Source organism: Bacteroides faecalis, from assembly GCF_003865075.1.
Lineage (GTDB): Bacteria > Bacteroidota > Bacteroidia > Bacteroidales > Bacteroidaceae > Bacteroides > Bacteroides faecalis.
Window position 1 is genome coordinate 1 of the sequence record NZ_BHWB01000010.1, and the last position, 57,671, is coordinate 57,671.

Sequence of the window (57,671 nt, forward strand, 5' to 3'; positions counted from 1 at the left end):
AGATACAAATCTGCATCTCTTATTTTTTATATTAACGGTCATTTTTTATTCTTCAGGCCTTTTGAAACTAAACTTATCAAGTCTATTTTCTGCACCACTATATTCTTAGATTTTCGATATTTTCCAAGAATTTTGCTTGCTTCCTTCTCCAACTTATTTAGATTATCTGAGAAATAGATCATACAAGTACTATTCGGTTGCAATGAATTAAATTCCAGATAATTTTTTAATTGATAACTATATTGGTCACGACGAGGAAGAAAACCATCCTTACCAAGTTTCACACTATCCAATTTTGAATTTCAGTAAAATAAACAATCGTATCTGTAAATGATGCACCCACTCCAAATGCATACACAGATTTTCCATGATCTTTCTTCATTGAAAAGGCAGAACACACAGCAAACACCGCAGTTATCGCAAATAGTATTTTTACAAATCTCATATTCTATAATTTTTATGGTGACAAAGGTAACAAAAAAAGGAATTTTCTCTATTATCTACAAGAAATAGCATTTCTATTCTACTCAATATCCATAACAATAAAGGTTTCTTTGCCACTTTAAGTATCTTATCTGCCTCTTTCATCACACTATCGCAACATCACACGGGACCCTTCACTTATTCCCAAAGCAAGATAGGAAGGATATACTTCTTCAGCTGGTGGTACAGGGGTATATGAATGTAACACGACATAACGTTTAAAGGCGTTGCTATTTGTCTTTTCCAATCCATGCAACTTATAATGTACATTTATACCCCACTTACTATACGACCGTACACCTACTTTATATTTCCCAAAGAAGAACAATGACTTCCCTCCACATTACTATAAACAGGCTTATCCACAGTACTTTTCATACCATATCCATGCGCGCAAAGACTTGCACACTTCGCTGAATCTCCTTTAAAATCCCATATAAAAAACGATACTTACCCGAATGAATACTAAAATCCACCAAGAAACAATAATTGATATCAAAACCCTTTTCCACACAATACACCTTAGCCTCAACCGCCTTTTCTTTCAAGCGTTGTTCTACTCCAGACGATACAGATATAGCTTCCGCACCTTTCCCATAGGCCGCAAAACCAATTTCCAAAATCAAGAAAACAAAAATAAATCTAATTATATTCTTCATAAAATCCATAGCATAAGATAATCATCTTGATAAAGATATAAATAAAAAGCCACATAAGTACTTCTTCAAACGAAGAATGCAACTTATGCAGCTTAAATTCTTTTTTAGAAACTGATATTTCTTACTTATCCCAAGTAAGATTTGAGCAATTTACTACGATTACTTTGTCTTAGTCTTCTAATTGCTTTTTCTTTAATCTGACGAACGCGCTCACGTGTGAGACCAAACTTATCGCCGATTTCTTCTAATGTCATTTCTTGTTGTCCGATACCGAAAAACATCTGAATGATTTCTTTTTCCCTATCGGTTAACGTAGAAAGAGCTCTATCAATTTCCCTCGCAAGAGACTCATTTACCAGAGAGCGGTCCGCCATAGGCGAATCATCGTTTACCAGCACATCCAGCAAGCTGTTATCCTCTCCTTCTACAAAAGGTGCATCCACCGAAATATGACGGCCGGATACCTTCAATGTATCAGAGATTTTATCAACAGGGATTTCCAGTTCGTCTGCCAGCTCCTCAGGAGACGGACGCCGTTCATTTTCTTGTTCGAACTTAGAGAAGGCCTTACTGATCTTATTCAGCGAACCGACTTGATTCAAAGGAAGACGAACGATACGCGACTGCTCTGCCAATGCCTGCAGAATAGACTGACGAATCCACCATACAGCGTAACTGATAAATTTAAATCCACGTGTTTCATCAAACTTTTCGGCAGCTTTAATCAGTCCTAAATTGCCCTCATTAATTAAGTCAGGCAAACTCAAACCTTGGTTCTGGTACTGCTTAGCTACAGATACGACGAAGCGAAGATTGGCACGTGTCAATTTCTCCAACGCCACACGGTCACCTTTACGAATACGCTGAGCGAGCTCCACCTCTTCTTCGACAGTAATAAGGTCTTCACGACCGATTTCCTGCAAATACTTGTCAAGAGAAGCGCTCTCTCTGTTAGTGATACTTTTGGTAATCTTTAGTTGTCTCATTCCTTAAAAACAGATTTGGTGTGCAAAGTTACGACAATTTATTTGTTAACAAGCAAACTTTACGCAACTTTTTCACTATATTTTTCAACTATTGAAACAAAAAGGATGTCAACAAGTTGATTGCCGACATCCTTTTTTCTAATTCATTAGCTTATCTTACAATCTTATGACCTAACTGAAAAACTATTCTTGTGTCAAATCTACTGCAAAATATCCGCGTTTACCTGAAGGGAATACACCAGTCAGGAACAATACCTGGTTTGGAGACTTCACAGCAGCTTTCATAACTTCTTCCAGATCACTGACTTTACGCATTGGTTGATCGTTTGCTTTCAGAATAATGAAACCTTTACGAACTCCGGCATCATCCATCTTACCAGCAGAAACTCCCGTTACTTGTAGACCATAACCCAAGTTCAATTGTTTTTTCAAATCATCCGGTAATTCTTTGAAAGCAGCGCCCAGAATTTCCATGCCAGCTTCTTTCACTATCTTAGTAGTACCTTGTTCATTCTTCAAAGTAACATCAACAGATTTTTCCTTCTTGTCACGAATCAACTTCACACTAACTTTATCACCCGGACGATGTTTAGCAATAGCTTCCTGCAAGTCAGCCATATTCTTCACCTTCTTATTATCCAGACCGATAATTACGTCATCTACTTTTATGTCAGCTCCAGCAGCAGAACCACCATCAACGATCTCTCTAACCCATACACCTTCAACTACACCTAGTTCTTTAGCTTTATCACCCAGTGTCTTACCAGATTTATCGATCGGCTGTTTATCATCCATCAGACTGCTACCAATAGGAGCACCACTAATACCAAGCAATGCACGCTGTACAGTTCCATATTGTTTCAAGTCAGCAATAACTTTAGTCATAATGCTGGTTGGAATAGCAAAACCATATCCGGCATAAGCTCCTGTTGGTGAAGAAAGTACAGAGTTAATACCCACTAATTCACCTTTGGCATTTACCAAAGCACCACCACTATTACCTTGATTGATAGCAGCATCCGTTTGAATAAAAGATTCAATACCCTTATTGTATACTCCTAAAGAACGAGCCTTAGCACTTACGATACCAGCAGTTACAGTAGAGTTAAGATTGAATGGATTACCTACTGCCAATACCCACTCTCCTACTTTCAGTGCCTCAGAGTCACCTACCGGAATAGTAGGCAGATCATCACCTTCCACTTTTACCAATGCAAGGTCAGTACTTGGGTCGGTACCAATGATCCGTCCTTTATACTCACGATTATCATTCAACTTCACGATAATTTCATCAGCCCCTTCAATTACGTGATTATTCGTTACGATATATCCATCTTTTGAAATAATGACTCCGGAACCAAATCCTACACGAGGCTGAGATTGTATCTGACGCTGCTGTCTTCCACCGCCACCAAATATATCTCCAAATATTTCAGCAAAAGGATCACGCACGTCTACTGTTTGAGTTTTAGCTTCTTGAGTAGATCTTATATGTACGACAGCATGAAGTGAATTTTCTGCAGCTTGTGTCAGATCAACTGGCTGAGCATTAATTGCATCAAAAGCAGCCAATTTCACATTAGGATTCTGCTGAAAAATCTCATTAAATGAGGTTTGTTTGGCAGAATCGTTGGATTGCAACAATTTGTAAGTTGTCAATCCTGCAACTCCTGAGCTAAGAAGAACAATTGCTCCTACTCCCAGAATGTTTTTTGTTGTCTGTTTCATGATTTATAAATCTTTAAAATGTTAATATTCGACATAGTTTTAACTTTTACGACGTTAAAATAATAACAAATTCCGTTCACTTATTTCACTTGTCAGTCTTTTTTGTTCTCTTTTAACAGAGAATATTTAGAGCTTAACAGCGCTTAACGACAACACCTGACAAATTTACATTCATTGTATGACAGCCTCCTTTAACACTCTGACATTCATTCCGTAAGACTAGAGTCTGACAACTCCGATTCCCGGCAAATCATTCAATGTAATCTTCCCTTTTATTACTTCAACACCTTTGAAGCGGTCATTAGAGATAAGCAGATTGCCATCCAGATCAGCAAAATCAACCAATGGAGAAAATTGTGCTGCTGCAGATATAGCACATGACGTTTCTGTCATACACCCTACCATCACCCGCATCCCAAGTGCATGTGCCAAAGTTACCATCTTCCAAGCTTCTCGCATTCCCGCACATTTCATCAACTTTATATTAATCCCCGTAAATGCACCTTTCAAAGCTGCGACATCTCCCAATCGTTGCAATGACTCATCAGCAAATACAGGTAGCGGACTATGCTGCGTCACCCAAGCTATATCATCCAATTGCTCCTTCGACATAGGCTGTTCTATCATCACAATTCCTTTCTCTTTCAACCAATGAATCATATCAAGTGCATATTGGCGGTCTTTCCATCCCTGATTTGCATCTATTGCTATCGGAAGATCGGTCACAGAACGAATGGTTTCTATCATTTCCTTGTCATTATCCCGCCCCAGTTTCACCTTTAATATATTAAACTGATTTGCGCACTCTTTTGTTTTCGCACGCACCACATCCGGTGTGTCAATACCGATTGTATAGGTAGTAGAAGGTGCTTTTTCTTTATTCAACCCCCATATTTTATACCAGGGAGCTCCCAGCAGTTTTCCTACCAGATCATGAAGAGCGATATCCACCGCCGCTTTGGCTGCCGTATCACCTGGTGACAAGCTATCGATGTATGACAAAATGTCTTCTAACTGAAACGGATCGTTGAACTGTTCCAGATCCACTTTCTTTAGAAAGTTCATAACCGACTCTACCGTCTGTCCCAGATAAGGAGGCATAGAAGCTTCTCCGTATCCTGTTACCCCTTCATATTCTATTTCGACCTGCACGTCCGGCGTAGTAGTTCGCGAATAAGTAGCTACTGTGAATACATGTCTCAATTTCAACTCATATGGGAAAAAAGTCATTTTCATTTTTCCTCCTATTCCTTTTCTATTAATATTAAAGGTAGAAGGAACTGATTCTCCGGCCAATGCCTGACGCACCAATAGTCCGGAACCAAAAGTAACCAAAGCTGCAGTTTTCAAAAAATCTCTTCTATTTTTCATATCATCAATAGAACATTAAGAACGAACATCAGAAAATGGACTACGAATATGTACTATCACCTCATCGATCCATCATCCAATTTTCTATTATTCAGTTATAATAAGGATTGTGATCTGTCGTATTCATTCCTTTTTCCTTATTTATGTAAGGTAAGAAACGAACAGCAAAAAGCAATCTTCCTGTATTGAACTCATCATAGTCACTATCTTCAGGATTAAAACTATTGATATGCACATCTCCCAAAGCATGAATAAACTTCCTATTTCCAAGATAAATACCCACGTGCGAGATACCTTCCTTATGATCTGCCGCAGCCTTTCGACCAAAAAAGACTAAATCCCCACGCTGCACATTCGTAAAATCAGGATCAATCTCGATGCGTTCCCCCACATACGCTTGCTGCGATGCATCCCGAGGAATAATAATATCATGCATAAAAAGAACAGTACGCACCAATCCACTGCAATCTACTCCTTTTGAAGAAGTTCCTGCCCACAGATACGGAATCCCCATCATAGAATGGGCAGTTTGAATTATACTTTCCACATCCTGTTTTAAAGAAGCTCTCCATTCAGATTCACGTTTTGATATAGATTTAGGCAAATAAGCCTGTCGACCGTCCGGATAAGAAACCTTATAAAAATGTCCTTTGTTTCCCTCCCATTTCAAACGATTACCTGCTACTACATCCGACACAACCTGCGAATGTTCATTCGGTTTCTCATATGCAAAACCATAATGAGAAGTCACCACCACCTTTTCCGCACGATTCCACCTATCATATTTCTCTTTAGACATAAGAGTAATCACCATACGATGCACCCATCCGGTATAATCATCCGGTGTTTGAATCTCATACCATCCCGTATATTTCCATACTTTTACCGGCATTCCCAACAAGGCCTGTGTACTCATTCCCGAAGTAAATTTACCTTCCTCACGCAAATTGCAAACAGAAATATGAACTACTCCATAAGCTGAATCCGCCGATATAGGCCGTATCTCCTGAGCTTCCAAACCCGTTGCCATAAGTACCAGCAAACAACCAAATAAAAATATTATTTTCCTCATTGAATCAATAATTTAATGAAAGCAAAGGTAGAAATTATTTCTATTTATGTCACATTCTTTGGCTAAAACAAAATAAATGACGTATTTTTGCAGCCTAAAGCAGTTAGCCGGTTTGTCGCGTGTACGTTTCGTACAGGAGGAAAGTCCGGGCAACATAGAGCATCCTACTTCCTAACAGAAAGCTGTCCGTGAGGGTAGAGTAACGTAGAAGAAAATAACCGCCACTCCCTTCGAGGAGAGGTAAGGGTGAGAAGGTGGAGTAAGAGCCCACCAGCCACATGGCAACATGTCGGGCTGTACGTCTTAGGAGTTGTAAGGTCATGTAAACCGGCGTTATGAGAGTTGCTCGCTCCATGTCGGAGGGTAGACCGCTAAAGTGGCGTGGTGACACGTCACTCAGATAAATGACAGACACCTTAATTTATTTAAGGTACAGAACTCGGCTTATAGGCTGACTGCTTTTTCTTTAAATTATAAGTATTCTTTCCGGGAATAACTTCCTACTACTTATTATACGGAACATACGCTCTATTCATCACATTTAAAGTTTCCGGTATCCACACCCGATAGCGAATATCCCCTGACCAAGTATTTCCAGCTGAAGCAAAATCACAAAAATGCACCTGCTTAGGTTGTTTATCTTCTCCCTCAAGATCTGTTCCTAAAACAAGCGGTACTGTATATGACATCCAGTTCCAGTCCTTCTTTTCCGCCACAGGAATTAAGTCTACATAATTTCCCTCATGAACTACGACTTGTGCCGTTTGATCTACAAAACCATCATCGAAGCGACTGTCACGTGCCAAGACAACAGGCCCTTTAACAACAGCAACATGATTATCCTGACGAATCAGTCTTCCTCTCACATCGAGGTTTAGAGTTATCACATCTCCTTTTTTCCACCTGCGGGTAATCTTATAGTAAGTTCCCGGAACTATATCACTCATTTCTTGCTCGTTTACTTTTATAGTATTCTTCTTGCTCCAAGAAGGTATACGTAAAGCCACAGAAAATGTTTCGGGTTTATCTGAATCGATTTTTATGCAAGTTTCTCCCTCCTGAGGATAATTCGTTTCCTGAACGACCCTTACTTTTTTATTGGAAGCCAAAAGAATTTCCACATTTGAATCTGTGTATAGATTTACAAAAATCGCTTTTCTATCAGAAGATTGCATGAAAGCAAATTGTGGCAAAAGCGCAAAAGCCCTTGGACCATTCGCATTACAACAGTTTATATGCATTCCACATTGTTCTTCTCCGGGGTGTCGTTGACCTTCAAGAGGGCTATACTTTGCAATTTGCGAAGCATCACTTTTCATCGAAGCAAGCATCGAATTATAAGCCGTAATTTCCATTTGATCAGCATAATACGAATTTCCGGTCAATCTCAACAACGTCTGGCATAGTTTCATCCACGTCATAGTTACACATGTTTCCATGGTATGATAGGTTGGAACAGTTTGAAGATTTTTCCCATGATACCAACACTCAAATGCACTTCCCGATCCTGCTATATTTATCTCTGTATCAGCAATACTTCTGACTGTTTTCTCTACTGCATTCAAATACAAAGAATCATTTGTCAATTTATAGATTTCGAGTAATCCCTCATAGCAAGACATCATCTCATAAGCTTTCTGACCATTTTTTGTGCCGAACCAAGTCTCATTCATAGAAGAAGGGTGCGGAAATCTGTCGCCAACCGGAATCTCTTCCATAGCTTTACTTATTAATTTAGGACCAGCAGCAGTCTCCCACTGGTCTACAATATACTTCGCAAATTCAAGATACCGTATATCCCCCGTTCTGCGATACAAGAAAACAATAGGTTCCAATACACTACTGCTAGCCATTCCATAATAATTACCAGTAGATACAATATCAACTTTACCCGGTCCAATTTGTGTCATCAAATGATCCGCAGCTTTCTTACATGCAGAAAGTACTTTTTTATCTCCGGTTAAATCATAATAAGCCAAAAGTCCCAGCATGGAGTATTTTCGTCCCCAAACATCCCATTGTTGGAGTTGTGCATCTGGAGAATAGTTACCAATATAACCATCAGGAGATTGTGATTCAATTAAACCTGTCACACCTTTCTGAATAGAATCTAATAATGCCGGATTTTGAGTATATCTATATGACAGGACAGCTCCCAACAGCCATTTACCTAAAAATTCACTTTGCCAACGATAAGTTTCTGTCTTATGATAAAAAGGAGTAATCAGATGATTTACATCCTGCCCCATTACCCGCTTATCAATACAAGCATCAATTTTCTCTCCCATATAGTCCCCTATCTTGACCGAAGAAGGATTTCCATCAATCAGCAAATCGGCAACAACAGCCTTAACCAAGTTCGACTGCGCCAACAATTCCGATGAAAATAAATATGGAACAGGATTTATTCCTAATAAAACAATCAAAATAAGGATGTGTGCCTTCATAATATTCAATGATATTTAAAATGATTCTACTAAATTTTTCCTACCTTATAAGAATGTTTGAAAACAATCAATTCACAGAAACTGTTTATTATTCAACAATCCCTAAAAATCTGATTTACAATCATATTAAAAAAGCTATCATGGGAACAAAATTAATAAACTTATATGAAAAGTCCAAACTATCAAGTAGGAATTTTCTGATGTGCAACATTAATATTCACATTTAATTACTATCTTTGTCCGTATTTCATTTATAAAAACATCTCACCAGAAAGAATGAAAAAGAGAATCACTGATATATGGAAATTCCTTACGTATGACATTTGGCGCATTACGGAAGATGAAGTGACCAGAACTAAATTTTCGCTCTATAACATTATTAAAACCATCTATCTTTGCATCAACCGTTTCACCAAAGACCGATTGGTAAATAAAGCGTCAGCACTGACATATAGCACTCTTTTAGCAATTGTCCCTATCTTGGCGATCCTGTTTGCTGTAGCACGCGGTTTCGGTTTCGATAACTTAATGGAACATCAATTCCGCAGTGGATTCGGTGGTAATATAGAAACAACAGAAGCCATTCTTTCATTCGTAAATTCCTATTTATCACAAACCAAAGGAGGTATTTTCATTGGAGTAGGTTTAGTTATGTTGTTATGGACCGTTATCAATCTGGTTAGTAATATAGAAATCACCTTCAACCGGATTTGGGAAATAAAGAAAACCCGTTCCATGTATCGTAAGATTACAGACTATTTCTCCATGTTCTTACTCATGCCTATTTTGATCGTCGTATCCGGAGGTCTTTCCATATTCATGAGTACCATACTGAAGCAGATGGCAGACTTCGTACTCCTCGCTCCTGTCTTAAAATTTTTGATTCGTCTTATTCCTTTTGTCTTAACCTGGCTTATGTTTACCGGGCTATATATCTTTATGCCTAACACAAAAGTAAAGTTTAAGCATGCACTTATCTCCGGTATTTTAGCAGGTACAGCCTATCAAGCATTCCAGTTCCTTTATATCAACAGCCAGTTATGGGTTTCGAAATACAATGCTATTTATGGTAGCTTTGCCGCCTTGCCGATGTTCTTATTATGGTTGCAAATTTCCTGGACCATCTGTTTATTTGGTGCGGAACTCACATATGCCGGTCAGAATATCCGGAATTTCAGTTTCGACCAAGACACCCGTAATATCAGCCGGCGTTATCGTGATTTCATTTCCATTCTCATCATGTCTCTTATTGCTAAGCGTTTTGAGTACAACGAACCGCCATATACAGCCGCTGAGATTTCGGAAGAACACCAAATTCCAATCCGGCTGACGAATCAGGTGCTCTATCAGTTGCAAGAGATTGAACTGATCCATGAAGTGGTATCTGACGAAAAAAGTCAAGATATTGCTTACCAACCATCCATGGATATTAACCAACTGAACGTAGCGATACTGCTTGATCGTCTCGACACGTATGGCTCCGAAAACTTCAAAATCGATAAAGATGAAGAATTTAGCGACGAATGGAAGGTATTGACCGAATCCAGAGAAGAATATTATAAAAAAGCCAGCAAAGTACTATTGAAAGATTTGTAGCATTCAACAGGTATAGGATGAGAACAAAAATTATGAAAACACAATTATAACAATCGAAGAAATGAAAAAATTACTACTAAGCGCACTTGCTCTGTGCATTGCAGGCACAATTGCCGCACAAGAATCCCCTTTGTGGATGCGTTATTGTACAATCTCTCCGGATGGAACTACCATTGCGTTCACATATAAAGGAGATATCTATACAGTACCATCAAGCGGAGGACAAGCTACACAAATCACAACAAATCCGGCCTATGACACTACCCCTATATGGAGTCCTGACGGAAAACAAATTGCTTTTGCTTCCGACCGTATGGGAAGTATGGATGTGTTCATCGTATCAAGTGAAGGAGGAACTCCCCAACGACTGACAACGTATTCAGGTAGTGAAAAGCCTGTCGCATTTAAAGACGCTACACACCTTTTATTCACTACATACCTCATGCCTGCTGCCGAAGATGCCGGATTTCCCTCGGGACAGTTTCAACAGATCTATGAAGTTGCCACGACAGGAGGACGTCCCGTAATGTTTTCTTCTATGCCTATGGAAAACATTTCCATCAACAAAGACGGAGTTATGCTTTATCATGATAAAAAAGGATACGAAGACTACTGGCGTAAACATCATGTATCTCCTATTGCCCGGGATGTTTGGATGTATACCCCTAATACAACTCCCGCCTATCAAAAACAAACCACTTTCGGCGGAGAAGATCGTGAACCGGTTTGGGCTCCCGACGGAAAATCTTTTTATTATTTAAGTGAAGAAAAAGGTTCTTTCAACGTTTTCCAACGTACGCCTGGAGCTACGACTTCCAAGCAGATCACCTCTCATAGCAAACATCCTGTACGCTTTCTTAGTGTAGCCGATAACAACAAATTATGTTATGGTTACGATGGTGAGATTTACACACTTCTCCCCGGTAAACAACCACAGAAAGTCAAAGTTTCCATTCTGGCAGATAAGAATGACAAAGACATTATCCGCCAAATCAGTTCATACGGTGCTACGGATATTGCTGTCTCTCCCCAAGGAAAGGAAGTTGCATTTATTCTGCGAGGCGATGTATATGTTACCTCCATTGAATATAGAACTACGAAACAAATTACCAATACTCCGGAACAAGAACGTAACATAGACTTTGCTCCTGACGGACGTACCCTCGTTTATTCTTCAGAGCGCAACGGCCTCTGGCAACTATACACTTCAACTATCGTACGTGAAGATGAAAAACAATTCACTTATGCTACTGAATTAAAGGAAGAACGACTGACTAATTCCGATGTTGCCTCTTTCCAACCTAAATATAGTCCTGACGGCAAAGAAATCGCCTTCCTTGAAAATCGTACCGCTATCCGCATTATCAACCTGAAAAGCAAAGCAGTACGTACTGTAATGGATGCCAAATACCAATATTCTTATGCAGATGGCGACCAATGGTTTCAATGGAGCCCCGATAGCAAATGGCTTCTTTCCGGCTTTATCGGTACAGGCGGTTGGAATAATAAGGACGTTGTCTTACTAAACGCGGACGGAAAAAGTGAAATGGTCAATCTAACCGAAAGCGGTTATAGCGACGGGAATGCCAAATGGGTATTAGGCGGCAAAGCAATGATATGGAACAGCGATCGTTCCGGCTATCGTAGCCATGGCAGTTGGGGAAGTGAAAATGATACTTACATCATGTTCTTTGACGCAGATACCTATAACCGTTTCACACTAAACAAAGAAGATTTGGCACTACTTGAAGAAGCGGATAAGATTGAAAAACAAAAACAAGAAAAAGAGAAGGCTGAGAAAGAGAAAGCCGAGAAAGAAAAAGCGGAAAAAGAGAAAAAGAAAGACGCTAAGAATAAAAAAGAAGATAAGAAAGAGAGCAATAAAAAAGGAAGTGACAAAAAGGAAGACTCAGACAAGAAAGAGGAAGAAAAATCATTGACTTTTGATCTGGACAATCGTTTCGACCGTATTGTTCGTTTAACAGTCAATTCCTCACGCCTTGGCGATGCTGTTCTGTCCCCAAAAGGCGATAAGCTTTACTATCTGGCAGCTTTCGAAAGTGGCTATGACCTTTGGGAACATAACTTAAAAGAAAACTCTACCAGAATTCTCATCAAAGGTGTTGGCGGTGGCAGACTAATACCTGACAAAGAAGGTAACAATCTTTTCATGTGCAGCAATGGAGGACTTAAAAAAATAGAACTTGGCGGAAACAGAGTTACTTCAATCAATTTCGAAGCTTTCTTCAATTATCGCCCATACGAAGAACGCTCCTATATTTTCGACCACGTTTATCAGCAAATGAATGATAAACTCTATGTAGCAGACCTTCAAGGAGTAGACTGGAAAGGATATAAAAAAGCATACCAACGCTTCCTGCCTCATATCAACAACAATTATGACTTTACAGAGATGCTAAGTGAACTACTCGGTGAAATGAACGCCTCTCATACCGGAGCACGTTATGGAGCTTCGAACTACGCACTCCCTACAGCTGCTTTAGGATTATTCTATGATGAATCATATGATGGTGTGGGACTAAAAATCAAGGAAATAATAGCACAAAGTCCTTTCACTAAGAAAAAGACAAATGTAAAAGAAGGCTGTATCATCGAAAAAATAGACGGAGTGACCATTGAAGCCAATAAGGATTACTTCCCACTATTCGAAGGCAAAGTTGGTCGTAAAGTAATACTTACTGTATATGACCCTATTACCAAAAAACGTTTTGAAGAAACCATTAAAGCGATCAGCTACAATGAACAAAATGAATTGCTTTATAAACGTTGGGTAAAACGTTGTGCACAGAAGGTTGAAGAACTTTCCGGTGGCCGCATTGCATACGTACATTTAAAAGGAATGGATAGCCAAAGCTTCCGTAATATGTACTCCGAGTTATTGGGACGTTACCGTAATAAGGAAGCAGTCATAGTAGATACCCGTCACAATGGTGGAGGATGGCTTCATGATGATGTTGTCACCTTGCTTAGTGGCAAAGAGTACCAACGCTTCGTTCCACGAGGCCAATACATAGGCAGTGATCCTTTTAACAAATGGACGAAAATTTCGTGTATGCTGACTTGTGAGGACAACTATAGTAATGCCCATGGCACTCCATACGTATATAAGACACTGGGAATCGGCAAATTGATCGGTGCTCCAATAGCAGGAACGATGACTGCCGTATGGTGGGAACAGCAAATAGATCCATCTATTGTGTTCGGCATTCCTCAAGTAGGATGTATGGATATGCAAGGCAAATACCTCGAGAATCAGACTCTTCAACCCGATATCCTTGTCTACAATGAACCGGAAGCCAGTTTGAAAGGTGAAGATGCCCAACTTAAGGTAGCCGTAGAGCATCTTTTAAAAGAATTGCCCAAGAAGAAATAAACCGGAAAATTAGAAAAATAGTTCAATTATCAACATTAAAGAGTCAAGCTTTTCGATTGGGAAACTTGGCTCTTTATTTTATTTAATAACCAGAATCATACGTATAGAAAAGTATAACTCAATCCAGATAAACGATACATTCCCCTCTTTAATGCTCACTCATAAATGTATCAGAATTTACCGATGCAACATATTGGGCCAATCTTTCTGTACGGAGTGTAGAAGTTACTGTGTTCACGCACCCGCTTTCACAATGCGAACATTACTGAAAAAATAAAGAATGATATAATAGATAAGTTATTATCCATTCATATAAAACTTCTTTTCCTTTAATAGAAAAGTTATTCTCTATTTGAAACAATCTATAAACGCAAGTTGCGTTTATATAATCAGAAGTTGCGTTTATATAACCAGAAGTTCCATTTATATAAACCAAACTTGCATTTATAGATTCTTCTCTAATTTAAAGAAGTTTGTTATTAGAGGAAAACAAGTTTAGTATTAATACATAGGAACTTATCTATTGATACTTTGGAAGCAAAGTAATATAGACTCATACAACATGAAGTGGAGCAAATTAAACGGTGATAGGTGATAGATATGGTGATAGGTTAAAAGAACAACCTATCACCCATCAAACAGCGATGGATAAAGCGATACAGAAGATCGGTGATAGGTTGATAGAGAAATTGATGTTTTTTGTTAGGAGGGGCTGAATAGAGAATACAAATTCACAGATAGGTTTAATATCGATTATATGAAATCACCTTCTCTTTAGTTTTCCTCATTTTCTTACGCTTCTCCTTCACCGGATAACCAATCGTTATATCCAGCAATAGCCGTTTAGACTCCGGAATACCAGTCAGTTGCTTAATTTCCTTTTCATCAAACCACCCAAGGATACAAGAACCTAACCCTTCACTTTCGGCAGCCAAAGATATATGAGCAGCAGCAATCCCAATATCAATTAATGGGAAATGCTTTCCTTTTACCTTTCCACCAAGCAAAGAAGTAATATTGGCAGATTCTTCCACAACCAGAATATGTACAGGAGCATCCTTGGCAAACTTATTCATCCCAAGTCCGGCTGCCGCCTTGCCAACCTTTTGCGCCAACTCATGATCTGTCACTACAACAAATTTCCATGGCTGGGCATTACAAGCAGAAGGAGCCATACGGGCGGCTTCCAATATCCGTTCCAACTTCTCCCGCTCTACCGGACGCTCTTTATCATAGGCCCGGTCGCTTTGGCGGGAAAGTACTAATTGTAGAAAATCTTTCGACTCCATCATTTATATTGAATCAACTATTTATATTGTATCATCCGGCTAATATATTTACCGATAATATCAAACTCAATATTTACTACACTGCCTACGGTAAATGTATGGAAGTTGGTATGCTCATAAGTATAAGGAATGATAGCTACTTGGAAAGTATCATCCGTAGGGTTACAAACAGTCAGGCTGACGCCATTCACTGTCACCGAACCTTTATCCACAGTAATATAACCACGTTTCGCCATATCTTTATCGAAAGCATACTTAAAAGTGAAATACCAACTACCTTCCGCATCTTTAATATCAATGCAAGTAGCGGTCTGATCTACATGTCCCTGAACAATGTGTCCATCTAACCGGCCGTTCATCATCATGCTACGTTCCACATTCACCTTATCCCCCACTTTCAGCAAACCAAGATTCGAGCGCTCCAAAGTTTCCTTCATAGCAGTTACCGTATAGGTATCTTCTGTCATACTTACCACTGTCAGACATACTCCGTTATGAGAAATACTCTGATCTATCTTTAACTCATTTACAAACGAACACTTAAAGGTAAAGTGTATATTCTCCTGGTCTTTCACCAGCGCTACCAAAGTAGCATATTCTTCAACGATTCCAGAAAACATAATATGAATTTTGAATTTTAAACTACATGCTATTATTGAAGAGACACATCTTCAATATGCCGTCAAAGATACGAATAAGGAAGGAAGTTGAAAAACATTCTGTTTTTTTTCATATATTGCAACCATTTACTTGTGAAGAAATTCCGGCCGTTCGTTCATTTAATTTTTTAAAAAGAAGAAATTAATAGAGTTTTGTGGTAGGTTTTACTTAAAAAAAGAAAATTATGAAAATCAGAAAATCACAATTCACAGTCCGGAAAATAGGAATCATGCTTCCTATACTCGCTTATTATCTTTTCTATGGGATATATACTATTGTGCTGCCTTTAAGTATGAAAATATATTCTGCAGAGTCATATCTTTTCGCATCACAGACCCTTCCGTACCTTTCTTTGCTCTCATTAACCTATTCATATTTTTGTTGCCATATCTACACAAAGAAAAAAGTATGGGGATTCGTAAGTTACACATTCCTTCTTATCATCGTCAGTCTCTTTTATTATTTGATAAGTAATAAAAATTGGGGAGTTACGATATGGGGTATCTTTCATTATCTCTATACATCAATTTCAGGTATTCTACTATATATAGTATACGACTGGTTCCAAAGAAAACAAAAACAAAAAGAACTGGAAAGACGGAATCTTCAAAGTGAACTGAAGTTACTGAAAAATCAGTTGAATCCGCATTTCCTTTTTAATACTCTGAATAATATTGATAGCTTGATTTTTTCCAATCCGGAGATGGCCTCAAAATCATTAGTACAAATGTCGGAAATGATGCGGTATATGATCTACGAAACTAATGTTCCCGAAGTAGCACTCACACAAGAACTAAAATACATCAGAAATTATCTTGATTTACAACGTTTACAATATGATAATCCTAATTTAGTATCCTTTACATTAGAAGGAATACCAGACAAAATTTTCGTCGCTCCTATGTTGTTTATCGCATTTATAGAAAATGCGTTCAAACATTGTACGGACAAAAAGACAACCAATACAATTCAACTACTATTCCAGATTCAGGAATCTAAAATACATTTCGAAATATCCAACTTGTTCGATCCGACAAAGCAGATCAATAAAGACTCTTCTAGTGGTATTGGACTTAGTATCATAAAACGTCGGCTTGATATTCTTTATCCACATAGATATTATTTGCAAATGAATCAGAAAAACGGTTACTTTGATGTTTCATTAACAATTAAGCTTACATGATCAATTGTATTATCATAGAAGACGCTCCACTAGCCGTAGAGAAATTAAAGAACTTTATAAGCAAAGTACCTTTACTGCATTTAGTGTGCACTTTTGAAAATGGTCTGGAGGCTTTTGACTACCTCCAGACCAATGCAATAGATTTATTGTTCCTAGATATTCAAATGGAACAATTTACTGGACTTCAATTATTAAAAGCACTCCATACACGTCCATACATTATTATTGTATCTGCATACGGAGAATATGCCGTACAAGGATTCGAATATGATGTTACCGACTATCTATTGAAACCTTATTCCTTTGAGCGCTTTCTGAAAGCAGTGAACAAAGTACAAGCAGAAATGTCATCCACTTCTCTTGGCCCATCAACTCCAAGGAAATATATCTTTCTTAAAACTGAATATCGGATGGTACGCATAAACTTATGCGACATCTTATACGTAGAAGGAAAAGGAGCCTATCTTCACGTAATTACTGAAACAGCAAGAATCATGACTTTGCTCAGCTTTAAGGAAATAGAGTCATTGTTGCCTTCCGAACAATTCATACGTATCCATAAATCATATCTGATAGCCATTAATAAGATCGACAACATAGAACGTAACGTTGTAAAAATCGGCAATGTACGTATACCTATAGGAAAAAGTTATTTGAAAGACTTTTACCAGCGATTGCAATAATTAAGGTTTCCAGCCGTATAAAACAAAATTAGACTTTACTCTCCTCCTTCCTCTACACGAACGGTAACTCCTATTTTGAGTTCCAAACTCGTTCTTCAAATCTGTTCTTTCAAGGAAATAAAGCTGTTATAATACAATAGAGAAATCTTCTCGGATACCGTTATACATTAATTAAACAGTTTCAAATAGGCATAAAAAAAATAGGGCTTTTCACAAAGCCCTATTTTTCAGTTTTCAATAGGTATTAGTTTTTTTTTAAGGTAAAAAGATTGTTTTCAGGATAACGTTGCAAATATAGGTGCTTTTACCGTTACTCTCCAAATTATAAAACATGTCTTATAACATCTTTTTGAAATTTCTTTGGATTTATTATCATTTACAGCAAAACCCCTGTAACTTGCTCGTTACAGGGAACAAATATATGACTTTTTTTTAAGTAGCACTAATTTTTGTTTAAAAAGTCGCAGAAACTTATTTAATTGGATAGTTTTCGTCTGTTTTTCCACTATGTTTTAACACTTTTGCATCGATAAAGAACACAATTTCTTCGGCAATATTGGTAATGTGGTCACCGGAACGTTCCAATTTACGGAATACACCAACGAGATCAAGGCAAGAATGTATGTTTTCCGGGTGTTTGCTGATATAGTCAGCTAATATTTCAGTTACGTTCGCGTTAATATCATCCAATAAGTTGTCTTTGGCAAAGACAGCAGTTGCCAGTTCCAAACTCTCTTCATTCAGAGCACGTTTGGCAAGTTCGAGCATAAACCGTACTTCTGCCAACATCTCTTCCAATCCCAGTTGTTTTAGTAAGTCCGGGTCCAAAGCAGGCTCTTTACATCTCAATACAAAGCGGGCAATCCCTTCTGCAAAATCCCCCAAACGTTCCAAATTCGTATTAATCTTCAGCATTGCCAATACAAAACGCAGATCAATCGCTACCGGATTGTACAATGCAATAATATCCTCCACATCACTATCTATTTTCAACTCAAAAGCATTCACCCGTCGTTCGCGGACAATCACCTGTTGTGCCAATTCTTTATCGAGTGTAAGTACAGACTCTCCGGCACGATCGAGCTGGTTATAAACCAACGTCCACATTTCATCGACTTCTTTCTTGAGCAAAACCAATTCCGATTCTATAAACTTTACCATAATTCTGTTTTTCTTTAGGTGTATCACTTATTTATATTTATTCTTCTATCATCCGAAACGCCCTGTGATATAGTTCTGTGTAGCTTCCTTCTCCGGATTCGTAAAGACACGCTTTGTATCTCCAAATTCCACCATTTGTCCCATATAAAAGAAAGCGGTCTTATCACTGATACGTGCTGCCTGTTGCATATTGTGAGTCACGATTACGATGGTATACTCCTTTTTCAACTCATGAATCAACTCTTCTACTTTAGCAGTAGAAATAGGATCGAGGGCTGAAGCAGGTTCATCCATCAATAAAACCGAAGGGGATACCGCCATAGCACGAGCTATGCAAAGGCGTTGTTGCTGACCACCGGATAAAGCAAAAGCCGATTCTTTCAACTTATCTTTCACTTCCTCCCAAAGTGCTGCTCCTTTCAAGGTTTCTTCCACTCGCTGACGGATAAAAGCATTATCCTTAACCCCATTGACGCGAAGCCCGTATGCTACATTCTCAAAAATACTTTTCGGAAAAGGGTTAGGACGCTGAAATACCATTCCTACATTTCTGCGTAGTTCATCTACTTCCACTCTTTTAGAATATATATTCTGCCCGTCAATCAAAATTTCTCCCTCCAGTCGGCTACCGGGAATTAAATCATTCATCCGGTTGAAAAGCCGCAGAAAAGTGGACTTTCCACAACCGGAAGGACCAATAAAAGCCACTACCGATTTTTCTTCTATTTCCATATTAATGCCCTTCAATGCCTGAAAGTCACCATACCAGAAATTCACATCCCGCACATCTATTTTTATTGTACTCATATCGCTTCGTTAGTTCATTTTTACTCTTTTCTCAAAATATTTTCTTAATGCATTTGCCAGCAGATTGACCAACAAGATAATAACAATCAACACTAAGGCTGTACCATAAGCCAGAGGTAACTGTGCTTCCATGTTTGTTCCACTTGTTGATATCACATATAAATGATAAGGCAATGCCATACATTGATCAAAAATGCTTGTTGGTAAGTGTGGTAGGAAATAGGCGGCACAAGTGAATAGAATCGGTGCCGTTTCTCCAGAAACACGTCCCAAGGCAGAGATATTAATCCTGTTATAATATTAGGCAACCCCATCGGTAAAATCACATGCCATATAGTCTGCAATTTAGTGGCTCCTAATGCGCGACTTCCTTCCCGCATACTGTCAGGTATTGCTTTCAATGCCTCTTCGGTGGTTCGGATCACCAAAGGAACACAAAGTAGTCCCAATGTCAATGAACCCGCAAGGATACTATCTCCAAAACCCATATAATTGACAAACAATACCATACCGAATAAACCAAATACAATAGAAGGAATGCCGCTCAAGTTATTTGTCATTACACGTATAAAACGTACCAACTTCCCTTTCGGGGCATATTCATTCATATAAATTCCGCTCATTACGCCTATGGGGAAAGCAAATAACGCACTTCCCACCATCAGGTAGAACGTACCGACAATGGCTGGCCAAATACCTCCTCCCGTCATTCCATCGGTAGGAGCCGAAGTGATAAACTCCCAACTGATAGCCCCGATACCCTTATATATAATGAAACCGAGAATGGCAAACAAAATCAGAACAATACACAGACTTAATAATCGAAAAATTCCGAATGCTAACTTCTGCGAACGGCGTTTGGCTCTTTTATTACTTTTTATTTCCATACTACTTACTACATTTTACTCCCTTAGAGGAAATATATTCCACACTAAAGTTGATGATTAAAGTGATAAAGAACAATACCACGCCCAACAAGAATAAAGCCTGATAGTGTGGTCCTCCGGCTGGAGCCTCCCCCAACTCAGCTGCAATAGTGGCGGGGATAGTACGAAGTGGTTCAAGAATTGTAGTGGGGATCACCGCAGCATTTCCCGTCACCATCAACACAGCCATTGTCTCACCTATTGCACGCCCAATGCCTAGCACGACTCCTGAAGTGATTCCGGATATGGAATAAGGAATTACAACCTTATAGATAGTCTGCCATTGCGAAGCTCCTAATGCCAAGCTGGCTTCCCTCATCGAACGGGGGCAGTTGCGCATTGCATCTTCTGTGACCGTAATAATGGTTGGTAACGCCATAATCGCCAAAACAATACTCCCTGCCAATCCACTCTCTCCTACCGGTAAATCAAATAGTTTCTGAATTAACGGTACGATCACAATCAATCCGAAAAAACCATAAACAACGGAAGGAATTCCACTCAGAAGCTCTATTATCGGTTTTAGCCAGTTACGTACTCTCGGATTAGCGACCTCTGACATATAGATAGAAACGGAAAGCCCGAAAGGTAAAGCAAACAGAATGGCAAACAAACTTACCCAAAGCGTACCGGTTATCAGAGGAAGAAATCCAAATTGTGCCGCCGGAGTAGCAGTAGGAAACCATTCTGCTCCGGCAAATACATCCTTCAACGAAATAGTATTATCCTCGATAAAGTTTACCTTGTCGGGCTGGGTAATAAAACGTTGCGGAACAAATGCTACAATTCCCGGTATCTTTTCTACCAGTTCGGTAATCTTCGAACCGGCATATTCATACACCGGTCCAAGTTCTTCTTCCGAATAATACTGAGTAATATCTTCCAAACGAAAAACGCAGATAGGAAGATTTTCCCCTCCGAGTTCTTTCCAATTTGTTATCTCTTCATCGAAAATATCTTTTATTTGAGCAGGACTCAACGCACTTACCTTATTACTCTTATTGAGAGCCAGTACATACCCTTCTTCGATCACCTTACTTTTGAAAAGCCCAAAGGCCTCTGTGAACAGAAAGAGTATAATCAGAAAGATTGTAATACTTGTTACAAAGCCGCTACAAGTCAAAACACCCTCTATAATTTTATCCAGAATCTTCTTCATACCTTAATGATTTCTGATGCAAAGTAAAAGACTCTTTGTTAAGGCAGTGTGACTAACGTTTGAAGGAAGTGTTTCAAACATGTTACATTTCTGTTACAACTTTCATTAACAAATATATTGCAATACAAATGTAACATCCGATTGTTTTATTTGCATCAGTAAAAAAACAAATCATATGAAATCAAAAGGAATCTTAGTAATTGTTCTTGCTTTTTTATCGCTTACTGCCCATGCACAACGAATCAAAGGTAGTGATACAGTTCTCCCCGTTGCCCAACAAACAGCCGAGCAGTTTATGAAACAACACTCTGACAGTCGTGTAACTGTTACCGGAGGAGGTACGGGAGTCGGAATCTCTGCTTTGATGGATAACACAACCGATATTGCAATGGCTTCACGTCCCATTAAATTCAGTGAGAAAATGAAGATCAAAGAAGCTGGTGAAGAAGTGGAAGAAGTGATCGTTGCCTACGATGCCCTTGCAGTGGTGGTCCATCCTTCGAATCCTGTCAAACAACTGACACGGAAACAGCTGGAAGACATCTTCCGCGGAAAAATCACTAATTGGAAACAAGTAGGAGGAAAAGATCAGAAGATCGTAGTTTATTCCCGAGAAACATCCTCCGGAACTTATGAATTTTTCAAAGAAAGTGTTCTCAAAAATAAGAATTACATGGCGGGAAGTCTCTCAATGCCGGCAACCGGAGCCATCATCCAATCTGTTAGTCAAACTAAAGGAGCTATCGGCTATGTAGGGTTGGCATACGTATCTCCACGTATCAAAACTCTATCCGTCTCTTACGATGATACTCACTATGCCACTCCGTCGGTAGAAAATGCTACAAACAAATCTTACCCCATTGTTCGTCCTCTCTATTATTACTACAATGTGAAAAATAAAGATCAAGTTGATCCTCTACTTCAGTTCATTCTGTCATCCCAAGGGCAAGACATTATAAAAAAGAGCGGTTATATCCCTGTTAAATGAAAAAAATATCCTACTTTTGTAGCCTAATAGACAGTTTATATTTACCGTTATGACAGATATTAAAAACGAAGAAGCAGGTGAAAAGAAAAGCCTGAACTTCATTGAACAGGGAGTAGAAAAGGATTTGAGAGAAGGTAAAAATGGTGGAAAAGTACAGACTCGTTTTCCACCGGAACCAAACGGATACCTTCACATCGGTCATGCAAAAGCTATTTGCCTTGATTTCGGCATCGCTGAAAAACATGGCGGTGTATGTAATCTTCGTTTCGACGACACAAACCCTACAAAAGAGGATGTAGAATATGTAGAAGCCATCAAAGAAGATATTCAATGGCTAGGCTACAAATGGGGAAACGAATATTATGCTTCCGACTACTTCCAGCAATTATGGGACTTTGCCATCCGCCTTATCCAAGAGGGAAAAGCATATATTGACGAACAATCTGCTGAACAGATTGCCCAACAAAAAGGTACTCCTACACAAGCTGGTGTAGAAAGCCCTTACCGTAACCGTCCGATAGAAGAAAGCCTCGAGCTCTTCAAAAAGATGAATACCGGTGAAATAGAAGAAGGTGCAATGGTGCTCCGCGCTAAAATAGACATGGCGAATCCGAATATGCACTTCCGCGACCCGATTATCTATCGTGTCGTAAAGCATCCGCATCACCGTACCGGTACTACCTGGAAAGCATACCCGATGTATGACTTCGCACATGGACAAAGTGACTTCTTCGAGGGAGTTACTCACTCATTGTGTACACTCGAATTCGTCGTACACCGCCCACTTTACGATCTCTTCATCGACTGGTTGAAAGAAGGAAAAGACCTGAACGATAACCGTCCCCGTCAGACTGAGTTCAACAAACTGAACCTCAGCTACACGTTGATGAGTAAACGTAATCTACTGACTTTGGTCAAAGAAGGTTTGGTTAGTGCCTGGGATGATCCCCGTATGCCGACTATCTGCGGTTTCCGCCGTCGTGGTTATTCTCCGGAATCTATCCATAAATTTATTGATAAAATCGGTTATACCACATACGATGCATTAAATGATATCGCATTGCTCGAAAGCTCAGTACGTGAAGACTTGAACAGTCGTGCCATTCGGGTGTCTGCCGTTTTGAATCCGGTGAAACTGGTTATCACCAATTATCCTGAAGGACAAGTAGAACATCTGGAAGCTATCAATAATCCGGAAGATCCGGAATCAGGAAGCCACACGATTGAGTTTAGTCGTGAACTGTGGATGGAACGTGAAGATTTCATGGAAGATGCTCCCAAAAAGTATTTCCGTATGACTCCGGGACAGGAAGTCCGCCTTAAAAATGCCTATATTGTAAAATGTACCGGATGTAAGAAAGACGAGAATGGGGTCGTTACCGAAGTATATTGTGAATATGATCCGAACACTCGTAGCGGTATGCCCGATGCAAACCGTAAAGTGAAAGGTACACTTCATTGGGTTAGTTGCGATCACTGCCTGACAGCCGAAGTACGTCTGTACGACCGTCTCTGGAAAGTAGAGAATCCTCGTGATGAACTGGCTGCTATCCGCGAAGCCAAAAACTGTGATGCACTGGAAGCAATGAAGGAAATTATCAATCCTGATTCACTGAAAGTGTTGCCTAACTGCTATATCGAGAAATTTGCAGCTACCTTACCTGCTCTTTCATATTTGCAGTTCCAACGTATCGGTTATTTCAATGTGGATAAAGATTCAACTCCTGAGAAACTGATATTCAACCGTACAGTTGGTTTGAAAGATACTTGGGGTAAGATTAATAAATAATTAAGCCTTTTAGGCTCATCTCAGATATGGAATATGTCACTAAGTGATATTTCACCATTACCAGATGTTGATGACACGGATTGCACGGATTATTTAATGATAATATCCGCGTCCTCCGTGTTATCCGCTTCTGGAAAATTAAATTAAAAAAAATTAGAATGGGGAGAAAAAATTCACCGTCCGATGATCAGGAGGTAAACAAACTGATCGAACAATATGAAACGGCAAAAGCCGAAAACCACCAAATTTATTTGGACGGAGACCAATTCGCCGACATTGCCGACCGATATGCATTTGAACGAAGATTCAATGAAGCACAGGAAGTCATCAATTACGGTCTTTACCTGCATCCTGAAAATACGGATCTCTTGGTAGAGCAAGCTTACCTTTATTTGGATACACAAAAGATACAGGAAGCGAAAGAAATAGCCAGTAGCATCACAGAAGAATATAATACAGAAGTGAAGATGCTGAAAGCTGAACTACTACTTACTGAAGGTCAGCTGGAAGCCGCTCAATATATAATAAATACGGTAGAGGAAGCCGATGAACTGGAAACAATAATCAATATCGTCTACCTTTATCTGGATATGGGCTATCCCGAATGTGCCAAAGAATGGTTGGATAATGGGAAAAAAACGTTTGGAAATGAAGAAGATTTTATCGCAGTAACTGCCGATTACCTTGCTGCAACCAACCAGACCGAGGCCGCCATCATCCAATACAATCAACTGATTGACGTTGATCCCTACAATGCCTCTTATTGGGTGGGACTAGCCAAATGCTATTTTATCATAGAGAATAGCGAAAAAGCAATTGAAGCCTGTGACTTTGCACTGGCTGCTAATGAGAAATTCGGAGAAGCCTATGCGTATCGTGCCCATAGTTACTTTTACCTGAACAATTCCGATGCAGCAATTGCCGACTATCAAAAGGCGATCGAATACAAGGCTATTGCTCCTGAAGTAGGAAACATGTTCATTGGAATGGCGTATACCAACAAAGAAGATTGGTCAAATGCTGATCAATGCTATCTTGAAGTGATCCGGCTTTTTAAAGAAAAAGGAGACGGTAATTCTCCATTATTGGTAGATACTTATACTAACGCCGCTCTGGCTACCTTTGAATTGGGTAACCATGAAGAGGCACATGAGATGTGTGCAAGAGCAAGAGAAATCAATCCCAGCGAACCAATGGTCGATCTCACTGAGGGAAAAATCTATCTGAAAGAAGGAAAAGATCAAGAAGCCTTTAATGCTTTCAAAGTTGCTTTGAATGGTGACTCCAACGCAGAAATGTGGTTTCAGGTTGCTACAGCTTATTCAGATGAAGAGATGTTGCCCCAAGCAAAGATTTGCTATGAAAAAGTGTATAACATAAATCCTAAGTATGAAAATGTTGCAGGAAAACTAGCTGCTCTAGCCTTGATAGAAGGTAGAGTCGATGATTTTTTCCGTTACAATAATGAGACTACTCATCCGATCAATGAGGATATGATTTCAGACTTGTTATCTCAGCCTTACGATCGCACCGAAGAAGGAGAACAGATACTTAAAGAAGTATGGGAACGTATGAAGAAAGAAAAAGGAAATAAATAATTCAATTCATCAAAAACAATTAGTAAAACGTATGGAATCAGTAGCTTTTATCCAATGGTGTCTGGATCACCTCAATTATTGGACCATCACTTTATTAATGACCATCGAAAGCTCTTTTATCCCTTTTCCCTCTGAAGTGGTCATTCCTCCCGCTGCATACAAAGCAGCAGTTAATGAAGAACTCAATATTTACCTGGTAGTTTTATTCGCTACTATCGGAGCCAATATCGGAGCATTAATCAATTACTTTCTGGCTAAATGGTTGGGACGTCCCATCATTTACAAGTTCGCAAACAGTCGCATCGGACATATGTGCCTGATTGATGAAGCTAAGGTTCATCACGCAGAAGTATATTTTGACCAACATGGTGCTTTATCCACTTTCATCGGACGTTTAATTCCGGCAGTACGCCAATTAATCTCCATCCCGGCTGGTCTGGCAAAAATGAAATTATCCACCTTCCTGATTTATACAACATTAGGAGCCGGATTATGGAATACGATTCTGGCAATCATCGGATACTATCTTTCTACCGTACCGGGCATTGAAAGCGAAGAACAACTGATTGCTAAAGTTACGGAATACAGCCACGAGATTGGTTATTGCTTTATTGCAATCGGAGTATTTATCGTAGGATTCCTGGCTTACAAAGCATTGAAGAAAAAATAAAAGAAAAGTGTCAAAAGCTACATTATAACATCCATGCACTTTTGACACCTCTTTTTTATTCAATTGAGTTAGAAATTAAACTGAACTCCCACGCCTAATATTTCCTTAAACTGGACTCTTGATCCTTTACTACCGTCTTTCTGTACAATTTTCACGTCATCATCGTACATCAAATTAGTGGTCAATGTAGTTGAGAACCATTTATTGATAATCATATTCACCTGTACTTCCCAGTTCACATCTATATTCAAAGGTTTATGCAAATAATCCGAATATAGTTCCAGACGTGAATATACTGTCATATTTTTCAGAAACTCATAGTTTACCTCCCCTTTCAGGTTAGCACCAAAACTCGAAAGTAGATGTTTACCGGGATCGACTCCATATGCTCCTTCATCGGACAAACGATCATTCAGCACAAATGTTCCACGCCATGCGGCAGGAGACAATACAACAGTGAATATCTTACCCGGATCATAGGTGAAACCAAGACCGGTAGTTAGATAAGCAGGAGACATAAACTCAGAAATAGCCACATCCTTATTCACTTTATAATCATATCCGGGTGAAAATTGAGTTTGAAAAGTCGCAAATGCACTGGCATACCAGTTTTTAGCTATCGAATACCCATAATTCGTATTCAAGTAGATTTTATCATTTGCTTTTCTCATGCCATCCTCACCGGTTTTATTCAATCCGTAAGACAGTTCGATACGGTTATTCCACAAATGTTTTCCTTTCTTATAATTAGCCTGATAAGCACCTTGTAAATCAAAAGCAATGGAATTATCGCCTCCGGCCGCCCAGTTTGTAAGGCTCACCTGTGTCATCTTCAATCCGGCAAATCCTTCTTTTGTCCAAGGAGAAGTATTTGTTGTATCAACCGTTTGGGCCGATAAAACTCCAGCGCTCAAGCATACAAGAGCGATGAAAAGAGATTGCATTTTATTCATATAATATATAGTTGAGGTTTAGTATAAAAACACACGACCTAATAAGAGCCGTTGAATTTGCTAAAAGCAAAATCGATATACAAGTTCTTATTAGGTCAAAAATTTTAAGATCTATTGTTTGTTCTTGTTGAAGAACAAATAAGAAATGAAATTATTTATTTCACAGCAGCTAATGCTTTATCATAATCGGGTTCCTGAGTAATTTCCGGAACCAACTCCGTATAAGCTACTTTTCCATCTTTTCCTATCACGACTACTGCACGTGCCAGCAATCCAGCTAATGGACCATCTGCCATACGTACACCATAACTCTCATCAAAATCAGAAAAACGGAAATCCGACAATGGCGTCACATTTTCAATTCCTTCTGTTGTACAGAAACGTCCATGTGCAAAAGGAAGATCTTTAGAAATAGCTAGCACGACTGTATCTTTTAAACCGGCAGCCAATTTGTTGAACTTGCGAACTGATGTAGCACAAACACCTGTATCCAGACTTGGGAAAATATTTAGAATCACATTTTTACCATTTAGGTCTTTCAGCGAGAAAGAAGATAAATCTGTTTTCACCAGCTCAAAATCAGGAGCTACTTTACCAACTTGTATAAATTCACCGATCAGTTTCACCGGTTGTCCTTTGAATTTTGTTGTTGCCATAATGCATCTATATTTTTAAATTACTTTATTATTACAACAATCGAAAGTCTAAATATGTTCAAAGGCAAACCTTTTCTAAAATCAATTTGTTATTCATCCACAAATCATCAAGTATTTATCTAAAATAAAAAATGTATGGAAACAGTATTCAATGAGATTAAAGATTCAGTGAAAAATTGGTGGACTTCTCTCCTATTAGGAATCGTGTATATCATCGTGGCTCTAAGCCTTATGTTCTCACCTCTTAGCAGCTACATGGCTCTAAGTATTATTTTTAGCATCTCCATGCTAATCAGCGGTATTCTGGAAATCATTTTTGCTCTTAGCAATCGACAGACAGTTCCAAGCTGGGGATGGTATATTGTCGGAGGTATCATAGACTTCATTCTAGGTGTTTACCTGATTGCTTATCCAATGGTAAGCATGGAAGTTATCCCAATTATCATTGCTTTCTGGCTTATGTTCCGGGGCTTCTCTTCAACCGGATACTCCATTGATCTAAAACGTTATGGTACCCGAGATTGGGGATGGTATATGGCATTTGGTATTCTTGCCATTATCTGTTCTTTATTAATTTTATGGCAACCGGCCATCGGAGCTTTGTATGCTGTATATATGATTTCTTTCACCTTTCTCATCATCGGACTTTTCCGCGTCATGCTTTCGTTCGAACTGAGAAGAATACATAAAAGAAAACAACTCTAAGCTAATCCTATCTCTCTATTGTAGCCGGAGTATTCAGTGAATATTTCCGGCTACTTAGTTTATTTTCAGGAATTCGTTGTGTATCTGCAACACTCCATCAATCTAATAACCATGAAAAGAGATATCATTTATCTTTTTTGAGTCTAAAGCTTGTTTCAACTACCTTGTAGTCGTATTCTTTATAATTACCCAAATTCAAACTATCCATTTCATCCCATGCCACCAGGCAATGATGTTTCTGAGCTATGATATAGGCAGAAGTTGTATCTTCATTTCTAGTATATCCCATCATCTCATGAGAAGCATTCCAACGGAGATGTTCACATTTTGCAAGATTCTTCATCATCTCATTCAGTTGTTGGCTGGCATCAGGATAATTAATACCTGTATCTGTTACTACTTTACTAGAGAAACACTCACAAATACGATTTAACTCATCTAAACCAACATCATACATTCCTGCTAGCCGAAGCTTAGTAACCACATGATAGACATTCGCCATATCCTGAGATTCTTGTCGCTTTATATCTTGGATAACAAAGTGCCTGATAGTCGGTTTGGCTTTAGGATTATTTTTACTTCTATATTTTTCTATGGTTGTATTTACATTATGCCTGTTATTCCAGAGTTTCGAATATTCAGGACTCTCCATGTCAGCTACCGGTTTATCTTCATAAACATTCAAGAATCCCATTGCATCCTTTTTAACTCTATCGTTCACTACCATATCATAAGTGAACACTTCTTTTGTAGTTCCAAAAATTATAATTTCTCCAAGACTCTCCCGGTTACTTTGATTATAATAGCTCGCAATATCCTTCAATTGAATGCTTTTCTCTGAGTTATAAGAGCTTCTGACAAAAATTTTAAAATGTTCTAAGTTATTCTCCCTGTATCGACAAGCAAATTCATACAAGTTTATGGCAAATGATATACTCTTCTGATCGTCCCCAATAGCAATTACTACATAATTAAGTTGATGTATTACCTCACGTAGTTTATCCCAGAACTGTGGTGTCTGGTTCGAACACTGAATAAGTTCTACTTCATTATTACCAACCAGTGCGGGAGCTTTCATATAAAAGTCGCCTCGCAAAGCATCCATATTCTGGTCTATGGCATAACATTTAAATGCACTTTTTTGTCCATCTTCTCCCACAAAAGCCCCAAACTCATAGAGGAATTTCAGTGTATCTCGCCCTGTTTCACCAAAGCCAACAATTAAAGCTGTGAAAGGCGACTGAACAACAGCACGACTTGTATCCTTCTTCACAAAATTTACCGGATGATAAGCCGGATTCATTTTCAATGATAGTACCGATAGATAAGAAGAATCTATTATGCGTACAGTGATGTTCGATGTTTCATTTCCATCCAATGCCATATCCTCAAGAATAACGTTTTGGTTATCACGTCTGGCATGACAATAAATGTTTATAGGTTTGTTTTGTAAACTGGCATCACCTTTAGAGGCTGCCAATCGCATTATTAAAGTTGATTTAATATTATCATCCTCATTATCAGACAAGAAAAATATTTTTGCGGAATTAGCTTTTTTCAGCAGTCTGCCAAGGACTTTCAATCCAACTCTCTTAAAGAGAGTCCATTCTTTAGAAGTTTCTTCAGCAACTACATCGTCTGCCGAAAGATTTTTATTACTATAGATCACCAATGCATTAAGATTCTCACATTTATCCAATTTGCTTTTTCCATGTGAACTTCCGCTAAAGAAATGGCTGAATGTGAATCTTTGATGACTGCCACTTTCTTCCGAAGGCAGAGCGACAAATATAATTTTATAGTTCTCTACCTTATTATGTTTTTCTTTCTTCAATTTTTCTCTTTTGGCTCTCTCTACCTCAATGATATCTCTGGCCAAAGTGAATGAAATGTCATTAAATCCCCAGAATATATAAAGATTCAGTTTTTTACCGAAGATTGTCCGGACCCAGAGTATAATCATTCGAATCCATGAGATTAAACGGAAACCTAATAGTTGAACGACAAATATAGCACTCACTAACACCGCCAAGAAATGAACTAAAGAGAAAGCAGACATATAGATTGGGCAATGATGCCATACTTCATCGACCTCTATCAGATCAGAGTGTGAAATAAACATCTCTAATGAAGACAAGACAGATCGGAATCCCAAAGCAATAAAATTCCATTCGGAACCGGAATTTTCTTCATTATATCCTATTCCGTAGAGGATTACCCCAAAAAGAAATATAGCCAGAGCGATGTATTTTAAATGATTGATTACAAAACGCCGGGAAGTTTTAAAGCTAAATATGACCGCCAATATAGCAAGCAATGCTATAAATATTCCAAGTGAATAATAACCATCATGTAACAAATTAGTTAATAAACCATTGTTCTCCACGTCAATCTCTACTGTTTTCGAAACTTCTGCCATACACCCACTAATTACATTTTCCAACATAACAACAAATTATTGGTGATTATTTATTTTTATCGCGAAACTTCTGTGCTCTTAATTGAGAGATTCCATTTCGACAAAATTAGTGATAGCTTAGCACATACAGATATTTTTATTCATTTATTTGCACGGAAATATTGAAAAACAAAGAACTTTACTTAAATACTATTCCTTTTACTACAATATTAATCACTTGAATTAGCACTGCTCACACAATTTAATCATCGTCAAAATCACTCGTTTATTTTTTATTCCTCTCTAATTTTCGGTTTTATTCCTTATATTTGTAGCCAATTTACATAAATCAATTAATTTAAAAAAAGAAAAAAGATTATGGCAATGCATACATGGTTCGAATGTAAAATCCGTTATGAAAAAGTAATGGAGAATGGAATGCAAAAGAAAGTAACCGAACCTTATCTTGTTGATGCTCTTAGTTTTACGGAAGCAGAAGCACGTATTATTGAAGAGATGACACCGTTTATATCAGGAGAGTTCACAGTTTCGGATATCAAACGTGCCAACTATAGCGAATTGTTTTCCAGTGATGAAGAAAGTGCTGATCGTTGGTTCAAATGCAAACTCATCTTTATCACTCTTGACGAGAAAAGCGGTGCTGAGAAAAAGACTTCTACACAAGTATTGGTGCAGGCTGCCGACTTACGCGATGCAGTTAAGAAACTGGATGAAGGTATGAAAGGTACAATGGCAGATTATCAAATTGGTTCAGTAGCCGAAACTGCTATTATGGATGTATATCCTTATAGCGCCGAACCTAATGATAAACCGGAATTTGATCCTAATAAAGCATAAATAATCATGAGTATTGCTGACAATTTAAAGCAAGTACTAACCGAACTTCCCCAAGGAGTCCGGCTAGTTGCTGTCTCAAAATTCCATCCCAATGAAGCGATAGAAGAAGCGTATCAGGCGGGACAGCGTATTTTTGGAGAAAGCAAAGTGCAGGAAATGACAGCGAAATACGAAAGTTTGCCGAAAGACATCGAGTGGCATTTCATTGGACATTTGCAAACGAACAAGATCAAATACATGATACCATACGTAGCAATGATACATGGAATTGATACTTATAAATTATTGGAGGAAGTAAACAAACAAGCTGCCAAAGCAAACCGCATAGTGAACTGCCTGTTACAAATTCACGTTGCCCGAGAAGAAACCAAGTTCGGATTTACTCCAGAAGAATGCAAAGAAATGTTAGCTGCAGGAGCATGGAAAGAACTCTCCCATATACGTCTCTGCGGACTTATGGGAATGGCTAGCAATACAGATAATACTGAACAAATAGACAGTGAATTCCGTTTACTTGATAGACTCTTTCAGGAAATAAAAACAACTTGGTTTGCTGATTCAACCCACTTTCGCGAGCTCTCGATGGGTATGTCACATGATTATCACCAAGCGATTGCCGCAGGAAGTACAATGGTACGTGTAGGAAGCAAAATTTTCGGAGAAAGAAATTACAATAATTAATCAATCTTAATTACCATGGCCGATTTAAAAACTACTTTTGCAGGACTTTCACTTAGAAACCCTATTGTTATTGGTAGCTCGGGGCTAACCAACAGTGCTGGCAAAAATAAAAGACTAGCCGATGCTGGTGCAGGTGCTATTGTACTGAAATCACTTTTCGAAGAACAAATTCTGATGGAAGCAGATCAGTTGAAAGATCCCGCTTACTATCCGGAAGGCAGTGACTATTTAGAAGAATACATCCGCGAGCATAAGTTATCTGAATATCTAGCTTTGATCAAAGAAAGCAAAGAAGTTTGCTCCGTTCCAATCATCGCCAGTATTAATTGTTATACAGATTCCGAATGGATCGACTTTGCCAAACACATTGAAGAGGCAGGTGCCGACGCTTTGGAAATCAATATACTGGCTTTACAATCGGATATACAATACACATACGGTTCATTTGAACAACGTCATATCGATATTTTATCTCACATCAAAAAGACAATCAAGATTCCGGTAATCATGAAGCTTGGTGATAACTTAAGTAATCCTGTGGCATTAATTAATCAATTATATGCAAACGGTGCAGCTGCAGTTGTTCTCTTTAACCGTTTTTATCAACCGGATATCAATATCGAGAAAATGGAGCATACATCCGGTGAAATATTCAGTACAGCCTCAGCTCTTTCCACACCACTTCGTTGGATTGGAATTGCCTCTTCTGCAATAGACAAGATCGATTATGCAGCCTCTGGAGGGGTAGCAGATCCGGAATCCGTTGTTAAAGCAATCCTGGCCGGTGCTTCAGCTGTGGAAGTTTGCAGTGCCATCTACCAGAATACCAATATGTTTATCGGAGAAGCTACACGCTTCCTTAGCACTTGGATGGACCGAAAAGGATTTGAGACAATTGCTCAGTTCAAAGGAAAACTGAATGCCAAAGATGTACAAGGTATCAATACTTTCGAACGTACTCAATTCTTAAAATACTTCGGAAAGAAAGAATAAATTTGAATGAAGAATTAAATATGAAGAATGAAGAATTACTATGCAGCATTATAGCGCTAGCCAATTCTTCATTCTTCTTTTTTTAATTACAGCAGGTTGCTTGCTAATTCACTAAGTTCGCTTCGCTCACCTTTCACAAGATTGACGTGTGCAAAGATGTTTTGATCCTTCATACGGTCAATCATGTAAACCAAACCATTGGATTGACTATCTAGGTAGGGCTGGTCAATTTGCTGTATATCACCGGTAAATACCATTTTTGTACCTTCTCCGGCACGTGTGATAATAGTTTTTATTTCGTTCGGAGTTAAGTTCTGAGCTTCATCAATAATACAATACATTTCACTTAAGCTTCGTCCCCGGATAAAGGCTAATGCTTCAATAACCAGTTGCTCACTCTTCTGCATATCCTCAATCCGCTTCACCTCATTTGAATTAGAAGCAAACTGACGTTTAATCACATTCAAGTTATCAAATAAAGGTTGCATATAAGGAGCCACCTTTTCCTGAGCATCACCCGGGAGGAAACCTATATCCTTATTAGAAAGAGCTACTACGGGACGAGCCAATAAAATCTGTTTGTATTCCGTCAATTTACCTAAAGCTGCGGCAAGAGCCAATAACGTTTTACCGGTTCCTGCTTTTCCTGTCAGTGCCACCAACTTCACGTTCGGATCATTCAAAATTTCAAAAGCAAAACTTTGTTCGGCATTACGTGGCTCAATCCCATAGTTACGTGCTTTCGTTACCCGAGTAATGGTATGTGTGAAAGGATTATATCGTGCCAATACACTATTTCTATCACTCTTTAGAATAAAACATTCATTAGGGTGAACCAAATCTTTAAAATCAAATTCTCCCAGATCGATTCCCTCTTTTGAAGAATAGATACGGTCGATTAATGCAGGATCTACATTATCAAATATCTCATTCGACTTTTCAAAGATATCCACATTGAGCACCTTATCCGTAATATAATCTTCGCAAAGAATACCAATAGAACGCGCCTTCATACGCAGATTTACATCTTTTGTCACCAGGACCGTTTTTACTTTCGGATTCTTTGCTGCCAGATATTCAGCCACTGCCAAAATCAAATGGTCCGGTTTCTTTACTGGAAACGATTCCTGCACTTTAGGAGCTTCCACATGTCCAGTCACAATAAACAGACGCCCCATGCCTTCACCCAATTTCACTCCTTTAGAGAAAAGATCATCATCAGTCAATGTATCCAGTTCGCGAACAAACTCACGAGCATTATAATTTATTTGTTCATTTCCTTTTTTGAACTTATCCAGTTCTTCCAATACAACAATAGGGAGATAAATATCATTTTCCTGAAAATTCTTCAAACAATTATAGTCGTGAAGAATAACGTTCGTGTCTAATACAAAATTTTTCTTGGTTCCCATGATTTCTTAGATTTTAATGTTGATATTTGCAATCTCATTCATCAATCACTTGTGTAATGACTGATTGATGGTTCTAAAGATAAACAAATTACCGGGCAAAAAAGATTGTCCTAAGTTAAATTTTATAAAACATGGATTATCAGAACACTTTAAAGTACTTATATGAGAGTGCGCCTATGTTTCAACAGATAGGGGAAAAAGCATATAAGCCAGGATTAGAGACAACACACAAGTTAGATGAGTATTTCGGACACCCACACCAACAATTTCAAACTATTCATATTGCCGGAACTAACGGCAAAGGTTCCTGTTCGCACACCATTGCGGCAGTTCTACAATCTGCCGGTTACCGAGTTGGTTTATTCACTTCTCCTCATCTGATTGATTTCCGCGAACGTATCCGCATTAACGGAGAAATGATACCGGAGGAATACGTAATTCGTTTTGTAGAAGAACATCGCCACTTCTTCGAGCCTTTACATCCTTCATTCTTTGAACTAACTACTGCCATGGCGTTTCGCTATTTTGCCGATCAGAAGGTAGATGTAGCCGTTATTGAGGTAGGTATGGGAGGACGATTGGATTGTACCAATATTATTCATCCAGATTTATGTGTTATCACCAACATCAGTTTCGATCATATGCAATATCTTGGAGAGACATTGCCTAAAATAGCTAAGGAAAAAGCAGGTATTATAAAACACAAGACTCCGATAATTATTGGTAATGCGGAAGGATCGGTGAAACGTGTTTTCACACTAAAGGCAAAAGAAATGGAAGCTCCCATTTTTTATGCGAAAGAACAGAAAAAGAAAGAAAATCATTATACGCTAATGACTGTTGATGATCTGAGAAAGACCAGACAGTTACTGGAGAGTATCATACAAAGTGGTGAAACAACAGAATCTTCATATTTCAACATGCTTTATCCCAATGAATGTCTCCATACTCTCAATAGATTAATTGACCATAGGAAAACAGTAATTGTTTATCAAAGTATAGAATATGTAATCGGAATCTTCTATGAATTAACCGGTAACTGCCAAATGGAAAACATTCAAACCATTCTATGTGCCTTGGATGAACTCAAGAAGTTAGGATATAATTTGAAGATCAAAGACTATTACCAAGGACTGGCCAATGTATGCGAAATGACAGGTTTGATGGGACGTTGGCAAAAACTGCAATCGTATCCGGATCTTATCTGCGATACAGGACATAATGAGGATGGTATTCGATACATCTGCAAACAGCTTGAAACAATTCATCAAGAACAACATAAGAATATCCACATCGTTTTCGGTATGGTCAATGACAAGGATATCAGTAGTGTGTTGAAATTATTGCCCAAAGATGCTACATACTATTTTACCAAAGCGAGTGTGAAACGTGCTCTACCGGAAAATGAGTTAATGAAAATGGCTACCGAGACGGGGCTGAAAGGTAGCTCTTATCCCACCGTCGTGGATGCTGTACGGGCAGCAAAAGAAAAATGCCCCCCTGAAGATTTCATCTTTGTGGGAGGCAGCAGTTTTATTGTGGCTGATCTGTTAGCGAACCGCGATACACTCAATCTCCACTAATGCATCCTTCGGCAATGCCTTTACAGCAACTGCCGAACGTGCCGGAAACGCTCCATCGAAATAAGTAGCATATACGCCATTCATCCCGGCAAACAAAGACATATCTTGGAGGAACACAGTCGTCTTAACGATGTCAGCCATCGTTAATCCAGCTTCTTCCAAGATATGTCTTATATTTTCTAAAGACTGACGTGCCTGTCCTTCTATACCATCTGCCATCTGTCCTGTTACGGCATCAATCGGCAACTGTCCGGAAACAAATACCATTCCATTAGCTTCAATAGCTTGACTATACGGTCCAATAGCTCCGGGAGCTTTCTCACTGCAAATTACTTTTTTCATAACTACTCTTTTTCTGTTTATCAGTTTTCCATCTACTATTAAAAAATAGTATTGAGCAAAAGTAATATAGTTCTAGGAATTTAGAACGTATTTAAGGAGAAAGTTTTTAAATCCTATGCCTTTATATCTGAATTTTATCCCATTGCATAACAATAACCCATTTTTTCTGTTGTCCACTCCCATGAAAGTTTTTGCCTACGTGAAATATACCGCCGGACACTATCGAGAAGTGCAGCAAATAGTGAGCCATTATTACGAGCAACTATTCGGATCGGAAAGTGATCCTACCTACAAAGACGAAAGTCACTTGTGCTATTTTACTTATTCCCCAACGGAAAGGAAGAGGTTGAAGACTCCCTTTCGTCCTACATTTTCCTAAATCCGCCAGTTCCCAGAAAGCAGTACAACAACCTATTCAAACCGACTTGAGAAGCCCGAAAAGGCAGTATCCCCAAGAGTCCGTATTACGTGGGATTATAGATTTCTTCCAGGGAACCGATTTCACCGTCGAAGAGATAAAATCGATATTATGCGCTGGTTACCAATATGTTAATAACAGTCATACGACTTCATACTCCACTGTTTCTCCTTCCACTCAAAACGACAAAACGACAAAAACGACATATGACGTTTTTACAGGATAGAATGAAACAGACGAAGAATATTGGCAAGGCGAAGAATATTGGAAAATTTCCCTTATTTTTCGCAAAACATGTACAAAAAGATTCCCAACCTTCCGAAGTGATGTATCCTTGAAAACAATACACTCCTCATTTTTATACCGTCATCATCGTTCTGACAGAAAACGGGAAAAGCGAACGGCATCCCGCCCATCACCATCAAGCATCGCAGCCTCATCATGTTCCTGAGTGGAACTCTAGGACAGCCGGAAAACTAGTTGGGGAGTTACGAATACGGATTGACGAGCGGTCGATTTCTATACGTTCAGGCAGACATTCACCAAAATATCCTGCTATAACAAGAATATTTATCAATTAAATTTCTGATATACTCACTACCGATAACAGCATCAAAGCCGACGTAAATTACGAATTCGTTTCTCGCAAAACAGATAGGTTACAAAAGTACTTAACATATTGATAATCACTAGTATATCATGATTCATATAGAAAATTGAATGGTAAATACCGTCATATGTCGTTTTTGTCGTTATGTCGTTTTGAAACGTTGAAAAAACATTGGGAAGTTTAAAAAAAACTTCTCAATGATCGAGTTCAAACATTGAGAAGATTCAATACAAACTTCCTAATGTTTTTACTTTTATTCGTTACGTCCATGTATGTCATTGTACCTCATCCGACTTTCGTCACATCGATTGTATGATTTTATTTTACACATAAATTCTATCTCTATTTATGTACATCTTTAATAACTCATCCATATTATTACGCAAACGAACAACATCAACTGGGCATTTTAGCAACTTCTCTAATCCTTCCTTTATATAAACTAAAGTAAATATAAATGGTTTATCTATTTCAACACAAACATCAATATTATTTCCTTCATACTGCTCACCGCGAGCTACGGATCCTATACCAAATTTTTCAGTATTTTCCCGCATATATTTACGAAGATTTCCCGGGATAATATGCAATTAAATGTACTTCACGAACGGAGCCACCTCTTTGCCCCCAATATGTATCTACGTAAATATCAATTAAATAAGTTCTTTAAAATTTGCATATTGGATGTTCCAATGACGAAAACAGAAAAAAAAGTTGTATGCGATGCAGTATCTGAAGTTTTTCTGCATTTAATCTATAAAAGGAATAAGAAATCAGACCTATTTATCATATTAAGACCTAAAACCTGAACTTTATGAATGGGGAGAATGAGGAGAGAGAAAGAGTTATGAATTCCCCTAAATGAGAGCCCCTACTAACTTTTCCTGCTAGTAGGGGCTAAATCTATTTATGCAAATGTATTCTGGCTATTTACAATATTTTTCGATAAGTGTATCTACATTCTGATCGCCTAACTCTTTTGCTTTCTTAAAGTCAATACAAGCATCATCAGTCTTTTTCAATTGTACCTTACAAAGTCCACGCAAACGATATGCTTCTGCATATTTTGGATCTTCATTTATGACTTTATCTAATATCTGTATTGCTTCATCATAACGCCCTACACGCAGATTAACCACAGCATGTTCAGTTTGATAATTTAAGTCTTTCGGACTCAGTTCAATTGCTTTTGCAATATCGTCCAATGCACGTTGATATTGACGGGACTTCAAAGCTGCTTGCTCACGATAATAATAGAAAACATCATTAACATTCCCATTCACTGCCTTAAAATACTCGTCATAATCCAAAAGTGCTTTTCTGGGCTCTTCTGCATTCATATTCATTTGAGCACGTTCCAAAACATAAGGAGCATAATCAGCGGTAAGTGGTTTAGGGCAACGGATAACACAACTATCCATTAACGCCAAGACTTCTTTCGGATCAGCTTTCATTAACTCTTTTGTTTTAGCAGCATTAAAATATGTAGCAGGTGAAGCAAGATTGCTGGCATTTACTTTTTCATAGCTAGCCAACGCACCGGCATAGTCTTGCTTAGCAAAAAGAATATCCCCCTCCAACTGTGTATAAACAGGTTGAGGATCTAATTCTATTGCTTTACGAACATTAGCCAATGCAGTATCATAAGTCCAATCTTTATAAGTCTTTTCAGGCTTTTCTAACTGATAGGCATACATAATTTTAGCAATGCTATAATATGCATCTTCCTTTTTCTGAGCAATCTTCAACGCTTGCTGTAAGTCAACTGCCGCTTTATCAAGCATTGTTTCATCACCTTTGGCATTGGCTATATTATAACCAGCACGACGATAATAACCTTCAGTATTGTCAGGGAACTGTGTGATGAATTCATCCAATACTTTTAAGTATTCTTCTCCAGGCAATTGAGTCGCAGTCATATAGAGATAAACCAATGCTTGTTCTTCCTCTTCAGGAAGGCCTTTCCGGATACCAATACTTCTCAAAGTTGCATCCCCTAATGAGAGAGCACTCATCTTCTGAGACATAGCAAATGCTACTCCCACAGCATAACAAGTATTTACTGAATCAGCACTGGAAGACTTCTGCGAGATTCCGAAAACCTGTCCTTCCGAATTCATTACCGGACAACTAACCATTTTATCCTTCATCGGCATACCCAATTTATAATAATGGTATTCACCTGCTATTTTGGATACATCTTTTACTTTACCAGATTCACAAGCTATACTCTTCTGCGTAGAATAAGGTAACATCCATGCAGCAGATTCGACTGCCGGAATAGTAGTAGCCAATGCCAATGCCGGAACTTTTTTCTCAGTGATTGCAACGCGGAACTTAATAATATCGTACATATCATTAGCTCCCAAAATAACATTTACCGGCATTTCTTTTCCATCCGAAGTAATGATCACTGCACGTTGAGCTCCTTTAAAAAGGGTATAATCTGAAAGAGCCAATCCATCTTCGGAAACAAAAAATCCATTTCCGGTATTTAGCATCTTATCATTCTTGTCGTAAGTCACTATAGAAAAGACTGCACGTTTTGCCTTCTCCACCCATTTCGGAGTTACTTGCGCCATACTTCCCTGAACCAGGCAAACGAGCAATAAAGGTAGGATTAAAATCTTCTTCATATCAGTCGTTATTTCTTTGTTTTACAGCTTCATATATAAGTATTCCGGCAGCTACGGAAACGTTCAGTGATTCGATCGTTCCTAACATTGGAATTTTTACCCATTCGTCACAAAGTGCCAGGTTATCATAAGAGACTCCTGTATCTTCTGCACCCATGATGATACAAAGCGGACCTGTGTAGTTAGCTTTCGAATAATCATAATCACCTTTTTCAGTGGCTGCTACAATACGAAATCCACTATCTTTCAGATATTGTAAAGTATTCCGGAGACTTTGTTCGCGACAAACAGGTAAAGTATGCAACGCCCCTGCAGATGTCTTCATCGCGTCAGCATTCACTGACACACTGCCACGTGTCGGTATAATTACTGCATCTACAGCAGCACATTCACAAGTACGGGCAATCGCACCAAAATTACGGACATCGGTCACACCGTCCAGCATCACGAAATAAGGATTTTTGCCTTGTTCGAACAAGAACGGAACCAAATCTTCGGTTTTTTGATAGGTTACAGAAGAAATGAAAGCGATTACTCCCTGATGATTCTTCCGGGTAATACGATTGATACGTTCTACCGGTACACGTTGTACAGGTATCAACGTTCCTTTCAAGGCTGTAAAAAGTTCCTTGGAAAGATCGCTTTGGATATCCTTCTTTACCAGAATCTTATCGATCTCTTTCCCCGCCTGAATAGCTTCTATCACGGCACGAACACCAAAAATCATTTCACTTTTATCGAGCATGCTGTCTATTTACTTATTACTTATTATTGGTTATTTCTATTTAATTACGTAAAAGGGATTTAGCATTACTAAGTGCTGCTTCTGTCAATGTAGCACCACTCAGCATATGAGCAATCTCTTCTACCCTTTCTTCATTAGTCAGACGACGGATATGACTGTTTGTCTCCGTATCGCTGTCTTTCTTATATACTTTATAATGAGCACGACCACGAGCAGCAATTTGCGGCAAGTGAGTTATGCTGATAACCTGCCGGTTAGAATTTCCCATTTCCTGCATCATGTCTGCCATACGATCGGCAATCTCACCGGAAACCCCGGTATCTATCTCATCAAATACAATAGTAGGAAGTTTCACCGCACCGGCAATCATTGCTTTTATGGAAAGCATGACACGAGCTATTTCCCCTCCTGAAGCTACAGACGAAATACTTTGCAACATTCCATTCTTATTCGCGGAAAACAAGAAATTGACCGTATCCTCTCCTTGCATTCCGGGTTCTTTCTTCAATCCCATTTCCACTTGAAAGCGAACATTTGGCATTCCCAATGGAACCAGACGGGCAGCAAGTTGTTTTTCCACTTCACGAGCAGCAGTAACACGTGCTTTAGTCAGTACTTCGGCCTGTTTTTTTACCTTTTTAAATTGTGCTTCCTTACGTATGGTCAATTCGGCAATTCGTTCGTCATAGGAAGTTATTGCAGAGAGTTTATTCCGATATTCATTTGTCAAAGTGATCAATTCTTCTACAGTCTGCACCCGGTGCTTCTGTTGCAATGAATAGATCAGATTCAAGCGATCGTTTACTTCGTCCAATCTGGCAGGATTAAATTCTACAGATTCTCCTTGTGAAGAAACTTCCTGCGAAATATCCTTTAATTCAATGTATGTACTTTCTACTCGTTGAGCTAGTTCTCCAGCCGGCTGATACACTTTTTGAAGATTATTCAGCGTATTCAGACTATCTTTCAGATAAGAAAGCAACCCACCTTCATCAGATGCAAAAGTTTGCTCAACTCGGTATAATCCAGCCTTAATTTCTTCAGCATGGCTCAATGTTTCCGCTTCTTGCTCTAATTCTTCCTGTTCACCTTCGGATAAATGGGCTTCCTCCAATTGTTCCAATTGGAAACGAATATAATCTTCATCTGCCCTGCTCTGCTCTGCTAATGTCACTAATTCTGATAATTCATGTTCTATCTGACGCCATTCATTGTATAATGAACAGTACTCCTCCAATGCTACATCATTATGCGCAAGAATATCAAGTACATTTAATTGAAAACCTTCTTTGTTAAGTAATAGATTCTGATGTTGTGAATGAACATCAATCAACTGTTCACCTAACTCCTTCACCTGAACCAACGAGGCAGGCGTATCGTTGATAAAAGCACGACTCTTTCCGGACGACTGCACTTCACGCCGAAGTATGCACTCTGTATCATATTCAAGTTCATTTTCTTCAAAAAACGGGCGCATATTATAAGCAGAAATGTCAAAACGTGCTTCTATTATGCACTTTGAAGCTCCTTGACGAATAGCTTTCACATCGGCACGCTGACCAAGCAGCAGACCGATAGCTCCCAGGATAATTGATTTACCAGCTCCCGTTTCCCCCGTAATAACGGAGAAACCTGTTTCAAAACTGATATCCAGTTTTTCTATTAACGCGTAATTCTGAATGTATAATGAACGTAACACTTTCTTCGAATTATGAATTGTTATTTATGAATTTGGAGATAGTGATAACACTAAACGATCGACGATATCCCGTGCAACCTCTGTTTTAGGTTTTAACGGATAATCGGTACGACCCTTCGGGTCAATGATACTAATTTTATTTGTATCATGACGAAAGCCAGCTCCCGCATCGTTAAGAGAATTCAAGACTATAAAGTCAAAATTCTTACGTTCGAGTTTACCTTCGGCATTCTGTTGCTCGTTGTTGGTTTCGAGAGCAAACCCTATTAATAACTGCCCCTTTTGCTTGAGGGATCCTAAATTAGCTGCAATATCTTGCGTAGCCCGAAGTTGTAAAGTCAGTTCTTCTTCTTTTTCCCGCTTGATTTTCTTATCGGCTACTGTCTCCGGACGGAAATCGGCTACTGCCGCACTAAGAATTCCTGCATCGGAATCCGGATAATACATTTGTGCAACTGCAAACATTTCCTGAGCTGATTCTACATCAATGCGGTAAATATGTGAATGCTGAGTTTTCAACTGAACAGGTCCGGCAATCAATGTAACTTTAGCCCCACGTCGGGCACATTCCTCTGCCAAAGCAAATCCCATTTTTCCTGAAGAATAATTACCAATAAAACGAACCGGATCAATCTTCTCATAAGTAGGTCCAGCTGTTATCATGATTTTCTTTCCCTGTAAATCTGAATTTGTAGAGAAGAATTCATCCAATACACGAACGATATTTTCCGGCTCCTCCATACGTCCTTTGCCTACCAAATGACTGGCAAGTTCACCTGTCACCGGTTCGATAATATGATTACCATAGGAACGCAATATATCCAAATTCTTTTGGGTAGAAGGATGGGCATACATATCAAGATCCATAGCCGGAGCTACAAATACCGGAGCTTTTGCAGAAAGATAAGTGGTAATCAGCATGTTATCTGCTATCCCATTAGCCATTTTTCCAATAGTGGAAGCTGTAGCAGGAGCAATCAACATAGCATCCGCCCATAATCCTAAATCAACATGGCTATTCCAAGTTCCATCCCGTTGAGCAAAAAACTCACTAATAACAGGTTTGCTGGTCAGCGCCGAAAGAGTAATAGGTGTAATAAATTCTTTTCCCGCCGGAGTAATAACAACCTGTACCTCTGCTCCACACTTTATCAATCCACGAATAATATAACAGGCTTTGTAAGCCGCAATGCTTCCGGTAATTCCAAGAACTATTTTTTTTCCTTTCAACATTATTTTGTAATCAGGTTACTCATTTCACGCAAACGAATTTTAGTTAGTACTGCTTTCGTATTCAACGTGAAATCACTATTTAAAATCCAACTGTAATATCCAGGATCTTTCCTCAATACTTCAGCAACGGACATACCTTTATATTTCCCAAAGTTAAATACTTCAACCCCGTTATCGTCATATACCATTCGTCCGGCAAAATCTACATTCTTAGTATAACTTGAATAGTCAGCTAAAAAGGCAATGTCATTCTGAAGTTCCGAATAACGATCGAGTTGTGCTTTTAACACTTCGTAAGTAGCACGCGTATCGGCTTCGGCAGTATGTGCATCTTCCAGATTCTGCTCACAATAGAATTTATAAGCAGCGGAAAGAGTACGTTGCTCCATCTTATGAAATATAACTTGCACATCAACAAATTTGCGCTTAGTCATATCAATATCTACTCCTGCACGAAGGAATTCTTCAGCCAGTACCGGAATATCAAAACGATTGGAATTGAATCCAGCCAAGTCACACCCTTCAATGTCCTTGGCTATATTTTTTGCTACTTCTTTGAAAGTCGGACAATCTACTACATCAGCATCAAATATACCATGTATAGCAGATGATGCTTCCGGAATGTGCATTTCGGGATTGATACGTATAGTTTTTGACTCTTCATTCCCGTTAGGATAAACTTTTAAATAACAGATTTCAACAATTCTATCTGTATTTATATTAGTTCCGGTTGTCTCTAAATCAAAGAAAACAATAGGATTTTTCAGGTTTAATTTCATTTCAATTAATCATTTAGCATCATCGGCATCAACAACATCAGCAAGTCTTCATTCTCTTCTTGTTCTACCGGAATAATAACTCCGGCACGTGACGGATCTGCAAGTTCAATAATAACTTCTTCTGCTGATATATTATTCAAAATATCAATCAGGAAAGTAGATTTGAATCCTATACTCATCGGAGCTCCTGCATATTGGCAAACTTGTGTCTCTTCTGCAGAAGTAGAAAAGTCAATATCCTGTGCAGAAATCACAATCTGGTTTTCTTGCATACGCAACTTGATCAAGCTACTTGCCTGCGAAGAGAAAATAGATACACGACGCAAAGCTCCGATCAATTGCTGGCGGTCTACCGTTACTTTATGCGGATTGTTTTGAGGAATAACCGAATTGTAATTCGGATAACGGCCTTCAATCAACCGACAAACCATACGGTATCTTTCAAGCATAAATACAGCGTTACGTTCATCAAACTCGATAGTGACTGTTCCCTGTTCTTTCGGAAGTAGGTTTTTGAGCAATGTAGCCGGTTTCTTCGGTAATATGAAAGCAGCACGTTCATTGCCTTTAGCAGCCAATGTCTTGCAACGTACGAGTTTATGACCATCCGAAGCAACCATTGTAATATCTTCTGTTGTAATATCGAAATAAATACCATTCATTACCGGACGAAGTTCGTCGTCGGCTGTAGCAAATACAGAACGGTTGATACCACCCAATAATATATCTGCTTCCATTTCTACTCGGACTGCGTTATCTCCCAATGTTGCCGATTGTGGGAATTCATCCGCATTCTGCCCCATCAGGCTATATTTTCCGTTTTGATACTGCACTGTGATTTCAAAAGTAGTCGGATTAACTTCAAATGTCAGTGGTTGTTCAGGAATTTCTTTCAGCGCATCAAGCAATGTTTTTGCCACTACGGCAAAACGTCCGTTTGCATCGCTATCATTCACTTCTACTGTGGTTACCATAGTTGTCTCACTGTCAGAAACAGTCACAGACAATGTTCCATCTTCCAATTCGAAAAGGAAACAATCGAGAATAGGCAGCGCATTCTTAGAGTTAATTACGCGGCTGATAGCCTGTAAATGGCTGGAAAGAGCAGTACTTGAAACGATAAATTTCATATATTTTCGTGTATTTAAGTTTTTATTGTTCTAACGCACAAAGTTAGAAAAAAAGATTCATGTCGCCCAATAAAACAAAAGAAAAAACAAGTTTTATGTACCGGATATTCCTAAAAAATCGTAACTTCGCCCCAGAATTTAAATTTATCGCAATGGAATTTACAGGAAAAATTATCGCTATCCTCTCTCCAAGAGGTGGAGTTTCAAAGACTAGCGGAAACGAGTGGAAATCACAAGAGTATGTAATTGAAAATCATGACCAATATCCGCGTAAAATGTGTTTTGACGTGTTTGGCGCAGACAAAATCGAGCAGTTCAATATTCAGATGGGCGAAGAACTGACCGTATCATTCGATGTTGATGCCCGTCAATGGCAAGATAGATGGTTCAACAGTATTCGTGCATGGAAAGTTGAACGCGTTAGCGCAGGTACAGCTATGGAACCGGGAGTTCCTGTTCCCCCTCCAGCACCATCTGCAACTCCGGATTTCACGACAGGAGATGCTAAAGATGATCTGCCATTCTAAATATAAGACTCATTTTAGGAATTTATATATAAAAGCTTCCAGCATTATTTTGTTGGAAGTTTTTTTTTATATCCACTATATTGCTTTTGTTGAATCTTTATTATATATTACAAAATCAGCAGTTGAACTCTGATTCACATTATATACTAATTGGGGTATTTATTTAATTATTCAGTTTTATACTTTAATACAATATTAGGATAAATGACTCCATCCGCACAGGTAAACTGAACAAAAATCACAAAATTACGAAAGAAATCAGAGTTACGGGAGAAAAAATCCGGAACAAAACGATAATTTTTTCCTGATTGATCGAGTAATTGTCCAAAATCTGCCATTAACATAAAATGATATGAATCGGACAAACTTCCTGTTCCTGCGCGATAAACTAATGCTCCATCCAAAACTTCTCCTTTATCCAGTTGTCCGATGTAACGGGAGAGACTATCTCCATCAGGAGCAAACAACAAACGTCCATTATAGAATGTAGCATAAACGTGTAATGGAGACTCTGAGAAACCTGTCAATTGAGAAAATAATGTTGTAAGTGGCAATTTATAGACCGGATAAGCTTTATCTGGAGTATAATAAAAAGAGATGCGGGAATTTCTTCGTTCTCCCTCTTCCAATGGAGCTGCTTCTACAAAGGAACGTAGCATCCTTTCTGCTTCCAGTGCATCGGTTATGGAAAGCGCCATGACAGCAGCAGGTCCTAATAAAGAATCTTCACGTTGAAAAAGGAAAGCGACCAAATCCTGACCGGTATTCTCTATTAGATAACGGGATAGTTCTTTATCACGATCAAGTATCTCTCTGGTCCGGGTAGCAACAGCAAGCGCCTGTCGTTCACCATAAGCTAATAAGGATGCCCAATCTGTAACACCCTGTCTACTGAGATAAAATGTAGTAGATGGCAATGCATCTCCTGCAAATCCCTTAACAGCTTCCTGCTGACGAAGTGCATTAATAAATGTAAAGCATGAATCTACATCATGACTAACACCTGAAAAATAAATAAAATCGTCTTTTAACTTCATATCAAACTCCGTCCATCCAATCATTCCGTCCAAACGGGCATAAATAGTAGCTGTAGAGGTAGTTTTTCTCGGGCCGTTTACTTCGATAAAAGTAGAATCAGAAGCTATAGAGTTACCAGTTTTACGGGTATCAATAACTTCTTCAATAAGTTTTTTTTGATAACTGAGAGCTAGAAAGTCTGGCGTCAAATAACAAGCCAGAAAGTCGCCATCAGACATTGGATATATATAAATATCTTCGCCTTTATATTTAAATATTTTAAATGGATAGGCAGCGGAAAGATGTTTCTGAACAAACCTATCTACCAGCTTCCGGTCACCATCTCCTAAACGACAATAAAGGATCTGATTATGGTCGTTATCCGGTTCATGAAAACTAATCAACAATCGATTCATCTGTCGGCTTAATCCATGTGGAGCATCCTCTTGAAGAGAATAAAGATAATCCTTCAAGGAGGAAAAGAGTTTGGATACATGCAAATATTGATGATTCTTACTGCAAGTCAATTCTTCGATTTCTGCCACCAATTCGGCAGCATTGTCCGTTACAAAAACAGCCGTAGCATTGGATGGAACTAAAGTATATAGGTCAAAGTCTTTCCGTACATCAGCAGCCGACAACTTGAAATAGGAGTACAAAGCGAATCCTGTACACAAAAGTAGCACAGAAGAAGTGATTGCAATTTTCACAATTGTACTAAGTTTCATAATATTCGTTGTTTATCGGCTAGGGGCAAAAATAATAATTTCTACAAAGAAAACAAAACTTTTGCTAAAAAAATCCACTCGCAATCAAAGATAGATTTCCTGTCCGTCAAACGCTAGGTGAATATTTTCAGGAAGTTCCTTCTCTACTTTCGCATGTAACCCCATGTCATGGCTCATATGTATGAAGTAAGTTTCCTTTGCCCGAATACGCTTTGCAGCAATCAACGCCTGCTCTAAATTTTGGTGAGTAGGATGTGAGGCTATACGAAGCGCGTTCATTACCAAAACATCTACTCCCGCTAATTGTTCATAAGATTCTTCGGGCATAGTTAGCATATCAGTGACATATCCTACTCGTCCGATACGATAACCCAGAATCGGTAAACGTCCATGCATAACGCGCAACGGAAGTATCTCTGTTTCATTTAACATAAAAGCTTGTCCGGCAACAACTTCTTGTAGAGGAATATTAGGGACTCCAGGATAATTATGATCTACAAAACAATAAGGCATACGGGAACGTAATCCATCCGCCACATACTTCTCAGCATAGATAGGCACAGCGCCAAATCGGCAGAATGGGCGCAAATCATCTAATCCACCGACATGATCATAATGTTCGTGAGTAATAAGTACTCCATCAATTTTTTCAAAAGGCTGATGCAATAATTGAACTCTAAAATCGGGACCACAATCAATGAGTATACGCGCATCATCTGTTTCTATGATAGCAGATGCGCGCAAGCGATTATCTTTCGGATCAACGGAAGTACAAACCGAACATTTACAACCAATTTGAGGAACTCCAGTCGATGTTCCACTTCCAAGTATTCTTATTTTCATTTTTTAATGAAGAATTGATAATGGACAATTTTCAAGTAACATTAGCATATACTTATTTTCCATTCTTAATTATCAATTATATAAACTTCAGGATGAATATCGATTCCAAACTTCTCGCGGACAGAGATACGTACTGCATCCGAAAGTGCAATAATATCACTCCCTTTTGCTCCTCCACGATTTACCAATACTAACGCCTGTTTATCATGAACTGCTGCTGGTCCCAACGATTTTCCTTTCCAGCCACACTGATCAATCATCCACCCAGCCGGAATCTTCACCTGTCCGTCATTCAGTTCATAATAGGGTATTCGTGGATATTCTTGTTGCAAAGTCTCCAGTTTCTCTCTCGAGAGGATAGGATTCATAAAAAAACTTCCTGCATTTCCCATCACTTTCGGATCAGGAAGCTTGCTTTCCCGAATATCTATAATTACTTTACGAACTATATCCAACGTCATTTTTGGATATTTCTCCAATTCCTGACGAATGGTCCCATAGTCTAATGTAAATTTCTCTTTCTTACTAAGACGAAAACAAACATACGTCACAAAAACAGTTCTGTTTTCCGGACGTTTAAAGATACTGTTGCGATAGGAATATTCGCATTCACCTACTGTATAAACACGCTCTTCACCACGAAAGTTCACTGTTTCCACCGCAGTAATCAAATCCTTGACTTCAACACCATAGGCTCCAATATTCTGCACAGCACTTGCTCCTACTTCACCAGGAATGAGAGAAAGATTTTCGACTCCATACCATCCGCTTCTTACACAATAAGCCACGAAATCATCCCAGACTACACCAGCCCCAACTCTCAAAGATACAGATTGTTCCGTCTCTTCGGTCACCTCTATACCGCCAATACAGGAATGCAGAACCAGCCCATCATAGTCTTTAGTAAATAACAAGTTACTACCACCTCCAATATGCAAAAAAGGTGTCGTAATGGCACCTTGCGCTATTTGCTGCTTCAGTTCTTCGACCGAAGCATATTCTAAAAAACGAGTGGCATTTACATCTATGCCAAATGTATTGTGAGACAAAAGAGAAAACATAACTAATTCTTTTTTAACCAATATGCCAGTATCCTATCATTGTAGGTAATGCGCCATTCAATGGACCATTCATCCATCAGCATATTGAAACATTATTATATACTTGTATCTTCAAACTTATACAATTCCCACTCCCCTCCTTTCCGACGAAAATACAGGAGATTGGAAAAACCGTTTCCGATACCTTTCAATGCAAGAATCTTCGTTGATGAATTATCATCATTCCGTTGACCATAATTAATATTTGATAGACGATCGGTTGGTAATACCGGTTTAAAGGCAAACCATTGATTCCGGTCAATCGTTGTTTCCAAAATAGAAAAGTCATCATCCGGATCTGATGTTACAAAAGCAAGCGGATTCTGCACACGTTGGCTCTGAAAAAGACTATCGGATGCAAAACGGCTGAAAAATTCTACAAAATCTTCATTATCATTCTTTTCAATAGGACGCAGGTTGATAGCCTCTAAAATCCACGCTCCTTTAATACGCTCAAAATAATATCTCTTCATCATTCGTTTTTTCACAAATATCCACTCTACTTGTACCGAAGTAAGAGAGGTATCACCTACAAGATCCATGTCTTCTTCTTTATCAAACAGGAGCGTATAATAATGCTGTTTGGTAAATAAATCATCATGCTTCCAAAAACGTTTCTCAATAGAGACCTTCTCATCTCCTTTATAATAAGGCAATGGAAATCTCACACGCTGAAACTGTAAAGTATCATCGGAGGCAAAATTGTAGATAAAATCGTCGAAAGATTCATCCGCTTCTGTCGGTTTTGGTTCTTCCGGCAATTTCACCTGAGGGATAGAATCCTCCTTATGTAGGACAGAATCCACCTCATTAGTAATAGATGCAAAAGGGTCGATGTTCGTTTTTTTGTTTCCACAAGAAACTAAAGCTACGAGCACCGCAACCCCCGCAATTAATTTTTTCATTATTTTAGTTTAGCTCTTAATTTCTCAAGCATATCCACCGTCATACTTTCCAAATCATAAGCTGGCTTCCACCCCCACTCATTCCGAGCGCAGGTATCATCCAAACTGTCCGGCCAACTATCGGCTATGCGTTGTTTCAAAGGGTCGATATTATAAACCATCTCGAATTCCAGCACATGCTTTTTAATAGCTTGGAAAATAGTTTCCGGTCCAAAGCTCATGGCAGCGATATTGAAAGCATTGCGATGTATCAATTTTGCCGGATCTGCCTCCATCAACATGATAGCTGCATTCAATGCATCCGGCATATACATCATATCCATTAATGTGCCTTCCTTAACAGGACACACAAATTTTTCACCTTTTACGGCTGAGTAATAGATATCAACGGCGTAATCGGTCGTACCTCCTCCCGGAGGAGTCACGTTCGAAATGATGCCCGGGAAACGGACAGCACGCGTATCGACACCATATTTATTAAAATAATAATCACTTAACAATTCAGTAGTCACTTTGGTTACGCCATACATTGTACGCGGACGTTGTATAGTATCCTGTGGAGTCTTTGTATGAGGTGTACTTGAACCGAACGAACCAATAGAACTTGGTGTAAAAACTGCACAACCTTGTTCACGCGCTACTTCCAGAACATTCCATAATCCATCGATACCTATTTTCCAGGCCAATTTAGGTTTTGATTCGGCTACCACCGAAAGTAGTGCCGCTAAATTGTAAATAGTATCAATATGGTATTCTCTTACCACCGATTCTATCATCGCTCCGTCTGTCACGTCTACAATAGCCGACGGTCCTGACTCTTTTAATTCCCCCTTAGGTTCAGCACCAAGGATATAACCAGCTACAACGTTTTGGTTTCCGTAACGTTTACGTAGCTCCATCGTCAGCTCGGATCCGATCTGTCCGGTAGCTCCAATTATCAAAATGTGTTTCATTTTTTCTTCTTACTAAAGATATTAAGCTAAATGGTGCGCAAAGTAAGCACTTTTTTTCATATTTTCGTCAAAAAGACATTGTTATTCCAAGAAAAATAGTGTCCTTTGTATCATAACTTAATCACTCAAACACTATGTACGGTAAAATGCAAGAATATCTCAGCCAGACATTGGCTGAAATCAAAGAAGCCGGTCTTTATAAAGAAGAACGACTGATCGAAAGTGCACAACAGGCTGCCATTACTGTAAAAGGTAAAGAAGTTCTGAATTTCTGTGCCAATAACTATCTGGGGCTATCTAATCATCCTCGCTTGATTAAAGCAGCTCAGGAAATGATGGATCGTCGCGGATATGGTATGTCATCTGTTCGCTTCATTTGCGGAACTCAGGATATACACAAAGAATTAGAGGCTGCGATCACAGAATATTTCCAAACCGAAGATACAATTCTGTATGCTGCTTGCTTCGATGCTAATGGCGGTGTGTTCGAACCACTTTTTACTGAAGAGGACGCCATTATTTCAGACTCTTTAAATCATGCTTCTATTATTGATGGTGTACGTCTTTGTAAAGCAAAACGTTATCGTTACGCCAATGCCAATATGGATGAACTGGAAAAATGCCTGCAAGAGGCACAAGTTCAGCGTTTCCGTATCGTGGTAACAGATGGTGTATTCTCTATGGATGGAAATGTGGCACCAATGGACAAGATTTGTGATTTGGCAGAAAAGTACAACGCCCTAGTAATGGTTGATGAGTCTCATTCTGCAGGTGTGGTAGGTGTTACCGGTCATGGTGTAAGCGAGTTATATAAAACTCACGGACGCGTAGACATTTATACCGGTACGCTGGGTAAAGCTTTCGGCGGTGCATTGGGAGGATTTACTACCGGACGTAAAGAAATCATTGACTTATTGCGCCAACGTAGCCGTCCTTACCTGTTCTCTAATTCATTGGCTCCGGGTATTATCGGTGCAAGTCTTGAAGTATTCAAGATGTTGAAAGAAAGTAATGCACTTCACGATAAACTGGTAGACAATGTGAATTATTTCCGCGACAAGATGACTGCTGCCGGATTCGACATTAAGCCAACTCAAAGTGCAATCTGTGCTGTCATGTTATATGATGCTAAATTATCACAGATTTATGCAGCACGTATGCAGGAAGAAGGCATTTATGTAACTGGTTTCTACTATCCGGTTGTTCCGAAAGATCAAGCACGTATCCGCGTTCAGATTTCTGCTGGACACGAAAAAGAACATCTTGATAAATGTATAGCCGCCTTTATTAAAGTAGGTAAAGAGCTCGGAGTATTGAAATAAAAACATTATTATATCTTCCATTGTTATTATTATATATCTTACTTAGATTGCGACAATAACAATGGAAGAATTTTTATATCATCATGGAAGAATTAACACTAACTACACCTGCACTACTTTTCTCAGCTGTTTCGCTGATTTTATTGGCTTATACCAATCGTTTCTTATCCTATGCACAACTAGTGCGTCAGTTACGGGATCGTTACGTTGAAAATCCTTCTGATATCACTGTTGCACAAATAGAGAATCTACGGAAAAGGTTAAACCTGACCCGAACCATGCAGGGCCTAGGTATAGCAAGTCTATTTCTCTGTGTGGTTAGTATGTTCCTAGTCTATATCGGATTGCAATTATTATCCGCTTATGTATTTGGAGTAGCTTTGATTTTGCTTATCGGTTCGTTAGGTGTTTCCTTTCGTGAAATACAAATCTCTACCCGATCACTGGAGATATATCTGGGGACGATGGAGAAAGGTCGTTATAAATCACCCGACAAGGCAGAATAAGGATCAAACGACTACCTTTTCTCTGCTCAGATTGTAGCAAAGGAGTCGTTACTTGAGCTAATGAAGATAGTGCATAGCAACATAGTATTAACCAAAAGAAATAAAGATTTGCCCATGTTTATTTATACATTTAAATGATGTCAAGGGGGAAAAAACAAGAACCAACAAAGTAAAAAAGCTACTCGGATAATCCAAATAGCTTTTTATTCTATATCAACTTATTACTGAATCTCATTTACGTTGTCCAAGTTGTGAATCAATAATGAAAATACCAGTTTCACCCGCTTTCTTCAATTTTTCAACAATTTCCGATGCAGTAGCTTCTTCTTCAACCTGTTCACGAACAAACCCCCATAAGAAATCTTGTGTCGCCTTATCTTTTTCAGCTGCAGCAATATCTACCAAGCTATCAATCAATTTAGAAACATGGCATTCATGCTTATAAACATGTTCAAATACTTCCAAAGGAGTGCCCCAACCGTTAGGTACTACATCAATCTTATCTACTTTAGCAGTTCCACCTCTCTTGACAATATAGTCAGCCATTGTACAGGCATGTTGCATTTCTTCGAAATACTGTTTTTTCATCCAACTAGCAAAACCAGCGAAACCTTCCTTTTCAAAGTAAAAAGACATCGCCAAATACAGGTTTGCAGACCACATCTCAGCCGTAATCTGCTCGTTAATTGCATTTTGTAATTTTTCCGAAATCATAATCGTATTTTTTATAAAGTTGTTAATGTAACTTCGTTTTAATTTTATTACAAATATAACAAGATTTCAGGCCAAATTGTTTTAACTCCCTTGATTTTTTAAACTACATTCACATTTTATTTACACAAGTTCGTCAGATGTATACCCTTTCGGAAGTTCACGACAATTATAACCAGATGCCATGATTTCACCGTAAGCACCTGCAGAACGGAGAGCAATCAAATCTCCACGCTTCACTTTATTCAGGTCTATTGCTTTACCGAAAACATCCGACGATTCACAAATAGGTCCTACTACATCATAGGCTTCTATCGGTCCTTCTGAAGTAATGTTTTCCATTTTGTGATAAGCCTGATACAGAGCCGGGCGAATCAAATCTGTCATACCTGCATCAAGAATAGCGAATTGTTTTTTGTTTCCTTGCTTCACATATAGCACTTTGGATATCAATGAGCCGCATTGCCCCACTACGGAACGTCCTAACTCAAAATGCAAAGTTTGATAAGGACGTAATTTTAACTGTCCGGCATAGGTGGCAAAATATGCTTTGAAATCAGGAATCGCCTGACGGTTAGGATGGGCATAATCGATTCCCAATCCACCACCGACATTGATATGTTCAACTAATATACGACGAGATTCGAGTTTATCCTGTAATTCATTAACACGATTACAGAGAGCAACAAAGTCACCCATATCTAATATCTGAGAGCCAATATGAAAGTGAAGGCCGATAAACTTCACATTCTTCAAATCCTGTGCTACATCAATTACTTTATCCATATCCTGCATACTGATACCGAATTTGTTTTCCGCAAGCCCGGTAGCAATATTAGCATGAGTATGTGCGCCCACATCAGGATTGATACGGAAAGCAACATTAGCTACTTTATTTTGAACAGCCGCTAATTCATTAATTATCTCCAATTCAGGAATAGATTCTACATTGAAACAAAAAATGTCATATTCCAATCCGAGATTGATTTCCCAATCCGACTTACCTACTCCGGCAAAAACAACCTTGTTAGCTGGAAATCCGGCACGAATAGCAGCACGCACCTCTCCTCCACTCACACAATCAGCTCCTAATCCGCTTTCACGAATAATAGTAAGTACTTTCGGATTTGCATTAGCTTTCACCGCATAATGAACAGAGTAATTAGGATATTTGGCAATCTCCTGATTAATAGTAAAAAGTGTATCACGCAGTACCTTGGTATCATAATAATAAAAAGGTGTTTGCAAAGTACGGAATTTATCAATCGGAAATATTCCTTTCATAATTAAATACTTGTTTAGTTAGTTAAAAAAGAGCGCTTTTATCAAAATCGGTAAAAGCGCTCAATATTTTCTTTGTGGAATTATTTATTGTTGAAAAGCATATCGCTCAGCGATTGTAATGCTACATTCTTATCACATTCCCGGATGAGGAAAGATATATTGTAATTACTTCCTCCGAATGAAATCATTCGTACCGGAATATCTCGCATCGCATCGAGTGCCTTTGCTTCAAAACCAATATTTTCCCATTCCAAATCACCTACTACGCAGATAATACACATATCTTTGTCTACAGTAACTGTACCGTATTTCTTCAGGTCATCCAGAATCTCATTCAGATGCTTCGTATTATCAATCGTTACAGACACTCCTACTTCTGAAGTACAAATCATATCTATAGAAGTCTGATAGCTTTCAAAAATTTCGAATACTTTACGCAAAAAACCATGAGCAAGCAACATACGACTTGACTTGATTTTGATAGCTGTAATATTATCTTTGGCAGCAACCGCTTTGATCTTACCTTTCTCTGTATCATTAGAAATCAGTGTACCCGGAGCTTTCGGATCCATAGTATTCAACAGACGCACAGGGATATTTGCATATTTAGCAGGCTGGATACAAGTAGGATGCAGAATTTTAGCACCAAAATAAGCTAATTCGGCAGCTTCTTCAAAATGCAACTGACGAACCGGAGCTGTCTTATCAACGATACGAGGATCGTTGTTGTGCATACCGTCGATATCCGTCCAAATCTGGATTTCGGTAGCATTCACTGCAGCACCGATCAAAGATGCCGTATAATCACTACCTCCACGCTGTAAGTTATCAATCTCACCGTAAGCATTCCGACAAATGAACCCTTGAGTAATGTAGATTTCAGCATCCGGATAAAGTTCAAGTTGTGCTTGCAATTTGTCCTTGATATAACCCGGATCCGGTTCTGCATTCTTGTCAGTACGCATAAATTCCAAAGCCGGAAGCAATATAGACTTCACACCGCATTCCTGCAGATAGAAGTTTACCATTGCTGTAGAAATCAGCTCTCCTTGTGCCAATACCACTTTCTCTTCGAACAAAGTAAAAAGGTCTTTGGTATAGGAGCGGATGTAGTCGAAATGGGACTTGATGACTTCCAGACCTTTCTGTTTATACTCCTGAGTAGCGTAAAGTTCATCAATATGCTGTTTGTATTTACCTTCCAGCTTATTGATAATCTCGTTGGCACCCTCCGGATTCTTCTTATACAGATAGTCCGAAATTTCCACCAATGTGTTCGTTGTTCCTGACATAGC

The 57,671-nt window shown here is 38.8% G+C and carries 46 protein-coding genes, 1 other RNA gene and 3 pseudogenes (1 of these 50 running past the window's edge); 17 read left to right on the plus strand and 33 right to left on the minus strand.

Annotation, left to right across the window (positions count from 1 at the left end; all coding sequences use genetic code 11):
* Window positions 1-45: 45 nt before the first annotated feature.
* The 6 genes and pseudogenes from EJF25_RS15865 to EJF25_RS15890 all read right to left on the minus strand — a co-directional run bounded on the left by EJF25_RS15865 (window position 46) and on the right by EJF25_RS15890 (window position 6,299).
* Window positions 46-445, minus strand: a pseudogene (locus EJF25_RS15865) (hypothetical protein).
* A gap of 86 nt (window positions 446-531) precedes the next feature.
* A pseudogene (locus EJF25_RS15870) lies at window positions 532-1,142 on the minus strand (murein L,D-transpeptidase catalytic domain-containing protein); the annotation flags it as partial.
* Window positions 1,143-1,267: 125 nt separating this feature from the next.
* Window positions 1,268-2,128 carry a sigma-70 family RNA polymerase sigma factor gene (locus EJF25_RS15875; RefSeq protein WP_002561589.1) on the minus strand — a complete coding sequence of 287 codons (861 nt, stop codon included), beginning with the start codon at window positions 2,126-2,128 and terminating at the stop codon, window positions 1,268-1,270.
* Between the two features lie 183 nt (window positions 2,129-2,311).
* A complete protein-coding gene (locus EJF25_RS15880; protein WP_125041912.1) occupies window positions 2,312-3,856 on the minus strand; it encodes a trypsin-like peptidase domain-containing protein in 1,545 nt (514 codons plus the stop codon).
* Between the two features lie 219 nt (window positions 3,857-4,075).
* On the minus strand, window positions 4,076-5,227 hold the full coding sequence (locus tag EJF25_RS15885; RefSeq protein WP_125041913.1) for a dipeptide epimerase: 1,152 nt from the start codon (window positions 5,225-5,227) through the stop codon (window positions 4,076-4,078).
* A 91-nt stretch (window positions 5,228-5,318) separates the two neighbouring features.
* Window positions 5,319-6,299, minus strand: coding sequence for a C40 family peptidase (locus tag EJF25_RS15890; RefSeq protein WP_125041914.1), 981 nt, complete (start codon window positions 6,297-6,299; stop codon window positions 5,319-5,321).
* A 99-nt stretch (window positions 6,300-6,398) separates the two neighbouring features.
* Between EJF25_RS15890 and rnpB the strand changes: the two genes are divergently transcribed.
* Window positions 6,399-6,762: RNase P RNA component class A (gene rnpB / locus EJF25_RS15895), an RNA gene on the plus strand.
* 40 nt (window positions 6,763-6,802) lie between these two features.
* On the opposite strand, the gene EJF25_RS15900 is transcribed toward rnpB, so the two are convergent.
* A complete protein-coding gene (locus EJF25_RS15900) occupies window positions 6,803-8,746 on the minus strand; it encodes a glycoside hydrolase family 127 protein (protein WP_125041915.1) in 1,944 nt (647 codons plus the stop codon).
* A gap of 276 nt (window positions 8,747-9,022) precedes the next feature.
* Between EJF25_RS15900 and EJF25_RS15905 the strand changes: the two genes are divergently transcribed.
* Both EJF25_RS15905 and EJF25_RS15910 read left to right on the plus strand, forming a co-directional pair.
* Window positions 9,023-10,342 (plus strand): YihY/virulence factor BrkB family protein, encoded by a 1,320-nt coding sequence (locus EJF25_RS15905; protein ID WP_125041916.1) that lies wholly within the window; start codon window positions 9,023-9,025, stop codon window positions 10,340-10,342.
* A 61-nt stretch (window positions 10,343-10,403) separates the two neighbouring features.
* A complete protein-coding gene (locus tag EJF25_RS15910; RefSeq protein ID WP_125041917.1) occupies window positions 10,404-13,736 on the plus strand; it encodes a S41 family peptidase in 3,333 nt (1,110 codons plus the stop codon).
* A 743-nt stretch (window positions 13,737-14,479) separates the two neighbouring features.
* On the opposite strand, the gene EJF25_RS15920 is transcribed toward EJF25_RS15910, so the two are convergent.
* Both EJF25_RS15920 and EJF25_RS15925 read right to left on the minus strand, forming a co-directional pair.
* A complete protein-coding gene (locus EJF25_RS15920) occupies window positions 14,480-15,025 on the minus strand; it encodes a nitroreductase family protein (RefSeq protein ID WP_125042016.1) in 546 nt (181 codons plus the stop codon).
* A gap of 17 nt (window positions 15,026-15,042) precedes the next feature.
* Window positions 15,043-15,645 carry a riboflavin synthase gene (locus tag EJF25_RS15925; RefSeq protein ID WP_125041918.1) on the minus strand — a complete coding sequence of 201 codons (603 nt, stop codon included), beginning with the start codon at window positions 15,643-15,645 and terminating at the stop codon, window positions 15,043-15,045.
* A 224-nt stretch (window positions 15,646-15,869) separates the two neighbouring features.
* Between EJF25_RS15925 and EJF25_RS15930 the strand changes: the two genes are divergently transcribed.
* Window positions 15,870-16,868, plus strand: coding sequence for a sensor histidine kinase (locus EJF25_RS15930; RefSeq protein WP_125041919.1), 999 nt, complete (start codon window positions 15,870-15,872; stop codon window positions 16,866-16,868).
* Window positions 16,865-17,551: a LytR/AlgR family response regulator transcription factor gene (locus tag EJF25_RS15935; RefSeq protein ID WP_125041920.1), complete on the plus strand. Its 687-nt coding sequence runs from the start codon at window positions 16,865-16,867 to the stop codon at window positions 17,549-17,551. The genes EJF25_RS15930 and EJF25_RS15935 overlap by 4 nt, the downstream gene beginning before the upstream one ends.
* A gap of 471 nt (window positions 17,552-18,022) precedes the next feature.
* Here the strand turns inward: EJF25_RS15935 and phoU are convergent, their stop codons facing one another.
* From phoU to pstC, 4 genes and pseudogenes are all read right to left on the minus strand, one after another.
* Window positions 18,023-18,712, minus strand: coding sequence for a phosphate signaling complex protein PhoU (phoU, locus tag EJF25_RS15940; protein ID WP_125041921.1), 690 nt, complete (start codon window positions 18,710-18,712; stop codon window positions 18,023-18,025).
* 48 nt (window positions 18,713-18,760) lie between these two features.
* The gene (pstB, locus tag EJF25_RS15945; protein WP_125041922.1) at window positions 18,761-19,519 is read right to left on the minus strand and encodes a phosphate ABC transporter ATP-binding protein PstB; all 759 of its coding nucleotides are present in this window, start codon (window positions 19,517-19,519) and stop codon (window positions 18,761-18,763) included.
* Window positions 19,520-19,528: 9 nt separating this feature from the next.
* A pseudogene (pstA, locus tag EJF25_RS15950) lies at window positions 19,529-20,406 on the minus strand (phosphate ABC transporter permease PstA).
* A gap of 1 nt (window position 20,407) precedes the next feature.
* Window positions 20,408-21,604: a phosphate ABC transporter permease subunit PstC gene (gene pstC, locus EJF25_RS15955; protein WP_125041923.1), complete on the minus strand. Its 1,197-nt coding sequence runs from the start codon at window positions 21,602-21,604 to the stop codon at window positions 20,408-20,410.
* Window positions 21,605-21,779: 175 nt separating this feature from the next.
* On the opposite strand from pstC, the gene EJF25_RS15960 reads away from it, so the two are divergent.
* The 4 genes from EJF25_RS15960 (at window position 21,780) to EJF25_RS15975 (ending at window position 26,649) form a co-directional block, all read left to right on the plus strand.
* Complete coding sequence (locus EJF25_RS15960) at window positions 21,780-22,592, plus strand: PstS family phosphate ABC transporter substrate-binding protein (protein ID WP_125041924.1); 813 nt, start codon at window positions 21,780-21,782, stop codon at window positions 22,590-22,592.
* Between the two features lie 49 nt (window positions 22,593-22,641).
* Complete coding sequence (locus tag EJF25_RS15965) at window positions 22,642-24,381, plus strand: glutamine--tRNA ligase/YqeY domain fusion protein (protein WP_125041925.1); 1,740 nt, start codon at window positions 22,642-22,644, stop codon at window positions 24,379-24,381.
* Window positions 24,382-24,539: 158 nt separating this feature from the next.
* Entirely contained in the window at window positions 24,540-25,979 is a 1,440-nt protein-coding gene (locus tag EJF25_RS15970; protein ID WP_125041926.1) for a tetratricopeptide repeat protein, read from the plus strand.
* A 31-nt stretch (window positions 25,980-26,010) separates the two neighbouring features.
* Window positions 26,011-26,649, plus strand: a complete 639-nt coding sequence (locus EJF25_RS15975; protein WP_025075790.1) for a DedA family protein — start codon at window positions 26,011-26,013, stop codon at window positions 26,647-26,649.
* A 68-nt stretch (window positions 26,650-26,717) separates the two neighbouring features.
* On the opposite strand, the gene EJF25_RS15980 is transcribed toward EJF25_RS15975, so the two are convergent.
* Together EJF25_RS15980 and tpx are read right to left on the minus strand one after the other, a co-directional pair.
* Window positions 26,718-27,602 carry a DUF3078 domain-containing protein gene (locus tag EJF25_RS15980; RefSeq protein WP_125041927.1) on the minus strand — a complete coding sequence of 295 codons (885 nt, stop codon included), beginning with the start codon at window positions 27,600-27,602 and terminating at the stop codon, window positions 26,718-26,720.
* A 155-nt stretch (window positions 27,603-27,757) separates the two neighbouring features.
* Window positions 27,758-28,258, minus strand: a complete 501-nt coding sequence (gene tpx, locus EJF25_RS15985) for a thiol peroxidase (RefSeq protein ID WP_025075788.1) — start codon at window positions 28,256-28,258, stop codon at window positions 27,758-27,760.
* Window positions 28,259-28,393: 135 nt separating this feature from the next.
* On the opposite strand from tpx, the gene EJF25_RS15990 reads away from it, so the two are divergent.
* On the plus strand, window positions 28,394-28,963 hold the full coding sequence (locus EJF25_RS15990) for an HdeD family acid-resistance protein (protein WP_125041928.1): 570 nt from the start codon (window positions 28,394-28,396) through the stop codon (window positions 28,961-28,963).
* 124 nt (window positions 28,964-29,087) lie between these two features.
* On the opposite strand, the gene EJF25_RS15995 is transcribed toward EJF25_RS15990, so the two are convergent.
* A complete protein-coding gene (locus EJF25_RS15995; RefSeq protein WP_125041929.1) occupies window positions 29,088-31,382 on the minus strand; it encodes an MFS transporter in 2,295 nt (764 codons plus the stop codon).
* Between the two features lie 357 nt (window positions 31,383-31,739).
* Here EJF25_RS15995 and EJF25_RS16000 point away from each other — a divergent pair, with 357 nt between their 5' ends.
* Genes EJF25_RS16000 through EJF25_RS16010 form a run of 3 tightly spaced genes read left to right on the plus strand, consistent with a single transcriptional unit; the run spans window position 31,740 to window position 33,893 of the window.
* Entirely contained in the window at window positions 31,740-32,219 is a 480-nt protein-coding gene (locus tag EJF25_RS16000) for a DUF4494 domain-containing protein (protein WP_125041930.1), read from the plus strand.
* Window positions 32,220-32,225: 6 nt separating this feature from the next.
* The gene (locus EJF25_RS16005) at window positions 32,226-32,900 is read left to right on the plus strand and encodes a YggS family pyridoxal phosphate-dependent enzyme (RefSeq protein ID WP_125041931.1); all 675 of its coding nucleotides are present in this window, start codon (window positions 32,226-32,228) and stop codon (window positions 32,898-32,900) included.
* Window positions 32,901-32,915: 15 nt separating this feature from the next.
* Window positions 32,916-33,893: a dihydroorotate dehydrogenase-like protein gene (locus EJF25_RS16010; RefSeq protein ID WP_125041932.1), complete on the plus strand. Its 978-nt coding sequence runs from the start codon at window positions 32,916-32,918 to the stop codon at window positions 33,891-33,893.
* An 86-nt stretch (window positions 33,894-33,979) separates the two neighbouring features.
* Here EJF25_RS16010 and EJF25_RS16015 read toward each other — a convergent pair whose 3' ends face one another.
* Complete coding sequence (locus EJF25_RS16015) at window positions 33,980-35,305, minus strand: PhoH family protein (protein ID WP_125041933.1); 1,326 nt, start codon at window positions 35,303-35,305, stop codon at window positions 33,980-33,982.
* Window positions 35,306-35,436: 131 nt separating this feature from the next.
* Between EJF25_RS16015 and EJF25_RS16020 the strand changes: the two genes are divergently transcribed.
* Window positions 35,437-36,888: a bifunctional folylpolyglutamate synthase/dihydrofolate synthase gene (locus EJF25_RS16020; RefSeq protein WP_125041934.1), complete on the plus strand. Its 1,452-nt coding sequence runs from the start codon at window positions 35,437-35,439 to the stop codon at window positions 36,886-36,888.
* Here the strand turns inward: EJF25_RS16020 and EJF25_RS16025 are convergent.
* From EJF25_RS16025 to dnaN, 8 genes are all read right to left on the minus strand, one after another.
* The gene (locus tag EJF25_RS16025; protein ID WP_125041935.1) at window positions 36,856-37,230 is read right to left on the minus strand and encodes a RidA family protein; all 375 of its coding nucleotides are present in this window, start codon (window positions 37,228-37,230) and stop codon (window positions 36,856-36,858) included. The genes EJF25_RS16020 and EJF25_RS16025 overlap by 33 nt on opposite strands.
* A gap of 1,351 nt (window positions 37,231-38,581) precedes the next feature.
* The gene (locus tag EJF25_RS16030) at window positions 38,582-38,815 is read right to left on the minus strand and encodes a nucleotidyltransferase family protein (protein ID WP_125041936.1); all 234 of its coding nucleotides are present in this window, start codon (window positions 38,813-38,815) and stop codon (window positions 38,582-38,584) included.
* Between the two features lie 369 nt (window positions 38,816-39,184).
* The gene (locus EJF25_RS16035; protein WP_125041937.1) at window positions 39,185-40,894 is read right to left on the minus strand and encodes a serine protease; all 1,710 of its coding nucleotides are present in this window, start codon (window positions 40,892-40,894) and stop codon (window positions 39,185-39,187) included.
* A 1-nt stretch (window position 40,895) separates the two neighbouring features.
* The gene (gene rlmB / locus EJF25_RS16040; RefSeq protein WP_125041938.1) at window positions 40,896-41,639 is read right to left on the minus strand and encodes a 23S rRNA (guanosine(2251)-2'-O)-methyltransferase RlmB; all 744 of its coding nucleotides are present in this window, start codon (window positions 41,637-41,639) and stop codon (window positions 40,896-40,898) included.
* Window positions 41,640-41,679: 40 nt separating this feature from the next.
* On the minus strand, window positions 41,680-43,338 hold the full coding sequence (gene recN / locus EJF25_RS16045) for a DNA repair protein RecN (protein ID WP_125041939.1): 1,659 nt from the start codon (window positions 43,336-43,338) through the stop codon (window positions 41,680-41,682).
* A gap of 24 nt (window positions 43,339-43,362) precedes the next feature.
* Window positions 43,363-44,571, minus strand: coding sequence for a bifunctional phosphopantothenoylcysteine decarboxylase/phosphopantothenate--cysteine ligase CoaBC (gene coaBC / locus EJF25_RS16050; protein WP_125041940.1), 1,209 nt, complete (start codon window positions 44,569-44,571; stop codon window positions 43,363-43,365).
* Window positions 44,571-45,350, minus strand: coding sequence for a 3'-5' exonuclease (locus tag EJF25_RS16055; protein ID WP_125041941.1), 780 nt, complete (start codon window positions 45,348-45,350; stop codon window positions 44,571-44,573). The genes coaBC and EJF25_RS16055 overlap by 1 nt, the downstream gene beginning before the upstream one ends.
* A gap of 5 nt (window positions 45,351-45,355) precedes the next feature.
* Entirely contained in the window at window positions 45,356-46,480 is a 1,125-nt protein-coding gene (gene dnaN, locus EJF25_RS16060) for a DNA polymerase III subunit beta (protein WP_125041942.1), read from the minus strand.
* Between the two features lie 152 nt (window positions 46,481-46,632).
* On the opposite strand from dnaN, the gene EJF25_RS16065 reads away from it, so the two are divergent.
* On the plus strand, window positions 46,633-47,007 hold the full coding sequence (locus EJF25_RS16065; RefSeq protein WP_125042017.1) for a DUF3127 domain-containing protein: 375 nt from the start codon (window positions 46,633-46,635) through the stop codon (window positions 47,005-47,007).
* A gap of 167 nt (window positions 47,008-47,174) precedes the next feature.
* On the opposite strand, the gene EJF25_RS16070 is transcribed toward EJF25_RS16065, so the two are convergent.
* The 5 genes from EJF25_RS16070 to EJF25_RS16090 form a co-directional block, all read right to left on the minus strand.
* Window positions 47,175-48,752 carry a DUF3352 domain-containing protein gene (locus tag EJF25_RS16070; protein WP_125041943.1) on the minus strand — a complete coding sequence of 526 codons (1,578 nt, stop codon included), beginning with the start codon at window positions 48,750-48,752 and terminating at the stop codon, window positions 47,175-47,177.
* Window positions 48,753-48,836: 84 nt separating this feature from the next.
* Complete coding sequence (locus EJF25_RS16075; RefSeq protein WP_125041944.1) at window positions 48,837-49,595, minus strand: MBL fold metallo-hydrolase; 759 nt, start codon at window positions 49,593-49,595, stop codon at window positions 48,837-48,839.
* A gap of 65 nt (window positions 49,596-49,660) precedes the next feature.
* Window positions 49,661-50,656, minus strand: coding sequence for a UDP-N-acetylmuramate dehydrogenase (murB, locus tag EJF25_RS16080; RefSeq protein ID WP_125041945.1), 996 nt, complete (start codon window positions 50,654-50,656; stop codon window positions 49,661-49,663).
* A gap of 95 nt (window positions 50,657-50,751) precedes the next feature.
* Window positions 50,752-51,600 carry a DUF4348 domain-containing protein gene (locus EJF25_RS16085; protein WP_125041946.1) on the minus strand — a complete coding sequence of 283 codons (849 nt, stop codon included), beginning with the start codon at window positions 51,598-51,600 and terminating at the stop codon, window positions 50,752-50,754.
* Window positions 51,600-52,553 carry an NAD-dependent epimerase/dehydratase family protein gene (locus EJF25_RS16090; RefSeq protein WP_125041947.1) on the minus strand — a complete coding sequence of 318 codons (954 nt, stop codon included), beginning with the start codon at window positions 52,551-52,553 and terminating at the stop codon, window positions 51,600-51,602. Before EJF25_RS16090 ends, EJF25_RS16085 begins: the two co-directional genes overlap by 1 nt.
* A gap of 134 nt (window positions 52,554-52,687) precedes the next feature.
* Between EJF25_RS16090 and kbl the strand changes: the two genes are divergently transcribed.
* Both kbl and EJF25_RS16100 read left to right on the plus strand, forming a co-directional pair.
* A complete protein-coding gene (gene kbl / locus EJF25_RS16095) occupies window positions 52,688-53,875 on the plus strand; it encodes a glycine C-acetyltransferase (protein ID WP_125041948.1) in 1,188 nt (395 codons plus the stop codon).
* Between the two features lie 83 nt (window positions 53,876-53,958).
* Window positions 53,959-54,381, plus strand: a complete 423-nt coding sequence (locus EJF25_RS16100) for a DUF2721 domain-containing protein (protein WP_125041949.1) — start codon at window positions 53,959-53,961, stop codon at window positions 54,379-54,381.
* Window positions 54,382-54,612: 231 nt separating this feature from the next.
* Here the strand turns inward: EJF25_RS16100 and EJF25_RS16105 are convergent, their stop codons facing one another.
* The 3 genes from EJF25_RS16105 to EJF25_RS16115 all read right to left on the minus strand — a co-directional run.
* Window positions 54,613-55,095, minus strand: a complete 483-nt coding sequence (locus EJF25_RS16105) for a ferritin (protein ID WP_125041950.1) — start codon at window positions 55,093-55,095, stop codon at window positions 54,613-54,615.
* Window positions 55,096-55,215: 120 nt separating this feature from the next.
* Window positions 55,216-56,376, minus strand: coding sequence for a diaminopimelate decarboxylase (gene lysA, locus EJF25_RS16110; RefSeq protein ID WP_125041951.1), 1,161 nt, complete (start codon window positions 56,374-56,376; stop codon window positions 55,216-55,218).
* Window positions 56,377-56,456: 80 nt separating this feature from the next.
* On the minus strand, window positions 56,457-57,671 hold the 3' portion of the coding sequence (locus EJF25_RS16115; RefSeq protein ID WP_125041952.1) for an aspartate kinase. Its footprint extends 105 nt past the window's final position; the window shows 1,215 of its 1,320 coding nt (coding positions 106-1,320); its start codon lies off the right edge, out of view; the stop codon is at window positions 56,457-56,459.

Excerpts from the sequence above, each read along its gene's own strand:
- EJF25_RS16090 (WP_125041947.1), bottom strand. The coding sequence starts at position 52,553 with ATGAAACACATTTTGATAATTGGAGCTACCGGACAGATCGGATCCGAG.
- EJF25_RS15970 (WP_125041926.1), top strand. The coding sequence starts at position 24,540 with ATGGGGAGAAAAAATTCACCGTCCGATGATCAGGAGGTAAACAAACTG.
- pstC (WP_125041923.1), bottom strand. The coding sequence starts at position 21,604 with ATGAAGAAGATTCTGGATAAAATTATAGAGGGTGTTTTGACTTGTAGC.
- EJF25_RS16035 (WP_125041937.1), bottom strand. The coding sequence starts at position 40,894 with ATGAAGAAGATTTTAATCCTACCTTTATTGCTCGTTTGCCTGGTTCAG.
- EJF25_RS15900 (WP_125041915.1), bottom strand. The coding sequence starts at position 8,746 with ATGAAGGCACACATCCTTATTTTGATTGTTTTATTAGGAATAAATCCT.
- EJF25_RS16010 (WP_125041932.1), top strand. The coding sequence starts at position 32,916 with ATGGCCGATTTAAAAACTACTTTTGCAGGACTTTCACTTAGAAACCCT.
- EJF25_RS15980 (WP_125041927.1), bottom strand. The coding sequence starts at position 27,602 with ATGAATAAAATGCAATCTCTTTTCATCGCTCTTGTATGCTTGAGCGCT.
- EJF25_RS15995 (WP_125041929.1), bottom strand. The coding sequence starts at position 31,382 with ATGGCAGAAGTTTCGAAAACAGTAGAGATTGACGTGGAGAACAATGGT.
- coaBC (WP_125041940.1), bottom strand. The coding sequence starts at position 44,571 with ATGTTGAAAGGAAAAAAAATAGTTCTTGGAATTACCGGAAGCATTGCG.
- EJF25_RS15960 (WP_125041924.1), top strand. The coding sequence starts at position 21,780 with ATGAAATCAAAAGGAATCTTAGTAATTGTTCTTGCTTTTTTATCGCTT.
- EJF25_RS16075 (WP_125041944.1), bottom strand. The coding sequence starts at position 49,595 with ATGAAAATAAGAATACTTGGAAGTGGAACATCGACTGGAGTTCCTCAA.
- EJF25_RS15920 (WP_125042016.1), bottom strand. The coding sequence starts at position 15,025 with ATGGAGTCGAAAGATTTTCTACAATTAGTACTTTCCCGCCAAAGCGAC.
- EJF25_RS15965 (WP_125041925.1), top strand. The coding sequence starts at position 22,642 with ATGACAGATATTAAAAACGAAGAAGCAGGTGAAAAGAAAAGCCTGAAC.
- lysA (WP_125041951.1), bottom strand. The coding sequence starts at position 56,376 with ATGAAAGGAATATTTCCGATTGATAAATTCCGTACTTTGCAAACACCT.
- EJF25_RS15890 (WP_125041914.1), bottom strand. The coding sequence starts at position 6,299 with ATGAGGAAAATAATATTTTTATTTGGTTGTTTGCTGGTACTTATGGCA.
- EJF25_RS16100 (WP_125041949.1), top strand. The coding sequence starts at position 53,959 with ATGGAAGAATTAACACTAACTACACCTGCACTACTTTTCTCAGCTGTT.
- EJF25_RS16015 (WP_125041933.1), bottom strand. The coding sequence starts at position 35,305 with ATGGGAACCAAGAAAAATTTTGTATTAGACACGAACGTTATTCTTCAC.
- EJF25_RS15875 (WP_002561589.1), bottom strand. The coding sequence starts at position 2,128 with ATGAGACAACTAAAGATTACCAAAAGTATCACTAACAGAGAGAGCGCT.
- EJF25_RS15885 (WP_125041913.1), bottom strand. The coding sequence starts at position 5,227 with ATGAAAAATAGAAGAGATTTTTTGAAAACTGCAGCTTTGGTTACTTTT.
- EJF25_RS16055 (WP_125041941.1), bottom strand. The coding sequence starts at position 45,350 with ATGAAATTAAACCTGAAAAATCCTATTGTTTTCTTTGATTTAGAGACA.
- EJF25_RS16025 (WP_125041935.1), bottom strand. The coding sequence starts at position 37,230 with ATGAAAAAAGTAATTTGCAGTGAGAAAGCTCCCGGAGCTATTGGACCG.
- kbl (WP_125041948.1), top strand. The coding sequence starts at position 52,688 with ATGTACGGTAAAATGCAAGAATATCTCAGCCAGACATTGGCTGAAATC.
- EJF25_RS16020 (WP_125041934.1), top strand. The coding sequence starts at position 35,437 with ATGGATTATCAGAACACTTTAAAGTACTTATATGAGAGTGCGCCTATG.
- EJF25_RS16065 (WP_125042017.1), top strand. The coding sequence starts at position 46,633 with ATGGAATTTACAGGAAAAATTATCGCTATCCTCTCTCCAAGAGGTGGA.
- EJF25_RS15880 (WP_125041912.1), bottom strand. The coding sequence starts at position 3,856 with ATGAAACAGACAACAAAAAACATTCTGGGAGTAGGAGCAATTGTTCTT.
- EJF25_RS15905 (WP_125041916.1), top strand. The coding sequence starts at position 9,023 with ATGAAAAAGAGAATCACTGATATATGGAAATTCCTTACGTATGACATT.
- rlmB (WP_125041938.1), bottom strand. The coding sequence starts at position 41,639 with ATGCTCGATAAAAGTGAAATGATTTTTGGTGTTCGTGCCGTGATAGAA.
- EJF25_RS15935 (WP_125041920.1), top strand. The coding sequence starts at position 16,865 with ATGATCAATTGTATTATCATAGAAGACGCTCCACTAGCCGTAGAGAAA.
- phoU (WP_125041921.1), bottom strand. The coding sequence starts at position 18,712 with ATGGTAAAGTTTATAGAATCGGAATTGGTTTTGCTCAAGAAAGAAGTC.
- EJF25_RS16105 (WP_125041950.1), bottom strand. The coding sequence starts at position 55,095 with ATGATTTCGGAAAAATTACAAAATGCAATTAACGAGCAGATTACGGCT.
- EJF25_RS16005 (WP_125041931.1), top strand. The coding sequence starts at position 32,226 with ATGAGTATTGCTGACAATTTAAAGCAAGTACTAACCGAACTTCCCCAA.
- tpx (WP_025075788.1), bottom strand. The coding sequence starts at position 28,258 with ATGGCAACAACAAAATTCAAAGGACAACCGGTGAAACTGATCGGTGAA.
- murB (WP_125041945.1), bottom strand. The coding sequence starts at position 50,656 with ATGTTTTCTCTTTTGTCTCACAATACATTTGGCATAGATGTAAATGCC.
- EJF25_RS15910 (WP_125041917.1), top strand. The coding sequence starts at position 10,404 with ATGAAAAAATTACTACTAAGCGCACTTGCTCTGTGCATTGCAGGCACA.
- EJF25_RS15975 (WP_025075790.1), top strand. The coding sequence starts at position 26,011 with ATGGAATCAGTAGCTTTTATCCAATGGTGTCTGGATCACCTCAATTAT.
- EJF25_RS16070 (WP_125041943.1), bottom strand. The coding sequence starts at position 48,752 with ATGAAACTTAGTACAATTGTGAAAATTGCAATCACTTCTTCTGTGCTA.
- EJF25_RS15925 (WP_125041918.1), bottom strand. The coding sequence starts at position 15,645 with ATGTTTTCTGGAATCGTTGAAGAATATGCTACTTTGGTAGCGCTGGTG.
- EJF25_RS16085 (WP_125041946.1), bottom strand. The coding sequence starts at position 51,600 with ATGAAAAAATTAATTGCGGGGGTTGCGGTGCTCGTAGCTTTAGTTTCT.
- EJF25_RS16000 (WP_125041930.1), top strand. The coding sequence starts at position 31,740 with ATGGCAATGCATACATGGTTCGAATGTAAAATCCGTTATGAAAAAGTA.
- EJF25_RS15930 (WP_125041919.1), top strand. The coding sequence starts at position 15,870 with ATGAAAATCAGAAAATCACAATTCACAGTCCGGAAAATAGGAATCATG.
- EJF25_RS15990 (WP_125041928.1), top strand. The coding sequence starts at position 28,394 with ATGGAAACAGTATTCAATGAGATTAAAGATTCAGTGAAAAATTGGTGG.
- EJF25_RS16030 (WP_125041936.1), bottom strand. The coding sequence starts at position 38,815 with ATGCGGGAAAATACTGAAAAATTTGGTATAGGATCCGTAGCTCGCGGT.
- pstB (WP_125041922.1), bottom strand. The coding sequence starts at position 19,519 with ATGAGTACAATAAAAATAGATGTGCGGGATGTGAATTTCTGGTATGGT.
- dnaN (WP_125041942.1), bottom strand. The coding sequence starts at position 46,480 with ATGAAATTTATCGTTTCAAGTACTGCTCTTTCCAGCCATTTACAGGCT.